At 47.9% G+C, this 57489-nt stretch carries 56 protein-coding genes and 1 pseudogene (2 of these 57 cut by a window edge); 31 read left to right on the forward strand and 26 right to left on the reverse strand.

Annotation, left to right across the window (positions count from 1 at the left end; translation table 11 throughout):
- On the reverse strand, positions 1 to 869 hold the 5' portion of the coding sequence (locus A4G20_08940; GenBank protein QIW16890.1) for a maltose ABC transporter substrate-binding protein MalE. Its footprint begins 316 nt before the window's first position; the window shows 869 of its 1185 coding nt (coding positions 1-869); the start codon lies at positions 867 to 869; the stop codon falls past the left edge of the window.
- A gap of 185 nt (positions 870 to 1054) precedes the next feature.
- Between A4G20_08940 and A4G20_08945 the strand changes: the two genes are divergently transcribed.
- From A4G20_08945 to A4G20_08960, 4 genes are all read left to right on the forward strand, one after another.
- Entirely contained in the window at positions 1055 to 1240 is a 186-nt protein-coding gene (locus A4G20_08945) for a hypothetical protein (protein QIW16449.1), read from the forward strand.
- Positions 1233 to 1511 carry a plasmid stabilization protein gene (locus A4G20_08950; protein QIW16450.1) on the forward strand — a complete coding sequence of 93 codons (279 nt, stop codon included), beginning with the start codon at positions 1233 to 1235 and terminating at the stop codon, positions 1509 to 1511. The genes A4G20_08945 and A4G20_08950 overlap by 8 nt, the downstream gene beginning before the upstream one ends.
- 282 nt (positions 1512 to 1793) lie before the next feature.
- Entirely contained in the window at positions 1794 to 2924 is a 1131-nt protein-coding gene (locus A4G20_08955; protein QIW16451.1) for a maltose/maltodextrin transporter ATP-binding protein, read from the forward strand.
- A gap of 94 nt (positions 2925 to 3018) precedes the next feature.
- Positions 3019 to 5724, forward strand: coding sequence for a transcriptional regulator MalT (locus tag A4G20_08960; GenBank protein ID QIW16452.1), 2706 nt, complete (start codon positions 3019 to 3021; stop codon positions 5722 to 5724).
- A gap of 62 nt (positions 5725 to 5786) precedes the next feature.
- Here A4G20_08960 and A4G20_08965 read toward each other — a convergent pair whose 3' ends face one another.
- On the reverse strand, positions 5787 to 6455 hold the full coding sequence (locus A4G20_08965) for a hypothetical protein (protein ID QIW16453.1): 669 nt from the start codon (positions 6453 to 6455) through the stop codon (positions 5787 to 5789).
- A 139-nt stretch (positions 6456 to 6594) separates the two neighbouring features.
- On the opposite strand from A4G20_08965, the gene A4G20_08970 reads away from it, so the two are divergent.
- From A4G20_08970 to A4G20_09000, 7 genes are all read left to right on the forward strand, one after another.
- Positions 6595 to 6870, forward strand: a complete 276-nt coding sequence (locus A4G20_08970) for a cell division protein FtsB (GenBank protein QIW16454.1) — start codon at positions 6595 to 6597, stop codon at positions 6868 to 6870.
- A gap of 8 nt (positions 6871 to 6878) precedes the next feature.
- A complete protein-coding gene (locus A4G20_08975; protein ID QIW16455.1) occupies positions 6879 to 7550 on the forward strand; it encodes a 2-C-methyl-D-erythritol 4-phosphate cytidylyltransferase in 672 nt (223 codons plus the stop codon).
- A gap of 9 nt (positions 7551 to 7559) precedes the next feature.
- On the forward strand, positions 7560 to 8036 hold the full coding sequence (locus A4G20_08980; GenBank protein ID QIW16456.1) for a 2-C-methyl-D-erythritol 2,4-cyclodiphosphate synthase: 477 nt from the start codon (positions 7560 to 7562) through the stop codon (positions 8034 to 8036).
- Positions 8037 to 8122: 86 nt separating this feature from the next.
- Positions 8123 to 9001, forward strand: a complete 879-nt coding sequence (locus A4G20_08985) for a hypothetical protein (GenBank protein QIW16457.1) — start codon at positions 8123 to 8125, stop codon at positions 8999 to 9001.
- Positions 9001 to 10278, forward strand: a complete 1278-nt coding sequence (locus A4G20_08990; protein ID QIW16458.1) for a trifunctional nicotinamide-nucleotide adenylyltransferase/ribosylnicotinamide kinase/transcriptional regulator NadR — start codon at positions 9001 to 9003, stop codon at positions 10276 to 10278. Before A4G20_08985 ends, A4G20_08990 begins: the two co-directional genes overlap by 1 nt.
- Positions 10275 to 10970, forward strand: a complete 696-nt coding sequence (locus A4G20_08995; GenBank protein ID QIW16459.1) for a hypothetical protein — start codon at positions 10275 to 10277, stop codon at positions 10968 to 10970. The genes A4G20_08990 and A4G20_08995 overlap by 4 nt, the downstream gene beginning before the upstream one ends.
- Before the next feature lie 106 nt (positions 10971 to 11076).
- Complete coding sequence (locus A4G20_09000; protein ID QIW16460.1) at positions 11077 to 11367, forward strand: hypothetical protein; 291 nt, start codon at positions 11077 to 11079, stop codon at positions 11365 to 11367.
- Between the two features lie 188 nt (positions 11368 to 11555).
- Here A4G20_09000 and A4G20_09005 read toward each other — a convergent pair whose 3' ends face one another.
- Entirely contained in the window at positions 11556 to 12107 is a 552-nt protein-coding gene (locus tag A4G20_09005) for a transposase (GenBank protein ID QIW16461.1), read from the reverse strand.
- Between the two features lie 142 nt (positions 12108 to 12249).
- Here A4G20_09005 and A4G20_09010 point away from each other — a divergent pair, with 142 nt between their 5' ends.
- Positions 12250 to 12513: a hypothetical protein gene (locus A4G20_09010; GenBank protein QIW16462.1), complete on the forward strand. Its 264-nt coding sequence runs from the start codon at positions 12250 to 12252 to the stop codon at positions 12511 to 12513.
- A 432-nt stretch (positions 12514 to 12945) separates the two neighbouring features.
- Here A4G20_09010 and A4G20_09015 read toward each other — a convergent pair whose 3' ends face one another.
- The 4 genes from A4G20_09015 to A4G20_09030 all read right to left on the reverse strand — a co-directional run bounded on the left by A4G20_09015 (position 12946) and on the right by A4G20_09030 (position 16237).
- Positions 12946 to 14895, reverse strand: coding sequence for an acetate--CoA ligase (locus A4G20_09015; protein ID QIW16463.1), 1950 nt, complete (start codon positions 14893 to 14895; stop codon positions 12946 to 12948).
- A 150-nt stretch (positions 14896 to 15045) separates the two neighbouring features.
- Positions 15046 to 15213: a DNA gyrase inhibitor gene (locus A4G20_09020; protein ID QIW16464.1), complete on the reverse strand. Its 168-nt coding sequence runs from the start codon at positions 15211 to 15213 to the stop codon at positions 15046 to 15048.
- Entirely contained in the window at positions 15195 to 15821 is a 627-nt protein-coding gene (locus A4G20_09025) for a dephospho-CoA kinase (GenBank protein QIW16465.1), read from the reverse strand. The genes A4G20_09020 and A4G20_09025 overlap by 19 nt, the downstream gene beginning before the upstream one ends.
- Before the next feature lie 11 nt (positions 15822 to 15832).
- The gene (locus A4G20_09030) at positions 15833 to 16237 is read right to left on the reverse strand and encodes a transcriptional regulator (protein ID QIW16466.1); all 405 of its coding nucleotides are present in this window, start codon (positions 16235 to 16237) and stop codon (positions 15833 to 15835) included.
- Positions 16238 to 17027: 790 nt separating this feature from the next.
- Here A4G20_09030 and A4G20_09035 point away from each other — a divergent pair.
- Genes A4G20_09035 through A4G20_09045 form a run of 3 tightly spaced genes read left to right on the forward strand, consistent with a single transcriptional unit; the run spans position 17028 to position 20929 of the window.
- Positions 17028 to 17861: a hypothetical protein gene (locus A4G20_09035; protein QIW16467.1), complete on the forward strand. Its 834-nt coding sequence runs from the start codon at positions 17028 to 17030 to the stop codon at positions 17859 to 17861.
- A 19-nt stretch (positions 17862 to 17880) separates the two neighbouring features.
- Positions 17881 to 18687: a hypothetical protein gene (locus tag A4G20_09040; protein ID QIW16468.1), complete on the forward strand. Its 807-nt coding sequence runs from the start codon at positions 17881 to 17883 to the stop codon at positions 18685 to 18687.
- A gap of 7 nt (positions 18688 to 18694) precedes the next feature.
- Positions 18695 to 20929 (forward strand): hypothetical protein, encoded by a 2235-nt coding sequence (locus A4G20_09045; protein ID QIW16469.1) that lies wholly within the window; start codon positions 18695 to 18697, stop codon positions 20927 to 20929.
- Between the two features lie 93 nt (positions 20930 to 21022).
- On the opposite strand, the gene A4G20_09050 is transcribed toward A4G20_09045, so the two are convergent.
- The 4 genes and pseudogenes from A4G20_09050 to A4G20_09065 all read right to left on the reverse strand — a co-directional run bounded on the left by A4G20_09050 (position 21023) and on the right by A4G20_09065 (position 24770).
- Complete coding sequence (locus A4G20_09050) at positions 21023 to 21679, reverse strand: hypothetical protein (GenBank protein QIW16470.1); 657 nt, start codon at positions 21677 to 21679, stop codon at positions 21023 to 21025.
- Positions 21676 to 22872, reverse strand: coding sequence for a fimbrial protein (locus tag A4G20_09055; protein QIW16471.1), 1197 nt, complete (start codon positions 22870 to 22872; stop codon positions 21676 to 21678). The genes A4G20_09050 and A4G20_09055 overlap by 4 nt, the downstream gene beginning before the upstream one ends.
- Positions 22865 to 24249: pseudogene (locus tag A4G20_09060) on the reverse strand (protein transporter HofB). The gene A4G20_09055 and the pseudogene A4G20_09060 overlap by 8 nt, the downstream one beginning before the upstream one ends.
- A 74-nt stretch (positions 24250 to 24323) precedes the next feature.
- On the reverse strand, positions 24324 to 24770 hold the full coding sequence (locus tag A4G20_09065; GenBank protein QIW16472.1) for a prepilin-type N-terminal cleavage/methylation domain-containing protein: 447 nt from the start codon (positions 24768 to 24770) through the stop codon (positions 24324 to 24326).
- 187 nt (positions 24771 to 24957) lie between these two features.
- Here A4G20_09065 and A4G20_09070 point away from each other — a divergent pair, with 187 nt between their 5' ends.
- From A4G20_09070 to A4G20_09085, 4 genes are all read left to right on the forward strand, one after another.
- Positions 24958 to 26337 carry a DNA repair protein RadA gene (locus tag A4G20_09070; GenBank protein QIW16473.1) on the forward strand — a complete coding sequence of 460 codons (1380 nt, stop codon included), beginning with the start codon at positions 24958 to 24960 and terminating at the stop codon, positions 26335 to 26337.
- Between the two features lie 318 nt (positions 26338 to 26655).
- Positions 26656 to 27312: a hypothetical protein gene (locus tag A4G20_09075; protein QIW16474.1), complete on the forward strand. Its 657-nt coding sequence runs from the start codon at positions 26656 to 26658 to the stop codon at positions 27310 to 27312.
- A complete protein-coding gene (locus tag A4G20_09080) occupies positions 27309 to 28862 on the forward strand; it encodes a hypothetical protein (protein ID QIW16475.1) in 1554 nt (517 codons plus the stop codon). The genes A4G20_09075 and A4G20_09080 overlap by 4 nt, the downstream gene beginning before the upstream one ends.
- Positions 28846 to 29943: a Fe-S-binding ATPase gene (locus tag A4G20_09085; GenBank protein QIW16476.1), complete on the forward strand. Its 1098-nt coding sequence runs from the start codon at positions 28846 to 28848 to the stop codon at positions 29941 to 29943. Before A4G20_09080 ends, A4G20_09085 begins: the two co-directional genes overlap by 17 nt.
- A gap of 55 nt (positions 29944 to 29998) precedes the next feature.
- On the opposite strand, the gene A4G20_09090 is transcribed toward A4G20_09085, so the two are convergent.
- From A4G20_09090 to A4G20_09125, 8 genes are all read right to left on the reverse strand, one after another.
- A complete protein-coding gene (locus tag A4G20_09090; protein ID QIW16477.1) occupies positions 29999 to 31882 on the reverse strand; it encodes a molecular chaperone HtpG in 1884 nt (627 codons plus the stop codon).
- Between the two features lie 85 nt (positions 31883 to 31967).
- Entirely contained in the window at positions 31968 to 32444 is a 477-nt protein-coding gene (locus tag A4G20_09095) for a pantetheine-phosphate adenylyltransferase (protein QIW16478.1), read from the reverse strand.
- A complete protein-coding gene (locus A4G20_09100; GenBank protein QIW16479.1) occupies positions 32441 to 33727 on the reverse strand; it encodes a 3-deoxy-D-manno-octulosonic acid transferase in 1287 nt (428 codons plus the stop codon). The genes A4G20_09095 and A4G20_09100 overlap by 4 nt, the downstream gene beginning before the upstream one ends.
- 1 nt (position 33728) lies before the next feature.
- Entirely contained in the window at positions 33729 to 34964 is a 1236-nt protein-coding gene (locus A4G20_09105) for an RfaL protein (GenBank protein ID QIW16480.1), read from the reverse strand.
- Positions 34965 to 34989: 25 nt separating this feature from the next.
- Positions 34990 to 36339, reverse strand: a complete 1350-nt coding sequence (locus A4G20_09110; protein ID QIW16481.1) for a transporter — start codon at positions 36337 to 36339, stop codon at positions 34990 to 34992.
- A gap of 53 nt (positions 36340 to 36392) precedes the next feature.
- On the reverse strand, positions 36393 to 37208 hold the full coding sequence (locus A4G20_09115; protein QIW16482.1) for a DNA adenine methylase: 816 nt from the start codon (positions 37206 to 37208) through the stop codon (positions 36393 to 36395).
- Between the two features lie 3 nt (positions 37209 to 37211).
- Positions 37212 to 38297, reverse strand: a complete 1086-nt coding sequence (locus A4G20_09120; GenBank protein ID QIW16483.1) for a 3-dehydroquinate synthase — start codon at positions 38295 to 38297, stop codon at positions 37212 to 37214.
- 15 nt (positions 38298 to 38312) lie between these two features.
- On the reverse strand, positions 38313 to 38834 hold the full coding sequence (locus tag A4G20_09125; GenBank protein ID QIW16484.1) for a shikimate kinase I: 522 nt from the start codon (positions 38832 to 38834) through the stop codon (positions 38313 to 38315).
- A gap of 496 nt (positions 38835 to 39330) precedes the next feature.
- On the opposite strand from A4G20_09125, the gene A4G20_09130 reads away from it, so the two are divergent.
- The 12 genes from A4G20_09130 (at position 39331) to A4G20_09185 (ending at position 50591) form a co-directional block, all read left to right on the forward strand.
- On the forward strand, positions 39331 to 40185 hold the full coding sequence (locus tag A4G20_09130; GenBank protein ID QIW16485.1) for a molecular chaperone DjlA: 855 nt from the start codon (positions 39331 to 39333) through the stop codon (positions 40183 to 40185).
- The gene (locus tag A4G20_09135) at positions 40185 to 40799 is read left to right on the forward strand and encodes a hypothetical protein (GenBank protein QIW16486.1); all 615 of its coding nucleotides are present in this window, start codon (positions 40185 to 40187) and stop codon (positions 40797 to 40799) included. The genes A4G20_09130 and A4G20_09135 overlap by 1 nt, the downstream gene beginning before the upstream one ends.
- 165 nt (positions 40800 to 40964) lie before the next feature.
- Positions 40965 to 41921, forward strand: a complete 957-nt coding sequence (locus A4G20_09140) for a tRNA dihydrouridine synthase DusC (protein QIW16487.1) — start codon at positions 40965 to 40967, stop codon at positions 41919 to 41921.
- Between the two features lie 116 nt (positions 41922 to 42037).
- Entirely contained in the window at positions 42038 to 42802 is a 765-nt protein-coding gene (locus tag A4G20_09145) for a transcriptional regulator (protein ID QIW16488.1), read from the forward strand.
- Positions 42803 to 42999: 197 nt separating this feature from the next.
- Positions 43000 to 44154, forward strand: a complete 1155-nt coding sequence (locus A4G20_09150; protein QIW16489.1) for a tagatose-6-phosphate ketose isomerase — start codon at positions 43000 to 43002, stop codon at positions 44152 to 44154.
- 11 nt (positions 44155 to 44165) lie between these two features.
- A complete protein-coding gene (locus A4G20_09155) occupies positions 44166 to 44639 on the forward strand; it encodes a PTS mannose transporter subunit IIAB (protein QIW16490.1) in 474 nt (157 codons plus the stop codon).
- 12 nt (positions 44640 to 44651) lie between these two features.
- A complete protein-coding gene (locus A4G20_09160; GenBank protein ID QIW16491.1) occupies positions 44652 to 45524 on the forward strand; it encodes a PTS fructose transporter subunit IIC in 873 nt (290 codons plus the stop codon).
- The gene (locus tag A4G20_09165) at positions 45511 to 46353 is read left to right on the forward strand and encodes a PTS fructose transporter subunit IID (protein ID QIW16492.1); all 843 of its coding nucleotides are present in this window, start codon (positions 45511 to 45513) and stop codon (positions 46351 to 46353) included. The genes A4G20_09160 and A4G20_09165 overlap by 14 nt, the downstream gene beginning before the upstream one ends.
- A 294-nt stretch (positions 46354 to 46647) precedes the next feature.
- Complete coding sequence (locus A4G20_09170) at positions 46648 to 47085, forward strand: hypothetical protein (protein ID QIW16493.1); 438 nt, start codon at positions 46648 to 46650, stop codon at positions 47083 to 47085.
- A gap of 156 nt (positions 47086 to 47241) precedes the next feature.
- Positions 47242 to 49032: a beta-galactosidase gene (locus A4G20_09175; GenBank protein ID QIW16494.1), complete on the forward strand. Its 1791-nt coding sequence runs from the start codon at positions 47242 to 47244 to the stop codon at positions 49030 to 49032.
- A gap of 211 nt (positions 49033 to 49243) precedes the next feature.
- Positions 49244 to 49630, forward strand: coding sequence for a PTS sugar transporter subunit IIA (locus A4G20_09180; GenBank protein QIW16495.1), 387 nt, complete (start codon positions 49244 to 49246; stop codon positions 49628 to 49630).
- Positions 49620 to 50591 (forward strand): tagatose-bisphosphate aldolase, encoded by a 972-nt coding sequence (locus A4G20_09185; protein QIW16496.1) that lies wholly within the window; start codon positions 49620 to 49622, stop codon positions 50589 to 50591. Before A4G20_09180 ends, A4G20_09185 begins: the two co-directional genes overlap by 11 nt.
- Positions 50592 to 50610: 19 nt before the next feature.
- Here the strand turns inward: A4G20_09185 and A4G20_09190 are convergent, their stop codons facing one another.
- The 7 genes from A4G20_09190 to A4G20_09220 form a co-directional block, all read right to left on the reverse strand.
- Positions 50611 to 53853: an exodeoxyribonuclease V subunit gamma gene (locus tag A4G20_09190; GenBank protein QIW16497.1), complete on the reverse strand. Its 3243-nt coding sequence runs from the start codon at positions 53851 to 53853 to the stop codon at positions 50611 to 50613.
- Positions 53854 to 53895: 42 nt separating this feature from the next.
- The gene (locus A4G20_09195) at positions 53896 to 54189 is read right to left on the reverse strand and encodes a hypothetical protein (protein QIW16498.1); all 294 of its coding nucleotides are present in this window, start codon (positions 54187 to 54189) and stop codon (positions 53896 to 53898) included.
- Positions 54176 to 54865 (reverse strand): hypothetical protein, encoded by a 690-nt coding sequence (locus A4G20_09200; protein ID QIW16499.1) that lies wholly within the window; start codon positions 54863 to 54865, stop codon positions 54176 to 54178. Before A4G20_09200 ends, A4G20_09195 begins: the two co-directional genes overlap by 14 nt.
- Positions 54862 to 55575 carry a hypothetical protein gene (locus A4G20_09205; GenBank protein ID QIW16500.1) on the reverse strand — a complete coding sequence of 238 codons (714 nt, stop codon included), beginning with the start codon at positions 55573 to 55575 and terminating at the stop codon, positions 54862 to 54864. The genes A4G20_09200 and A4G20_09205 overlap by 4 nt, the downstream gene beginning before the upstream one ends.
- On the reverse strand, positions 55529 to 56050 hold the full coding sequence (locus A4G20_09210; protein QIW16501.1) for a hypothetical protein: 522 nt from the start codon (positions 56048 to 56050) through the stop codon (positions 55529 to 55531). The genes A4G20_09205 and A4G20_09210 overlap by 47 nt, the downstream gene beginning before the upstream one ends.
- A gap of 199 nt (positions 56051 to 56249) precedes the next feature.
- Entirely contained in the window at positions 56250 to 57206 is a 957-nt protein-coding gene (locus A4G20_09215; protein ID QIW16502.1) for a magnesium and cobalt transport protein CorA, read from the reverse strand.
- Positions 57207 to 57473: 267 nt separating this feature from the next.
- Positions 57474 to 57489, reverse strand: partial view of a membrane protein insertase YidC gene (locus A4G20_09220; GenBank protein ID QIW16503.1) — the end only. The gene runs 1616 nt beyond the window's last position; 16 of the gene's 1632 nt are visible here — the last part of the coding sequence; its start codon lies beyond the right edge, outside the window; its stop codon occupies positions 57474 to 57476.

Genomic DNA, 57489 nt, shown 5'->3' on the forward strand with positions numbered 1-57489 from the left:
TTGACTGCCGCACTGAGTACACCCACGAAAGGTTTAGAGGCCTTGCCATTGAGGGTTGGGAGGACGGCTACACCGTAGTTAATGCCGCTCTTCTCAATGTTGGCCCAGGCCCATGGGCCGTTGATGGTGAGGGCTGCATTACCCTTGTTGAAGGCAGCTTCTGCCACAGAGTAGTCTGCATCTGGATTAATCACTTTTTTGCTTACCAAGTCCACCACGAACTGAAGGCCTTTTTGAGCGGCTTCGTTGTTTACGCCCACATCTTTGACATCATAGCCATTTGGGGTAACCTTGAAGGCATAGGCCCCTTGGGAGGAGGAAACTGGCCAGGTGAAATAGGGTTCTTGTAAATTCCAAATAATGGCATTTTTGCCCTTGGCACGTAGTTCTTTATCAAGGCCTTCAATTTCTTCCCAGGTTTTTGGTGGGTTAGGCACCAGGTCTTTGTTATAAATGAGAGACAGGGACTCAATGGCAATCGGGTAGGCGATTTGTTTGCCGTTGTACTTGGTAGCCTCCCAACCTAGATCATTAACCTTGGCCTTGAAGTCTGCACTTGGGTGAACTTCGCTTAAAAGGCCAGACTGGGCATAACCACCGAAGCGGTCGTGGGCGAAGATGATAATATCTGGGCCGTCACCAGTCGAAGCCACTTGTGGGAAAAGCTCTTCAAGTTTGCTTGGGTGCTCAACCAAGACTTTTACGCCTGCTTCCTGTTCAAATTTCTTACCCACTTCCGCCAGGCCGTTGTAGCCCTTGTCGGCATTGATCCAAATATTTAATTGGCCTTCAACAATCTTGGCACTTACACCTTGTGCCATACATAAGCCTGCTAAAACAGCCAGTGCGGTTTGTGTTAATTTTTTCATAGGGTTGCCCTCATTATAGTGATAGGAAGTTTGTCGCATACTAAAAAAGATTTCCTCCTATTTCATCATACCCCCCTCTCCTCCCTCAAGTGTTTTTTTGTGAGCCAGATCACAAAACCATAAGATTTCTTGGTAGGATAGGTAAAATATGGGATAATGCTTAACAGTTTATCAGAGGAGGCCCTATGTTTAGCAACAAAAAAATGAGCTATGATGACTATCTGGCCGAACAAATCCGCCTAGGCCGTGAAGATATTGAAAATGGGCGTGTTTTTACGCTTGAAGAAGCCATGCAACATTGGCAGCAGGTGCTGGCCTCAAAAGAACGAGAACTGGCACAACGTGAATTAGAAGACCTAGCCTATGCCTAAAACGGTCGTGCTTTCTGCCAAGGCTCGGCAAAATATCGATGAAATCCTTGCCAATGTCGTTGAATACACAGGGGCAGTTTCTTCAGGCCATAAATTGCTCAAGGCCTTTTATACGAAGTTTAATGATATTGGCTTTTTGCCCAAGGCCTATCGCCAGCTAGATGACGGCACTCGCCAAGCCTTTTGCCGTAGTTATCGGATTGTTTACCAAGAATTTGAAAAACACATTGAAATCTTAACGGTTATTCATAGCCGTCAGCAATATCCTTAAAAATCTCAAAAGTCCAAACTTTTGGGATTTTTGTTTTTTCTGTCCTCCTCCCTTCTCATCCCTCCCTTCTATTTTTGTGACCCTCATCACACTTTTCCCAAAATCCCCGCAAACTGTGATCTGGCTCACAAAAAAATCGCTTAAAAATGTGATAGCGATCACAAAAAAACACTTTACGGGCAAATCAATATTTTTAAATTTTTTGAGCGGGGGTATGATGTGGTTTTAGAGGGCTGAGATTAAACTATGCCCCATTAAAGTGTAAGTTAAGAGAGGCAAAATATGGCAGAAGTCCGTTTAAGCAAGGTCGCCAAGTCCTATGGCGATATACATATTTCTAAAGATGTTAACCTTGAGATTAAAGATGGCGAATTTGTAGTTTTTGTGGGGCCGTCTGGCTGTGGTAAATCCACCCTCCTGCGGATGATTGCAGGCTTGGAGGAAATCACCTCGGGCGATCTCTTTATTGGCCCAACCCGTATGAATGATGTGCCACCGGCCCAACGTAATATCGGGATGGTTTTCCAGTCCTACGCCCTCTACCCGCATTTAACTGTGGCAGAAAATATGTCCTTCGGCCTCAAGTTGGCTGGCACCAAAAAAGAGGAGATCGACAAGCGGGTCAATCAGGTAGCTGAAATCCTCCAATTAGCCCACCTCCTAAGCCGTAAGCCAAAAGAATTGTCAGGTGGCCAACGCCAACGGGTGGCCATTGGCCGTACCTTGGTTTCTCAGCCTGAAGTATTTCTCCTAGACGAACCGCTTTCCAACCTGGATGCCGCCCTGCGGGTGCAAATGCGGGTGGAGATTTCCAAGCTCCATAAAAAACTCAACCGCACCATGATCTATGTCACCCACGACCAAGTGGAAGCCATGACCCTGGCGGATAAGATCGTGGTTCTCCAACCTGCCGCCAATGTGGACACCAACGTGGCCCAGGTCGGCCGTCCGCTAGAGCTCTACCACTACCCTGCCAACCGCTTTGTAGCTGGCTTTATCGGCTCACCGAAGATGAACTTTATTCCTGTGCGGGTGCTTGAAGCCAAGGCAGATGGGGTCAGAGTTGAACTGCCAGACTCCACCCACATCAACTTCTGGATCCCTGTCGATGGCACAGGCGTTAAAGCGGGTGATAACCTCTCGCTCGGCATCCGCCCTGAGCATTTGCTGCCTTGCGACCAAAGCGAGGTTTGCATTGAGGGCAACGTAAAAGTGGTGGAACAACTGGGCAACGAAACCCAAATCCACGTGGAAATGCCGCCAATTAAACAGGCCTTGGTCTATCGCCAAAGCGACATTGTCTTGGTTGAAGAAGGCGATGTGATGAAAATCGGCATCAACCCAAACCGCTGCCACCTCTTTAGAGAAGACGGCACGGCCTGTCGCCGCTTGTTTAAAGAGCTGGGAGTTTAGGATCTGCGGAAGATAAAAACGTGGCAAGCGGTAGAAATTCTGCAACAATTTGCAAATTTTTGCTAGAATCAACCCGCTTGTACACGGAGGCCAAATGCAGACACTGACCAAATTTATCCCCACCAAACTCATCTCCAACCGCTCTTATAAACTGGAAACCAGCATTGAGCGAACCGCCCTCCTGCGTGAGTTAGACCAGGCCAAGAGCCATTTGCTGACCCTGATTACCGCCCCGGCTGGTTATGGCAAAACTACCCTGATTTCCCAGTGGAAGGCCAAGCAGGAAGCCAAAGGAGCCAGATTTGGTTGGTTTGCCTTAGATGAGGGGGATAACAATGCCGAGCAGTTCGCCCAGTATTTTGCCCAGGCCCTGTCGCAAGCCTCCTATTTGGATTTACAAGATATTGCCTACCAAAATAACCTGATTGATTATTTTAGCCAATTACTCATCCGCCTGTCAGAGGCCAAAACTGCCTTTTATCTGGTGATTGATGATTATCACCATATCGAAAACAGCGAAATCCACGATGCCCTGCGTTTTTGGCTCAAGCACCAACCGCAGACCATGAGTCTGATTCTGCTCTCCCGCCTTACGCCTCCTTTGAGCGTGACCAACCTGCGGATCCACGAGCAACTGCTGGAAATTGATGTCCACCAACTAGCCTTTACCCCCACTGAAGCCAGCCAGTTTTTTGCCCTCAAACTCAAGGAGCCATTTAGCCAGGATAAGGTTTTTGCCCTCTGTGAACAGGTGGAGGGCTGGGCAACGGCTCTCCAACTTATGACCTTTGCCCTCAAGCAAAATCAAGATCTGCTACATTCGCCTGAACGCCTCTTTGCCAAGCTCAATCAGCAACACATTGGCGATTATTTAAACGAAGAAGTTTTCCATTATGTGGATGTGGAGATGAAGCTCTTTATGCAGCGTTGTGCCATTCTGCGTTCCATGAATGAAAAGCTAGTGGTGGCCCTGACCCAGGATAAAAACGGGGCCAAGAAGCTGGACGAACTGGAAAAGCAGGGCCTCTTTATTCAGCGGATCGACCAGGACAATGGCGAAATCTGGTGGAAGTTCCACCCTATTCTTGCTTCTTATCTGGCCCAAAGCTGCCGTTTGGAACTGCCTTCAGAATGGCAATCCCTCCATCAAGAGGCCGCCATGATCTGGCTCAACTTGGGCTATGGTTCAGAGGCACTTTATCACGCCCAAATGCTGGACGACCCAGCCACCCTCCACCATATTTTAGAGGCCCACGGCTGGGCGCTTTTCCACCAGGGCCAGCTTAAATTGGTGGAAGGCTGTCTGAATCAACTGCCGGCCGATCTGGTCTGGCAGGAGGCCAACCTCGTCCTGCTCAAGGCCTGGCTGGCCCAAAACCAGCACCGCCATCAGGAGGTCAGCGATATTTTGCAAAAAGCCAAGCTAAAAGCCCCGCTTGCAGAACATTTGCAGGGGCGGTTTGATGCCCTCAAGGCCCAGGTGGCCATTAACGCCGGCGATGAAAACCAGGCCTATGAGCTGGCCAAGCAGGCCTTAACCACATTACCGAGCGAGTACGGTTATGCCAAAATTGTGGCCACGTCCGTGATTGGCGAAGCCCAGCACTGCCGGGGCTACCTCAAGGAAGGCTTGAGCCTGATGCAACAGGTGGAAAAAATGGCCATGGCCAGACGAGCCAACCACCACTGGCTCTGGTCTCGCCTGCAACAGGCTGAGATCCTTTCGGCCCAGGGCTTCCTGCAATCAGCCTATGATTTCCTCAAGGAAACCAGCCTCCAGGCCCAGCAGTTCCACCAGATCCCCATGCATGAATTCCTGCTCCGCCTGCGGGGACAGATCCTGTGGGAATGGCACAATTTGGATCAGGCTGAGGCCATGGCCCATGCTGGCATTGAGGTCTTAAATAAGGAAGAAGAGCAGTCCTACTGCCTGGCCCTCCTAGCTAAAATCTCCCTAACCAAGGGTGATCTCAATAATGCCGGCCGCTTGATTGAACAGTGCTACAGCCTGCTCTCCCACCTGCCTGCCCACCGGGATTGGATTTCGACCTTAGACGAGGTGCAGCTACTCTACTGGCAGATGAGTGATGATAATAGCCTACTGGAAAGCTGGCTGACCCAGACCCATTTCCCGCCTCACGAGCACAACCACTTTACCCAACGCCAATGGCGGAACATCGCCCGTTGCTACCTCTTGCAGGGGCGATTTGACGAGGCCTTGAAAATCCTTAATAGCCTCCTGCAAACCGCAGCCACCTTCCATCTGGTCAGCGACAGCCAGCGAGCCCTGATCCTACGCAACCGCCTCTATTACCTGCAAGGCAAGCAGGACTTGGCCCAGCAGGATCTGATCAAGGCCCTGAATTTAAGCCAGCAGACCAACTTTATCAGTGCCTTTGTGATTGAGGGCGATCTGATTGCCCAGCAGATCCGCAACCTCCTGCAACTCAACGTATTAGACGAACTTTCCACCCACAAGGCCCAGTTTATCCTGCGTTCCATTAACCAGCACAACCGCCACAAGTTCGCCCATTTTGATGAGGAATTTGTCAAGCAGCTACTAGACAATCCACAAGTGCCAGAACTGCTTAAGATCAGCCCGCTAACTACTCGTGAATGGCAGGTCTTAGGTTTAATTTATTCGGGTTACAGCAACGAACAGATCTGCCAGGAGCTGGTAGTGGCCATCACCACCATCAAAACCCACATCCGCAACCTCTACCAAAAAATCGGCGTGGCTAATCGGGCCGAGGCCATTGAATATACTAGGAGTTTGCTCAGGATGATGGGCTATAATTAAGATAAAAAAGGGAAATAGACAAAAATATCTATTCCCCTTTCTCTAAGCCCTAAGGCCAAAACTTATTTAGCCAGGCGGCTATGCTTCCAACCATCGTTCATCAGCACCAGGTCTGCCCGGCCCACCATGCCGTTTGGATCACGGTTAAAACTCTTGACTAATTTCTTAAGCTCTGGATTTTCTGCCCAGCTGGCCACATCCATGAGCTCAAAGCTAAAGCTGGCCCGAGACACCTTCATGCCCATGGCCTCGCTTGGCTCCGTGAAATTGGTCACTTCCTTGAGCTTAAAGGTGCCGGTGCATAATTTATCTAATTGCTTAGGTGTCTTGCCCTTAGGTGCTAGATAAACAAAGGGTTTGCCTTTTTCTGTTAGGCTATAGACATCAAAATTTTCTGTTTTAGGCTGGTTGCTCAAGTCTAAGCGGTCGGCCTGTAGGGTTTCCTTGCTGAGTAAGCCCTCGCCCACCAAAACCTCCGCCACTTGTTGAGTGCGGGAAGGATCGCCCCCTTCTCGTTTAAGGAAGAAGACCTTGTCTGGCGAAATCAGAGGCGAACCCTCTGGCAATTTCAGCATACTGATTTGGTTCAAGTCCACACAATAGGCAGGTTGAGTGCCGATAAATTCCTGAATGGCCTTACCAAAATTTTCCTTATTGGCCGCTTTAGGATCATCACAGCCGGCCAATAAAACGGCCATCACCACACCTGATAGGACTAACTTTTTAGACATACATGCTCCTTTTTTGATGAAATCCTCACCTATCTTATGGAAAATACCCCTTGTGTCAAGCCAGCCCCTATTCCCCTTTCTCTCTTTGAGGCAATTTATGCTATCATAGCAGGAATGTTTTAGCCCCAAAGGAAGTATCATGCGCCTTTTAATTGCCTTTCTGGCCCTGATTTTTGTTTATTTTCAGTACAGTTTTTGGTTTGCCAAAAACGGCTGGGAAGACTACCAAACCGCCAAGGCTGCGGTGGAGAAACTCCAAGAGGAAAAAGCCGCACTCGAAGCCCGTAATAACTTAATTGCCGCTGAAATTGAAGACCTAACCAACGGGGTCAATGCCTTGGAGGAACGGGCTCGCTTTGACCGTGAAATGGTCAAACCAGATGAAATCTTCTACCGCATTGTGCCCAAGAACTAGGAAAACCTATGCAGCGTGAAATTATCGCCCTTATTCCTGCCTCGGGCGTGGGCAGCCGTATGCAGGCCCAGATGCCCAAGCAGTATCTTCTCCTTCAGGGCAAAACCATTTTGGAACGGGCCATTCTCCCCTTTTTGGCTCATGAACAGGTCAGCAAAATTGTGGTAGCCGTGTCGAAAGACGACCCTTTTTATTCGGCCTTGGACATCCTGAAATCGCCCAAGGTTGAAGTGGTTTTTGGCGGCGAAACCCGAGCTGACTCGGTCTTTAATGGCCTGCAAGTTGTGCCTGATGAGGCTTGGGTCTTGGTGCATGATGGCGCCCGCCCCAACCTCAAGCGGTCCGATTTGGACAAAATCTTGCAAGTCACCGATGAAAACGGCGCCATTTTGGCCACGCCTGCGGTGGATACTATGAAGCGAGCTTTGGGCTCAAAAATTGTCCACACGGAAGACCGCTCTACCCTTTGGCACGCCCTCACCCCGCAATTCTTTCCAGCCAAACACTTGAAAGCGGCCCTGCAAGCGGCCTTTGTGAGCCAGAAAAGTGCCATTACCGATGAGGCTTCCGCCATGGAGTTGGCGGGCTTTGCACCGCTTTTGGTGGCTGGAAGAAGTGATAATTTAAAGGTCACTCGGCCGGAGGATTTGGCCTTGGCAGAGTTTTATTTGACGAGATAAGGAACCTATATGATAAGAATTGGACACGGCTTTGACGTACACGCCTTTAGCAACCAAGGCCCGCTTATTATTGGTGGGGTGTCTATCCCCTATGAAAAGGGCCTCTTGGCTCACTCTGATGGCGATGTGGCCCTCCACGCTCTGACCGATGCCCTGCTTGGGGCGGTGGCCTTAGGCGATATTGGCAAGCTCTTTCCTGACACCGATATGCAGTACAAGGGGGCCAACAGCCGTGGGCTTCTGATCGAGGCCTACCGCCAGGTTCAAGAGCAAGGCTATAAGGTGGGCAATGTAGATGTGACTATCATCGCCCAGGCCCCTAAAATGCGGCCTTATATCGACCAAATGCGGCAGGCCATTGCTGACGATTTGGCCTGCGATATTAGCCAGGTCAATGTCAAGGCTACTACCAGCGAAAAACTGGGCTTTACTGGCCGGGGCGAGGGCATTGCCTGCGAGGCGGTTGCCCTCTTAGTGAAAATTTAATGTAGCAAATACTTGTCTTTTTCAGACAAATTTGCAAATTTTAGCTATAATTGACCCGCTTGTAATGGCATAAAACAGGAACTACCGTGCAATCTTCCCTTGATCTCTACCCAATTTGGCCTAAAAGCGAAAACCTCAGCGAGCTTTACGCCCAGCTTAGTGAGCTAAAAACTTGCTTGGATGGCTTTCGCCCCTTATCAGCCAAGCAGGTGGAAAACCTCAATCAGGCCTTTGATGTGGAATATACCTACGAAAGCAATCGGATTGAGGGCAACACCCTGACCAAAAGTGAAACCAATTTGGTGATTAACAAGGGAATGACCGTTAAGGGCAAGGGCTTGATTGAGCATTTAGAGGCCATCAACCACCAAGAAGCCATTGATTATATTCGGGACATGGCAGGCAAGAACCTGCCCTTTAATAAATATAATCTGCTGGCCCTGCATAGCCTGATTTTACACGGCATTGACCGAGAGGGAGCGGGTACCTACCGCCAATATGATGTGCGGATTTCAGGCAGTGATTTTGAACCGCCGCCCAATTATTTGGTCAATGAATTGATGGAGGGCTATTTTGCCTTCTACCAGGCCAATCAAGACCTGCTCCACCCTGTTGAATTGGCCGCAGAAATGCACGAGCGGCTGGTGACCATCCATCCCTTTGTGGATGGCAACGGGCGGACGGCTCGATTAGTGATGAACCTGATTTTATTACAACATGGTTACCCCATTACCATTTTAGAAAGCGAAAACAGCAAACGCCTACAATATTATGACAGCCTTGAAGCGGCACAAACAGGCAAAGATCCACAAAAAGCACAATTTAAGCGCTTTATTGCTGAAAATGTAAAGCAATGGCTCTTTAATTATTTGCTGATCTTATCCTCCAATGGGCAGGCCAAGCCACAAGGCAGAGGCGACCTCTTTTTTGAAAAAATCCATGCGTTGAATACTAAGGAAACATAATGACCACCTACGCTTATCTTCAACAAAAACGCAAGCAGCTCGATCTTAAGGTCAATGAGGTTTGTGAGCGTGCTAATGTTACCCGGGCCTATTTTAACCAGTTGGTGACCGGCAAGATTAAAAACCCAAGTGCGGCCAAGCTCAAGGCCCTCCATCAGGTTTTGGAGATTGTTGAAGAAAGCAGCAAGCGGGTAGGGGTTATTTTCGGTAAGTTCTACCCTGTGCATACTGGCCATATCAATATGATCTACGAGGCCTTTAGTAAGGTGGATCAACTGCATGTGGTAGTCTGTACCGATACCGAACGGGACTTGCAGCTCTTTAAGGACAGCAAGATGAAGCACATGCCAACCAACCAGGATCGTCTGCGTTGGATGCAGCAGATCTTCAAATACCAGCAAAAGCAGATCTTTATTCATCACTTGGTGGAAGATGGCATCCCGAGCTACCCCAACGGCTGGGAGGGCTGGGCGGCCGAGGTCAAAAAGCTCTTTGCAGAAAAGCAAATCCAGCCCAGTGTGGTCTTCAGCAGCGAGATCCAGGACAAGGAACCCTACGAAAAATACCTGAATTTAGAGGTGCATTTGGTCGATCCTGAACGCAACTCCTTTAATGTATCCGCCACCAAGATTCGTAACAACCCCTTCCAGTACTGGCGTTTTATCCCTAAAGAGGTGCGGCCCTTCTTCGTCAAAACCATTGCCATTTTGGGCGGGGAAAGCAGTGGCAAGAGCGTGCTGGTCAGCAAGCTGGCCAATGTCTTTAACACAACTTCAGCCTGGGAATATGGGCGGGAGTTTGTCTTTGAACAATTAGGGGGTGACGAGCAGGCCATGCAGTATTCAGACTACCCGCAAATGGCTCTAGGCCACAAACGCTATGTGGATTTTGCCACCAAGCACGCCCACAAGGTAGCCATTATCGACACCGACTACATCACCACTCAAGCCTTCTGTATGCAATACGAGGGCAAGGCTCATCCTTTCTTGGATTCCATGATCAAGGAATACCCTTTTGATGTGACCATCCTGCTTTCCAACAATACCAGATGGGTGGATGATGGCCTGCGTAGCCTGGGTTCGGCCAAGCAACGCCAGCGCTTCCAGCAACTGCTCAAAAAACTGTTGGAAAAATACAAGGTGCCTTATATTGAAATTGAATCGCCAAGTTATCTAGACCGCTACAACCAAACCAAGGAAGTAGTGGAGGCCATTTTAAAGGAAGAACCCATCCCCTTGCAGTTTAAACAATATAATTTAGAGAACGAAAACCTATGATCCTTTTTGCGGGCGACCCTCACGGCAGTTACGCCCACCTTTTCCCCTTTGTGCAGGCACAAGCAGAAAACGTGTCGCTGGTTATTTTGGGGGATTTACAATTAACCACCACCCAGGAGCTAGACCGCCTGGCCCAGCATTGCGATATTTGGTTTATTCACGGCAACCACGACAGCAAAACCGTGGCGGCCTTTGATGCCATTTGGGGAACAAACTGGATTGAGCGTAATATTCACGGCCGTGTGGTGGAAATTGAAGGAGTAAGGATTGCAGGCCTGGGCGGGGTTTTTCGGGGCCATATTTGGATGCCCCCCCACCGTCCCATGTTTTTCGACCCTATTCACTACTGCCAGTATGCGCCGCAAGAGCGGATCTGGCGGGGCGGCCTGCCCCTACGCCACCGCACTTCTATTTTTCCCTCTGATGTGGAGGGCTTGGAGGGCCAGCGGGCCGATATTCTCATCACCCACGAAGCCCCTCGGCCACACCCGCAGGGCTTTGCCGTTATCAACCAACTGGCCCGTAAAATGGGGGCCAAAAAGATTTTCCACGGCCATCACCACGATAATTTTGACTACCGCCCCATCAATCGCAACAAGCATTGCGAGATTTTTAACATCGGCTTTCGCAGCCTGGCCAATATTAAGGGAGAATATCTCTTAGTTGGGGTGGATGATCGGGATGTGAAATAAAGAAAGAAAGCAACACCAGCCTGGAGGCTGGCGCTATCTTACGCTCTCATTGATGGCGCCAGCGTCCTCGCTGGTGCCGTGGTTGATTTGGAAATCTAGGGAGAAAATGAGCACCAGCCTGGAGGCTGGCGCTATCTTACGCTCTCATCGATGGTGCCAGCGCCCTCGCTGGTGCCGTGGTTTATTTGGAAATCTGGGGGTAGGAAAGCAGCAACAGCCTGGAGGCTGGCACTATCTTACGCTCTCATTGATGGCGCCAGCGTCCTCGCTGGTGCCGTGGTTTATTTGGAAATCTGGGGGTAGGAAAGCAGCAACAGCCTGGAGGCTGGCACTATCTTACGCTCTCATTGATGGCGCCAGCGTCCTCGCTGGTGCCGTGGTTGATTTGGAAATCTAGGGAGAAAATGAGCACCAGCCTGGAGGCTGGCGCTATCTTACGCTCTCATTGATGGCGCCAGCGTCCTCGCTGGTGCCGTGGTTGATTTGGAAATCTAGGGAGAAAATGAGCACCAGCCTGGAGGCTGGCGCTATCTTACGCTCTCATTGATGGCGCCAGCGTCCTCGCTGGTGCCCAATCTCACTTTACTACAAATCAACATCAACCTCCAAAGCCACATTATCTAGCTGGTTATAATTTCTCGCACTGCTATATTTCCACTCCCAACTATTCACGACAAACCCACTTTCCACAGGATTTTGATGAATATAGCTTAATTTCTCATCAAAAAATTTCTGCGAATAAATTTCAATAGGCTGGTTATTATGCTGCCAAAATTGATAGTGCTTAATATAATTTTTCTTTGCACCTGCCCGAGAAAACATCCATAAAAGCCATTCCCGACGGCTTTCTTGTATATTTTCAGAAATTTTTTGGGTTAATTGCTTGGCAGTAAGACTTTTAAAACTTCGTATCATTTCTGCTGGATTTTGATTTTCTGCCTTAAATAATAAATGTACATGGCTAGGCATAATACAGTAGGCATAAAGCACTAGGCCTTTATTTTTACGGTAATAATCCAAGACCTCAATAAGAACCTGGAAATAAGCCTCTCGAATAAAAACATCAATCCAATAAACAGTTGCAAAACTGACAAAGTACACGCCTTCTTTATTGTGGAATTTATATTTTCTACTCATAAGCTATCCTTGTTTTCAATAAAATTTGCCACATAGAATAGCTATAAGGTAGAAAATGGCTAGCTTTTCAGGTTAATTTCTCGATCGAGATCACAAAAATATTAGGTTATATTGCTTAAAACCACGCTTAGAACTCAAATTGATGATGGCACTATCCTATGCTCTCATCGATGGCGCCAGCGCCCTCGCTGGTACCGTGGTTTATTTGGAAATCTGGGGGCAGGAAAGCAGCACCAGCCTGGAGGCTGGCGCTATCTTACGCTCATCATCGATGGCGCCAGCGTCCTCGCTGGTGCCGTGGTTGATTTGGAAATCTGATGGTAGTAAAGCAGCACCAGCCTGGAGGCTGGCGCTATCTTACGCTCTCATCGATGGCGCCAGCGTCCTCGCTGGTGCCGTGGTTTAGAAATCTGAGGGCAGGAAAGCAGCACCAGCCTGGAGGCTGGCGCTATCTTACGCTCTCATCGATGGCGCCAGCGTCCTCGCTGGTGCCGTGGTTTATTTGGAAATCTGGGGGCAGGAAATGAGCACCAGCCTGGAGGCTGGCACTATCTTACGCTCACCATCGATGGCGCCAGCGTCCTCGCTGGTGCCGTGGTTTATTTGAAATCTGGGGGTAGGAAAACAGCACCAGCCTGGAGGCTGACGCTATCTTACGCTCTCATTGATGGCGCCAGCGTCCTCGCTGGTGCCGTGGTTTATTGGGAAATCTGGGGGGAGGAAAGGAGCACCAGCCTGGAGGCTGGCGCTATCGGGGGAGATCGAGATGTAAAATAACAAGCGGTAAAAATCCAGCGTTTTTCTGCAAAAATAAGGGCTGCTTAGGCAGCCCTTTGATTTAGCCAATTTGCTGCTGCAACTGGCCAATAATTTGTGGGTTTTCCAGAGTGGAAATATCTTGGGTGATCATCTCATTCTTGGCAATGGCACGCAGTAAGCGGCGCATAATCTTGCCTGAACGGGTTTTTGGTAGGTTGTCTGCAAAGCGAATGTCCTCTGGGCGGGCAATCTTACCAATTTGATTGGCCACCCAGGCCTGCAATTCTTCGGCAAAGGCTCGAGCCTCCTCATCTTCAGGCCGCATACCTTTTAAGACCACAAAGGCCACGATAGACTCGCCCTTGATTTCATCAGGCTTGCCCACCACCGCCGCTTCCACCACTTTTTCGTGGGAAACCAAGGCAGACTCAATTTCCGCCGTGCCTAAACGGTGGCCAGACACATTAAGCACATCATCGGTGCGGCCCAAGATCCAGAAATAGCCGTCCTGATCACGGTAGGCCGCATCGCCTGCCACATAGTATTTACCGCCATATTCTTCAGGGAAGTAGGTGGATTTATAGCGCTCTTCATCCCCCCAAACATTACGCAACATAGACGGGAAAGGCCGCTTGATAACCAGCACACCACTCTCTTCAGCCGCACAGGATTCGCCTTGCTCATTAACCACATCGGCCATCAAACCAGGCAGCGGGAAGGTGCAAGAGCCAGGCTTGGTGGCAATCACGCCAGGCAATGGCGCTAGCATAATGGAGCCTGTTTCGGTCTGCCACCAGGTATCGACAATCGGGCATTTTTCCTTGCCCACCACGCGGTGCATCCAAAGCCAGGCAGACGGGTTAATTGGCTCGCCCACACTGCCCAAGAGCCGCAGGCTGGAGAGATCATACTTATTGGGCACCTGCTCACCCGAACGGGTAAGGGAGCGAATGAGGGTTGGGGAAGTATAAAAGACCGACACCTTATGGCGTTGAATCATCCGCCAAATCCGCCCCACATCAGGGTAACTTGGCACGCCCTCATAAATGAGCTGGGTGGCCCCATTGGCCAGCGGGCCATAACAGACATAGGAATGGCCGGTCACCCAGCCCACATCGGCCGTACACCAGTAGATGTCGTCTGCCTTGTGGTCAAAGACATTTTTAAAGGAATTCATGGCCCCCAAGAGGTAGCCCGCCGTACTGTGTACAATGCCCTTGGGCTTGCCTGTGGAACCTGAGGTATAAAGAATAAAGAGCGGATCTTCGGCATTCATCCATTCAGGCTCACAAAAGGCTGGCTGGTTTTTGGATAGCTCATTCCACCACAAGTCCCGCCCCTTCTTCCAAGGGGTATCAATATTAACACGGTGGTAAACAATCACGTTTTCCACGGTTTTACAGCCAATCTCCAAGGCCTCGTCCACGGTTTCTTTCAAGGGCAAAATCCGTCCACCCCGCAGGCCCGCATTGGCAGTAATGACCAATTTGGCCTGGGCATCTTCAATCCTGTCCCGCAGGGCGCCTGCTGAAAAACCGCCAAAGACCACCGAATGAATGGCACCAATACGGGCGCAGGCCTGCATGGCAATCACGGCTTCCACAATCATAGGCAAGTAAATAACCACTCGATCGCCCTTTCTAACCCCTAGTTCTCTTAGGGCATTGGCAAAACGGCAGACCCGATTGTGCAACTGGGCATAGGTAAATTGGGAAATTTGGCCGAAATCCGACTCAAAGACCAGAGCTAGCTTATCGCCCTTGTCGGGCAGGTGGCGGTCTAAACAGTTGTAGGACACATTAAGGGTGCCATCGGTAAACCACTTGTAGAAGGGCGCCTGGCTCTCATCGAAAATCTGCATAAAAGGCTTTTTCCAGGTGATCAGCTCTCGGGCCAGATCGCCCCAATATTGCAGGTAGTCTTGGTCTGCCGCCTCTAACAAGGCCTGATAATTTTCCAGGCCTGAGACATTGGCTTGACGGCGAAATTCATCGCTGGGCTTGAAGACTTGAGATGGTGTGTTTTGCATAGAACCCCTCCAACAGAGAAAAATATGGTTAAAAGCAAGTTTGCTTGCAAAACACTCTAAAGAAAGCGAAAAAAAGATCAAGAATGTTAATGAAATGTTGTGATCAGTGTCACATTTTTTTAACACCTTTGGGGTATATCGAGGTAAGGCCTAATCCTCAAACGGCTGTGATTGGCCTGCAATCACCCGATTTTCCGAAGCCCATTCGCCCAAATCAATCAGCTTACAGCGTTCAGAACAGAAAGGGCGATAGGGGTTTTGGGCCGACCAAACCACTTCTTTTTCACAGGTTGGGCAATTTACGATGGTTTCTGACATAATTTTCCTTGTTTTAAATAGGTTTGATGGAGGGCCTGCACCTGGGCTTTCAGATGGGCCATATTGTTCGCCAAGGGCAGGCTGTTTTCAATCACATCATGGGCATGGGCCAGGCGGGTTGGGCGATCGACCTGGGCCTTGATGATATTTTCAATGGTAGTTCTGTCTGAGCCATCCCGAGCCAAGGCCCGTTCTAATTGTACTTGAGGTTCAACATCTACGACCAAGACCCGCTGGCAAAATTCGGTAAGCTTATTTTCGATGAGTAAAGGCACTACCCAGAGCACATAAGGCGCCTGACAAGCGCTTAATTGTTGCAACATTTCTGCACGAATGGCCGGATGAAGGAGCTGGTTAAGCCAGTTTTTCTCCTCAGGCGAATTAAAAACCCGCTTACGTAAAGCCGCCCTGTCCAGCTCCCCATCGGCCTGTAAAATCTCCGGCCCAAAGTGCTGGCTAATCTTGGCCAAGAGCGGTGAACCCTTTTCCACCACCTGGCGGGCTACAAGATCCGCATCAATAATAGTTGCTCCCTCCTCTACAAAGAGGTTGGCAATGGTGGTCTTGCCCGAACCAATTCCGCCTGTAAGGCCTACGATGTAAGTCATATCTTTCTTGATTATTTTTGAAGTTGTTGTTTAAGCAGACTAATAATTTCTTTTAATTGATTAAGCTCTGCTTCCTTTTGAGCAAGTAATTCATTTTTATGGGAGATAATTAAATTTAACTTTTCAATCTCACTATTTAACTCCTGATCATTGCAATAATTAGTGTTGTTAAAGTTTTTATATTCACTATTTTCTCCATTTATATAAATATTCCCCTTTTCTTTATTATTTACCAATTCAAAAACATCCACATCAAAAATCATGGCAATTTGTTTTAACTTATGCACACTTAAATTGGTTTCCCCCCGCTCAATTTTAGCGTAACCACTAACTGACATATTCATTTTTTCAGCCATTTCTTCCTGCGACCACTGGTTTAATTCGCGCATAAAACGGATCTTGTCGATCACTTCCATAATGTTCCTCTTTTTGGTTTGTCAAGTGCTAGATTGTACATTTTCTCTCTCAACTTGTCGCTTCAACTAACCCAATCACATCAAGTAATCTAAGCGAAAGGAGGCTTGTAGAATTTTCGCCCAATTTTAACTGAAACTGAGCTAAAAGTCCTGCACTTTCTCACATCTGACTTAATATTTAACCTTTATTTATTATCTTATCTATTTTTAGGGGAGATTATGACATTAAAAGAATTATTTTCTATCCAAGGTAGAATTCGTAGAAAAACATTTATTCTAGTTGATCTTACAACGTTACTCTTACCAATATTCATCCTTTTTACAGGAATATTTCTATTCAATGATGTAGCTGAATCTCGCAATTCAATTCAAATTGGAATATTAGGTATACTTTTTTTCATTCTCCTTATACCAATATGGTGGGTTCGTATTGCTACAACGGTTCGTAGATTGCATGATCTCAATTGTAGCGGTTGGTGGCTTTTATTATATAGCTTTATACTGATTCTTAGTGAGGTAAGTGAAAAAACAGATGGTTTTACAGGACGAATTTCTTCTGTTTCTATCTTTCTTATCATCCTTATTTTAGGATTTAACATTTGGCTTTATTTTGCACCTGGTACAAAGGGTTCTAACCGCTTTGGCCCAGATCCCCGTAATCTATCACCTAATATTCCACCACAAGCCAGTCATCCAATGCCATCTGCTCTCGGCCAAGCATCTGTTCAGCTGGCGCAGAAACCAACGAGTTCAAACCCTTTTTTAAACCAAAAACCATAAGGAGCATCTTATGTCTTATACTGCCGAAATTAGCCGTTCCAACCCAACCTGTTTCTTATTTATCATTGACCAGTCTGGTTCTATGAGCGATGTTTTATCAACCGGCCGAACCAAGGCCCAACAGGTTGCTGATGTCTTAAACCGTACCCTAGCTTCACTTATTACCCGCTGCACCAAGTCTGAAGGCACTCGGGATTATTTTGAAGTCGGTGTGATTGGTTATGGCCTGAATGGGGCGACCAATGGCTTTAATGGTTCCTTGAGCAGCCAAATTATCCACCCTATTTCCGCCATTGAAAATGAACCCCTACGTATTGAAGAACGCTTAAAACGCATGGACGATGGCGCAGGCGGCTTGGTTGAACATAAAATCAAATTCCCAGTTTGGTTTGAAGCTGTTGCAAATGGTGGAACCCCAATGAATCAAGCCCTTAATGCCGCAGCCTATGAATTAACCGAATGGTGTAATACCCACCCGGATAGCTACCCACCAACTGTGCTACATATTACCGATGGTGAATCAACCGATGGTTCCCCAGTCAATGCTGCTAAACAGCTCACTGATATTCGGACTAATGATGGCAATGTCCTTCTCTTTAATCTCCATATTTCCAATACAAACAACAAAGAAAGTGTATTTAATTCAGATAATTACGAATTACATGACCACTATGCCCAAACCTTATTTGAGATGTCTAGCGTACTGCCAAGCCACTTATTAGGGGCAGCTAGAGAAAAAGGATTCCATGTTAATGAAAATTCTAGAGGCTTTATGTTCAATGCTGAGGCAGTGCAAATTGTGGACTTCTTCGACATCGGCACTCGTGCCTCCCAACTCCGTTAATGAAGGGGATCAGGCTTATATGCAAGTTGAAGTATTGACCCTATCTAAAGATAGCAACTATACCAACGAAGATTCTAGCCAACTTAACCGCGAAGCCCTGCGCTTTGCGGTAAGTGATGGGGCTTCTGAGTCCTTTGACTCCAAATCTTGGTCTCAGTTACTGGTGGAGCGTTTCGACCAAGATCATGAGACTTTTATTCAAAACCCTCAGGAATGGTTAAATCAGGCCATTCAAGCTTATGAAGAAAAATATGATGTTTCCCAGTTAAGCTGGGCCAAGCAAAATGCCTTTGAGCGGGGCAGTTTTGCCACCCTGGCTGCTGTTAGCCTTGAAGAAAACCAGGCCCAGTTATTTTGTGTTGGGGATAGCCTGATCGTGATTTTAGATCAAGAAGGCCTCCAAACAGGAAACTATCCTTTTTTAGACAGTTATAAGTTGCCTAAAAAGCAAAGACGCTTGATGAGAAAGCAGCAAGCCTCTCTCTCCTTCAAACAAAGCTTTGCCTACAAACAAGCAGCAGAGTTTAAACAAAACCCCCTCTTATTTAGCACCAAGCGGGAACTTAACCAACAATTTAAGTGGGAAAGTTTTAAAGAGGACTATTTCCTAACCTGTGATCTAAGCCAATACCAATCCCCGCTTATTCTGATTCTTACCGATGCCCTGGCTGAATGGGCCTTGAGAAATGCAGAAAATAAGGCAGATAAATGGAGCTTATTAAGCCATATTACAGAGAAAGATTTTGAAGCCTTAATTAAGCAGGAAAGATTAAATCATACCATTAAAACAGATGATACCACCTTAGTCAGAATTTGGATTAAATAAGGAAAATATGCACTATCCATCGTCAGAAAAATATAATGAAGCGGTACAAGTCCCCAATGTTTTTACTGATCTAGAGTTAAGAAATGGGCACTTAGAAACCAATAAAATGGGCATGCCTCGGGTCATTGCAGGCGGCTTCGCCCTAACCTATTCTATTCGTTACCAGAATAAAAAATATGCGGTACGCTGCTTTCACCGTAAGGCAGATAAACTTGAGCAGCGTTATCAAGCTATTACGCGTAAATTAAAAAGCCTCAACTCGCCCTATTTTCTAGATTTTCAATTCCAAAGACAGGGGATTAAGGTTGACGGCAACTATTTCCCTATCGTTAAAATGGAATGGGCCAAAGGAGAAACCCTAGGGCAGTTTGTTAGCCAAAATTACCGCAACCGACAAGCCCTAGCCAATCTTTCTTTTGCCCTAAAGAAATTAGCCCATTTTCTAGAAAATAACCAAATTGCCCATGGTGATATTCAGCCCGGCAACATTATGGTAGCCGATCAGGGACGGCAGGTTCAGCTTATTGACTATGATGGCATGTATATACCCGAGCTACAAGCCCTTGGCAGCTCAGAAACCGGCGTGCCTAACTTCCAGCACCCTGGACGTAATGCCCAGGTTTGGGACAATCGTTTAGACCGCTTTTCCTTTATTCTCTTGGATTTGGTTTTAAACTTGCTTATGCACGATCCAAGCCTTTGGGATAAGACTCAATCAGACGGAGATGCCTTCCTCTTTAGGGCGGAAGATTATAAGCGCCCGAATCAGTCTGCTCTGTTTCGTCAATTACTGGCAGTACCTGCATTTGAGCAAAATATCTATCACTTTATGGCAATTTGCCAAAATAGCTATCAGGCTATCCCAAACTTAAAGGATTTTTTAGCTTCAGAAAATATTCCCTCCCCGCAGCGAGCTAGATACGTCTTTAAACCGAACTATCAGAATAAGCAAGCTATAAATAAGCCTATTCAAGCCCCTCAGTATCATCAAAAAAATGAAATAAATAGAACCACTTTAAATCAACCTAGAAACAATCAGATTAATTCTAATTCGAACTCATCAAAGTCTAACAAAGATTATGCCTATTTCTTTGTATTATTAGGGGTTTTTATCGCCATTTGTTTTTATATTTCCCCTAATAACTCGTCTGACAATAAAGATACAAAACAGACGAATACAAGTTATAAGGAAAATAAGAAAGAGGAACTTACCTACTCTAGACAAAATAATCATTATGATAATCCAAAGAAAAATACAAATACAACAACACAAACCTATAAACAATCAATACAAACCGAAAAACCTGAACAAAAGCCAACAACTTATGTGAATCCTAAAGGCTATAAATTTTATGATGGCTTAGCCAAGTTTGAAGAAAAGGGCCAATATGGTTTTATTGATCAAAAGGGCAATGTGGTTATTCCTGCTCAATTTAAGCATGTAGGAAGTTTTTCCGAGGGCTATGTTGGAGTAGTAGATTTTCATACCAACAAATGGGGATTTATTGACAAAAACGGACAATATCTCTCTTATGGTTATGGTTGTGTTGGCCAATTTAAGGAAGGATTGGCTGCTGTGAACCTTACAGGCTCTTACAATGGAAAGAGTTGTATTGGAGGGAAGTGGGGATTTATAAATAAGAAAAATGATCTAGTCATTGATTATCAGTTTGATAATGTAGAAACCTTTAAAAATGGAAAAGCTAAGGTAAGCTTAAGTGAACAAGATGCAAAATTCAGTTTTTATATCAATACTAAAGGCCAACCTTTATCTAAAGAAAAAATGGAAGCTTCTGCTGGCAAAAATAAAATAACCTCCTATGAATACCGAGAAGGAATGGCTAAAACTCAATTAAATGGATATTGGGGTTATATAAATACTAATGGGGAAGTTTCTATCCCATTCCAATTTAAATACGCCGCTAATTTCTATGATGGATTAGCAGCCGTTCAAACTTTTGATAATCTTTGGGGCTATATCAACTATAATGGGCAATATGTGATTCCTCCTCAATTTGGTTGCGTATGGCGATTTAGTGAGGGGTTAGCAGCAGTCAATGTTGGTGGATACCATAATGGAAAATCTTGCTCAGGAGGCCAATGGGGTTTTATCAATCAATATAACCAATGGGTAATCAATCCTGTTTTGGAACACGCAGAGATGTTTAAATCTGGCAAGGCTAAGGTTAAATATCAGGGAAGAATACGTTATATTAACAAAAATGGTTATTTTATTGACTAATGACTTTCTATGCATATTAATGTAGGGTGAGTGTGCACGCACCAAGAGGAAAGATATTATTTATCAAACGGTGCGTTTACACGCACCCTACCCTCAATATTTGCTTATTACCACAATAAAAGATGAAAAACAAATAAAAGGCACAAAGGGCAGTCTGCTTAATTTTTGCTTGAAATATAATTTGTAAAAAAACGCCCAAATCAACCCGCTTGTAGAGGCCATAAAAAGCAGGATCAGCATTTCTTGTAGGTTAAATAGAGGGGAAAGAGCGGAGAGAATAATAATATCGCCCAGGCCAAACACCTCCTTTTGATAAATAAGCTTGGTTAGAAAATAAAAAGCTGTTAAAAATAGGCTAATGGCTAAGAGGGAAAAAAGATGTTCTTCCACATTTTCAGGCTGCCTAAAGAGTAAATGGCCTAGAGAGAGCATAAATATAAGGGCCACATAGGTGGTATCGGTTAAATAATATTGCATATCTAACAGGGCCAAAAAACATAAGATCATGAAGATTAAAGAAAAATAAAAATCTAACAAACTTAAGCTAGGAAAAATAAACAAAAAGAACCAGCTTAAGTTACTTTGTTTAGGATTTAATTGTGATTTCTCCATAAAGGCTTTTTCACTTAAATCTAAGGTAAGCAAATAATTTAAGTCAGCATAGGCCTGTTTATTAAGCCGAATAGCAAATTGCCTTAATTCCCGCCTGCACCAAAGGGCAAAGGCGATTGAAAAGAAAAAGAAGATCATCCCACCATGGCTCCCATATCGAAAATGGGCAGATAAAGCCCTACCATAATAACCCCCACAATCAGGCCCATAACCACCATAAGAAGCGGCTCTAAAAGTTGGGAGAGCATATCAATCTGGTAGTCCAGTTTTTGCTGGTAAAGGTCTGCCACATAGGCCAGCATCTTGGCCAGCTGGCCGCTGCGTTCCCCCACCGCAAGCATCTGCACAGCTTGATTATCGAAAACATTGATATTGAGCCCATCCGCCAGGCGGTAGCCCTGCTTGAGGATGGACTGCATAAAGAGGATTTCTCGGTTTAAAACCGGATCATCGGGCCTGTCTGAGAGAAAAGAGGCCAAGGCGGTATCCAACCGAAGATGGGCATTGAGCATAAGGCCTAGGTTTTGACTAAAGAAGATCAGGCGGGAATGGCTAATGATGGTTTTAAAGACTGGCATTCGGCTTAGGATAGCCAATTTCAAGCGGGGGATAAGATTGGTTTTATTTGCAAGTAATTTCAAAACAATGGCCGCTTGCAGCAAAAGAAAAACTAAAAAGCCACTATTATTTTTTAAAAAATTGGATAGGGAAAATAAAATTTGGGTAATAAAGGGCAGTTGGCTATCCTTACTTTGGTAAAGCTCGGCAAATTGGGGCACAATAAAAATCAGCAACATTAGGGAAAGCGATAAAGAAATAAAAAGCACAATCACTGGATAAAATAAGATCTTTTTCACCTTTTTGGCTAATTTTTCTGATTTGGCTCGGCTTTCGGCAATATTGCTGAGAATAAGCGGGAGATTGCCGCTTCTTTCGGCCATTTTAATCAGCTGAATTTCTTGGGATTTAAGGTATTTTCCTTCCTTTTCTAAAATGACAGAAAAGGTAAAGCCAGCCTCCAACTGCTGGAGGATAAAGCTGACCCATTGATAGAGCCGAATTTGGCTGCAATTTTCCAGCACCATCACCAGGGCCTGTTTGAGCGGAATGGTAGCATTAAGCAGCAGGGCCAGTTGGTTAAGCAGCTGGGTCACTTCCTCAAACTTGGGCTGTTTAGGCAGGACGAAATTGCGACTCAACCTTATCTGATCATAACCCTTTTTAAGCAAGGCCTGCTCGGCCACCTGGGCTTGAGGGGCCAGGAGCTTGCCCGCTTGTTTTTGGCCGAAGCGATTAACTGCCCGCCAGCGAAATCCATAGACCTTAAACATAGCCCAGCACCCTCTCGATTTCTTTTTGGTCGGTCTGCTTGGCAGCTAGCTTCTCTTTGGCACTGTCTCTCAGGCTGGCATAGTCCAAGCAAGCGGTGGATTTTTCAAAGGTTTTTGCAGATTTAGATAGGCACTGATAGACCCCAATTCTTCCCTTGTAGCCCTGGTAGCAATCCCCACAACCTTTTCCTAAGCAGGCCAGGCAGAGCTTGCGCACTAGGCGCTGGGCAATCACAAGGAGCAGGGAGTTGCGAATTTCATAGTCCTTTATACCCAGTTGCAGGAGGCGTTCAACTGCTGAGGGGGCATCGTTGGTATGCAGGGTGGAAAGCACCAAGTGGCCGGTTTGGGCAGCCCTTAAGGCAATTTCGGCACTTTCCTGATCCCGAATTTCGCCCAGCATAATGATGTCTGGGTCTTGTCGCAAGAAGGTACGCAAAAGCTGGCTAAAATCTAGATTGATCCCCGATTGACCTGGGTTTGGATAAGCCCCTCAATTTCAATTTCGATAGGGTCTTCAGCGGTTAGGATATGTTTATCGCTTTGGTTAAGAAAACTTAGGGCCGAATAGAGGGTGATGCTCTTGCCGCTGCCTGTTGGGCCGGTAACGAGAATGAGGCCCTGGGGCTGTTTGAGGGCCTGCAAGAGGGTGTCTTTTTGGGCGGCTGTGAAGCCCAAGTCTAAGAAATCAAAGTTGGTCGGCTTATTCTTTTGCAGGCGTAAGACGATTTTTTCACCATATTGGGTGGGCAGGGTGGAGACCCGAAAATCCAGCGTATCCTTAAGCTGGGTGGTAAAGTGAAACTGGCCGTCTTGGGGCAGGCGAAATTCGCTGATATCTAGCTTGGCCAGAAGCTTGACCCGGGACAGCAGGCGCTGGGCCAAATTGAGCGAGAGGGTTTGATAAATATGCAGCACCCCATCAATCCGCAGGCGGATGGTTAATTTTTCCTTTTGCGGCTCTAAATGAATGTCCGACACATTTTTTTGCAGGCAGAATTTAAAGAGCTTGTCTAAAATTTGGATAATGGGGTCGTTATGATCAATATATTCCGCCTCCTCGCCTTGAATTTCGTGGTATTCATGGATTTCAATTTCCTGCTCGGGCGAGAGGGCGTTGAGGAGGTATTTGAGTTCCTCGCTGGCAATGACCACGGGTTCGATCTGCTTTTGCACCAAAAAGGCGAAGATCTCAAAGGCGGTTATGTTCTTTTCATCGTCCACCGCCAGCCAGAGGGTTTCAGGATCTTCGGCTAAAGGAACAGCCAAATAACGCAGGAGGATCTGCTTTTCGTTGCAATTCTGCTGCCAGCGGGTTTCACTGATGGTGAAAAGTTTTTGAGTTGAAAGCTCGAGGGCGGTATAGGTTGGGGCCATTTATCCTCCAAAAAAGTAGGGCCATAAGGCACCAGCGAGGACGCTGGCGCCAGCTTGAGAAAAATTTAGAAAAACTAATTAGTCGTTCCACAAAATCCCGCTGGGAAGAGGCTAGTATCCGCCCCCTTACAGCTTGTAGACCAGCTAATGCTGTTGCCATTTTTAGCTGCTGTGAGGGAGTAGCCATAGCCATTCAAGGCGCCCTTGCCCTCTACATCAATTTTTCCAGCTGCAACTGCAATGGAATTGACATATTTGGTCGTGGTACTGGTTTTGGCTGCTTGAATACCGTTTGATCCCGCGTTACAGGCCGCGAGATCACCCGTGTTATAAAAACAAATTTCGACTTCTGTTTTATAACTGGAGGAGGCCTGCAAGAGTTCCGACAGGGCCGCCTTTTGGGTGTAGCTGTTGTAAGACGGAATGGCGATGGTGGCCAGGATGGCAATAATCGCAATCACGATCATCAGCTCAATCAGGGTAAAGGCTCTCTTGAGTGAGCCAAGTTTTGCTTTGTACATAAAATGTCCTTGTAAAAAATAAAAGTGAATGTGCTGCAACACGCTGCCAGTTTGCCCATTTGGTTTAAATTTGCGACAGGCAAAAACGATTTTCTCGATCCAGATCGAAAAAATGAAAAAATTTTCTGTACATTTGAACAGTATTTTTTGTTAGAATGCCAGCGTGTTGTAATTTGAGGAGAGCAAAATGGCAAAGGCACCGAAAACGGCTTATGTGTGTAGCGATTGTGGGGCGGAATATGCCCGCTGGGTGGGCCAGTGTAAGGCCTGTTTGGCCTGGAATACGGTCAGCGAGGTGCGGCTGATTTCGGCCAAGGAAAGTAAGGGCGACCGCTTTAGCGGCTATGCGGGCGAAACCTCGGGCAAGGTGCAGACCCTATCTGAAATCAGCCTGCAAGAAGTGCCCCGCTTTTCCAGTGGCTTCTATGAGCTGGACAGGGTGCTGGGTGGGGGGATTGTGCCGGGATCGGCCATTCTGATTGGTGGGCACCCAGGGGCGGGGAAAAGTACCTTGCTCTTACAGGTTATGTGCGGCCTGGCCCAAAACATGAAAACCCTCTATGTGACGGGGGAGGAGTCCCTGCAACAGGTGGCCATGCGGGCCAACCGTTTAGGTCTGCCGACCGATAACCTCAAAATGCTGTCTGAAACTTCGGTCGAGCATATTTGTAACCTGGCCGATCAGGAAAAGCCCAAGATTATGGTGATTGACTCCATTCAGGTTATGCACCTGGCCGATATTCAGTCCTCCCCGGGCAGTGTGGCCCAGGTGCGGGAATGTGCTTCATTCCTAACCCGCTATGCCAAAACCCGCCAAGTGGCCATTATTATGGTCGGCCATGTGACCAAGGACGGCACACTGGCAGGCCCTAAGGTCTTGGAACATGCTATCGACTGCTCACTTTTACTGGAAGGCGAGGCTGATTCCCGCTTCCGAACACTCCGAAGCCATAAGAACCGTTTTGGGGCCGTCAATGAACTGGGTGTTTTTGCTATGACCGAACAGGGCTTGCGGGAGGTCAAAAACCCCTCTGCTATTTTCCTTAGCCGCAGTGAGGAGCTGACCTCAGGCAGTTCAGTGATGGTGCTTTGGGAGGGAACTCGGCCGCTTTTGGTGGAAATTCAGGCTTTAGTTGATCACTCCATGCTGGCCAATCCCCGCCGAGTGGCTGTGGGCTTGGAACAGAACCGCCTGTCCCTGCTCTTGGCTGTTCTTCATCGTCACGGGGGCTTGCAGATGTCGGATCAGGATGTTTTTGTCAATGTAGTAGGTGGGGTAAAAGTGACTGAAACCAGTGCGGATTTGGCCCTGCTTCTGGCCCTGGTGTCTAGCTTCCGCAATCGGCCTTTGCCGCATGATCTAGTGGTCTTTGGCGAAGTGGGCCTGGCCGGGGAAATCCGCCCCGTACCTAGCGGCCAGGAGCGGATCAGTGAGGCCGCCAAACACGGCTTTAAGCGGGCCATTATTCCTGCTGGCAATGCCCCTAAAAAGGCCATTAAGGGCATGGAGGTTTTTGTAGTAAGGAAGCTCAGTGATGCTTTGAATATTTTAGGGGATATATGTTAGGCTAAAAGATAGCGCCAGCCTCCAGGCTGGTGCTGGTAACTTATTGATAAATCAGGCACCAGCCTAGAGGCTGGCGCCATCAATGTAATCATTACCCACAGCAAAAAGCCAAGGAGATATTATGGATAAAAAGTTAAGTGCATCAGAACTCAAACGCCTAAAATTGGAAGAGTTCAAAAAAGCCTATCAAAAAGCCAAGGCTGAAGGTAAATTGAAGCCTATTCAGCCCTAATCATTTGAAGCCTTAATCAAAAAATTAAGGCTTTTTTTCTATAAATCGGTATAATCTCCACTATTTGTTTCAACCCCTAGGTTCCCGTGGAAATTTCAGTTAATTTTGCTATTTACCTGCAGTTTTTTATCGGCCTCTTTGCCATTATCAACCCCTTTGGCACCCTGCCGATTTTCTACAGCATGACAGCCCACCAATACGAGGCAGATCGCCGCCGTACCAGCCTGATTACCTCCCTCTCTATCGGGGTGATTTTGCTGGTCAGCCTCTATTTTGGCAAGCTGATCTTGGATGCCTTTAGCCTTTCGCTGAGCTCCTTCCGCATTGCAGGCGGTTTTTTGATTGTCAGCATTGCCATGACCATGATCAGCGGTAAGCTGGGCGAGCAAAAGCAAAATAAGGAAGAGAAAAACACCGATATTTCCGAATATGAAAACATTGCGGTTGTGCCGCTGGCCATGCCCATTATGGCCGGGCCTGGGGCGGTCGGCTCCACCATTGTTTGGGGCACCCAATACCATTCTTTGGCCCATTATTTGGGCTTTAGTCTTGCCATCATTATTTTTGCCCTGATCTGTTATATCCTCTTTCGCTATGCCGCCCCGCTGGTTAAAAAGCTGGGCAAGACAGGCTCCAATGTAGTTACCCGTATTATGGGCCTGATCTTGATGGCCCTGGGCATTGAAATTATCGTGATTGGCGTCAGCCAGCTCTTCCCTGGCTTGGTTGGGCAGGTGTCATGATCAAGGCCTTTCGCTTACAAGCGGGGAAATTTGCAAGATTTCTTGCAATTTTGACCGCTTGTTTCCTGCTTTATCGCTGTGAGGAGCCACCCAAGCACCCGCTGGAAGTCCTCCAGCCCAATACCGCCCCTCATACCCTGACCCGGGCCATCTACTCTGCCCAGCTCAAGTTAGATCCGCATTTTGCCACGGTGGCAGCTGATGCTGCTCTAGTGCGAGATATTTTCACGGGCCTTATGGGCTTCGACAGCCAAGGCAAGGTAGTGCCTGCCCTGGCCCAGCAGTGGTTTAGCGAAGATGGCAGGGAGTGGATTTTCTTGCTAGATGAATGGGCTGAATGGTCTAACAAGCTGCCTGTGACGGCACAAGATTTTGTGGCCAGCTGGCAGCGCCTGATCAACCCGCAAAATGGTTCCAAACTCGCCCCATATTTGGCCTATATGGGGGTCAAAAATGCCGCTGAAATCTTGGCCGGCCAGCTTGCACCTGAAGCCTTGGCGGTAGAGGCTCTCAACCCCCACAGCCTAAAAATCACCCTGATTGAGCCTAATTTTGATCTGCCCAATATGCTGGCTCACTCTGCCCTGCTGCCTACCTTTCAGGGCCAGGCTCCAGATGTCAATCAGGCTATTATCACCAATGGTGCCTATGCAGTCAGCGATCTCAGCCCAACCCAGGCCCATTTACAAGCGGTTGAAAATCAGGCCTTTTTTACAAAGGTTATCTATCAGCTCATTACCACGGCCCAAAACCCAAGCCGTTTCGATCTGCTCGAAAATCCACTCCCCCATTACAAGCACAAGGTCAAGGCCCTGCCCCGCCAGTGTGCCTATTTCTATGAATTTAATTTCACAGATCCTAATTTACAGAAAAAGCCTGTCCGCCAGGCCATTATTGAAATGCTCAAACCCCTCAATATGGCAGCCTTTGGCCTAGCCAATGAGCGGCTTTTGCCCCTGGCCATGCAGGCAGAAAGAGAAAAAGATTGGCAGCCACTCATTGTCGAGCAGCTCCTCATTCAGGCAGGCATCAGCCCCCACAATCCGCTTAAACTGACCATCACCTACGACAGCCAGGGCCAGCACCCGCAAATTGCCAATGCCCTTATTCGCACCCTGGGCCAGTCGGACTTGGTCCATATCGTGCCTCAACCTGTGGAATGGCAAGACCTCCTTAGCCTGCGGGAGCAGAAGCAGTTCCAGCTTATTCGCTCTGGCTGGTGTGCGGATTATCCTGACCCGCTGCAATTTGTCCGCCCCTTCCATAGCCAAAGCCCAGACAACAAGAGCCACTACCACAATGAAGAGGTGGACAGGCTGCTAGACCAGGCTCAAGCCAAACAGCTCAGCCCAGAAGAAAGGCTGACCTTGGCCCAGGCGGTTGATGATGAGCTTAAGCAAGACCTGGCCATCCTGCCGCTCTTTCAATACCAGCGGCGGATAGGCCTTAATTCCGCCCTTTTGGGTATTGATTTCACCAACCCAAGCGAAGTAATTTACAGCAAAGATTTAACTCGACCATTAGAGGAAGCAAATGAACCAACTGACTGAAGCACAAGCCCTTGAAATCCAAGGCATTTTACAAGATTTCACCCACCCAACCCTGCAAAAGGATTTAATCACCCTCAAGGCCCTGAAAAAAGCAGAATTGGGCGGTAGCACCCTGCGTTTAGAATTGGTCATGCCCTTCGCCTGGAACACGGGCTTTGAAAGCCTTAAGGCTGCAACCGAAGCCAAGCTCAAAGAAGCAACTGGGGCTGAAACCATCAAATGGGTGCTAACCTACCAAATCGCCACCCTCAAGCGGGCTAACAACCACCCGGCCGTCAATGGGGTGAAAAACATCATTGCCGTAACCTCAGGCAAGGGCGGTGTGGGCAAGTCCACCACCACAGTAAACCTGGCCCTGGCCCTCCAAGCCCAAGGGGCCAAGGTGGGGATTTTGGATGCAGATATTTACGGCCCCTCTATTCCGCATATGTTAGGGGCTGCCCACCAACGGCCGACCTCGCCAGATAACAAGCATATCAGCCCAGTTTTGGCTCACGGCCTGCAATCCAACTCCATTGGTTATTTGATGGATGCCGACAACGCCACCATCTGGCGCGGCCCTATGGCCAGCAGTGCGCTCAGCCAGCTACTCAACGAAACCTGGTGGAATGAATTGGATTATTTGGTTATTGATATGCCGCCAGGCACGGGCGATATTCAGCTGACCCTTTCCCAGCAAATCCCTGTTACAGGGGCCTTGGTGGTGACCACCCCGCAAGACATCGCCCTTTTAGATGCCATTAAGGGCATTTCCATGTTCCAAAAGGTCTCGGTGCCGGTCTTGGGCATTATTGAGAATATGAGCGTCCACATCTGCCAAAACTGTGGCCATCACGAAGACATCTTCGGCACAGGTGGGGCAGAAAAAGTGGCCAAGAAGTACAATACCCAAGTGCTAGGCCAAATGCCACTGCACATCCGCCTCCGCCAAGACCTGGATGCCGGCAGCCCAACCGTGATTGCCGACCCAGCCCATGAAATCAGCCAAGCCTATCTGGCCTTAGCCGAAAAAGTGGCCGCCGAGCTTTACTGGCAGGGTTCGGTTATTCCTTCTGAGATTATGATTCGGGAAGTGAAGTAAGAATAAATTAGCCCCCAATCAGGCAGCAGCGTGATTGGGGGCTGTTTTTAGGTGCTTAGGCCGAAAGCAACTTATTCATCCGCTTAATAAAGGCGGTTGGGTTTTCCAAGCTGCCTCGTTCGGCAAGCAGAGCCTGTTCAAACAGGAGTTCAATCCAGTCCTTAAAGGCCTCTTCATCAGCCACATCTGCCACGTTTTTCACCATTGGGTGATCAGGGTTGAGCTCAAAGGTATATTTGACCTCTGGAGCTGTCTGGCCCATAGCGGCAAAGAGCTTGGCCATTTGAGTGCCCATTTCATCGCTGTCGGTGGAAACAATGGCTGGCGTGTCGGTCAAGCGGTGGGTTAGCACGACTTTTTTAACACGATCGCCCAGGTAGTTCTTGGTCCGCTCTAAGAAAGAACCAAACTCCGCCTCTTGAGCCTTTTGCTCCTCCTCATTTTCCTTGTCAGCCAGGTCGCCCAGGTCGAGATCAGACTTGGTAATGCTTTGTAGCGGCTTGCCCTCAAAGTCAGTGAGGTAGCTGACCAACCATTCGTCAATGCGGTCAGAAAGCAGGAGCACCTCAATGCCCTTCTTGTTAAAGAGCTCCAAGTGCGGGCTGTTTTTGGCCGCCTGGTAGCTGTCGGCAGTCAGGAAGTAAATGGCCTTTTGGCCTTCCTGCATTCTTGCAATATAATCGCTCAAACTGACCACTTGTTCACTGCTGTCGGTATGGGTTGAAGCAAAACGCAGGAGGCCGGCAATTTGAGCCTTATTGGCCACATCTTCTGCCACACCTTCTTTAAGCACCTGGCCGAACTCCTTCCAGAAGGTTGCATAGTCTTCAGGCTTGTCCTTGGCCAGCTTGTCCAACATTTGCAGGGTACGCTTGGTCAGCGCTGAACGCAGGGCGGCCGTGGTCTTGTTGTCTTGCAGGATCTCACGGGAAACGTTGAGCGGCAGGTCGTTGGAATCCAAAAGGCCCCGCATAAAACGCAGGTAATTCGGCATAAAGACCTCGGCATCGTCCATAATAAAGACCCGCTGCACATAGAGCTTGAGGCCGTGTTTGTGGTCACGGTTAAAGAGATCCCAAGGAGCCTTGCTCGGCACATAGAGCAGGCTGGTGTATTCCTGCTTGCCCTCCACTCGATTGTGGGCCCAGGTCAGCGGCTGGGCAAAATCGTGGCTGATGTGCTTGTAGAATTCCTGGTATTCCTCGTCTGAAATCTCGTTTTTAGCACGAGTCCAAAGGGCCTGGGCCTTGTTGATTTTCTCCCACTTGGTGCCGGTTTCCTTGCCTTCATCATCGTATTCCTTGGTGAGAATTTCCACCGGCAGGCCGATATGGTCGGAATACTTGCTGATGATTTCCCGCAAACGCCATTCGTTAAGGAACTCTTTTTCTTCCTCACGCAGGTGGAGGATGACATCCGTACCACGGCTGGCTTTTTCCACGTTTTCAATGGTGTAATCGCCCTCGCCTGCTGACTCCCAGATAACGCCCTCGGAAGCAGCCAAACCTGCCCCACGGGTTTTGACCGTTACCTTGTCGGCCACGATAAAGGAGGAATAGAAGCCCACCCCAAACTGGCCGATAAGCTGGCTGTCCTTGGCCTGATCGGTGCCTAGGGCAGATAAGAATTCCTTGGTGCCTGATTTGGCAATGGTGCCTAGGTGATCAATCACCTGCTCACGGCTCATCCCGATCCCGTTATCGCTGATGGTAATCGTCCCTAAGGTTTCATCTAGGCTAACACGCACACGCAACTCACCATCGCCTTCATAGAGGCCAGGCTCAGACAGGGCCTTGAAACGCAGCTTATCGGCCGCATCGGAGGCGTTAGAAATTAACTCCCGCAGGAAGATTTCCTTGTTGGAGTAGAGGGAGTGGATCATTAATTGTAGGAGTTGTTTGACTTCCGACTGAAAGCCACGGGTTTCTTTATTAGACATGGATTTCCTCTGTTATTCATGAAAAAACGCAGGAAATATGGGGTGGAATGAAAGGATTTCAAGGCAGGCCAAAGGAAAAATTGGCCTAGCCTTTTTGATAGGTTTTTAAAGCCTCAAAAACAGGGCCTGGCACAAAACCACTGACATTGCCCCCGTGCTTAAAGACTTCTCTGACCACGGTGGAAGACAAAAAGCTCCACTGGCTAGAAGGGGGCAGGAAGACGGTTTCCAGATCTGGCCATAAGCGTTGGTTAAGCTGAGCCAGCTGGATTTCATAGTCAATATCTTCCCCACTTCTAACCCCTCTGATCAGGGCCTGGGCTTGATGGGCTTGGGCGAAATCGGCCAGTAAGCCGCTAAAGCCCAGCACCTCAACATTGTCCAGGTCCCCACAGCTGGCTTGAACCAGTTTTACCCGTTCTTCTAGGCTAAAAAGAGGCTGCTTGCTGGGGTTTTGAGCCACGGCCACAATCAAATGCTCAAAAAGTTTGGCGGCCCGCTGTATGATGTCTAAATGGCCGTTGGTGATGGGGTCGAAGGTGCCGACATAAATAACGTTCATGATTTATTCTCAAGATAAGGAGTGAGGAGCTGCAAGTGGCGCTCAAGCGCCCCTTGGTTTTCTTTTAGGACTTCAAAACCAGCCTGGGCAACCTTTTCGGCCTGATTTGGGGATTTTAAGAGAAAATCAACCGCTTGCACCAGGGCCTGAGCCTGACTCTCAATCTCGATAACCCCGTTTACCTCCCGTAATTTGACAAAGATTTCTGGGAAGTTATAGGTGTGAATGCCCGAAATCACGGGGATTTCAAAGGCAATCGGCTCTAGGGGATTATGGCCACCATGCTTGACCAGGCTGCCGCCCACAAAGGCCATTTGGGACAGGCCATAAAGCAGCATCATTTCCCCCATGGTATCGCCCAATAAGACCTGATGGCTTGAGGCAAGTGCCTGGCCCGAAGAGCGGCGGACAAAGGTAAGCGGGGATTTCTCAATCAGTTCTGCCACCGCCTCAAAACGTTCAGGATGGCGGGGGACTAAGATTAAGACTAAGTCGGGATAGGTTTTTAACAGTGCTTGATGAGCATCTAAAATCAGCTTTTCTTCCCCCTCATGGGTGCTGCCCGCAATCCAAACCAAGCGATGGGCCAGCTGTAATTGCTCACGGGTGGCAATAATGCCCTGCCTGTGTTCTGGGCTAACCTTGAGGTCAAACTTCAAATTGCCGGTATTCACCAAATGTGCTGGATTAAAACCGAGCTGGAGATAACGATCGGCACTGACCTTGTCTTGGGCCATAATCAGCTCAATGCTACTGAACATTTTTTTCAGGGCAGGCTTGATCCAACCATAACGCTGGGCGGAACGGGGGGACAAGCGGGCATTGGCAATAATAAAGGGAATGCCCCGCTTATGGGTTGCCTGAATTAGATTGGGCCAAAGTTCGGTTTCCACCACAATAAAGGCCTTGGGCTGAACAAAATTCAGGAAACGGCCGATGGCATCAGGCAGGTCGTAGGGCAAGTAAAAGTGAGATACGCTGGTGCCAAAAGCCGCCTTAACCCGCTCTGAACCCGTCGGGGTGATGGTGGTAAAAGTAATGGGCAAGCCAGGGTATTGCTGTTGCATGGCCTTAACCAGAGGAGTAATAGCGATGACTTCTCCAACTGAAGCGGCATGAATAACAATCCCATGAGGCTGGGGTTGAGGGCTTTGGCCATAACAAGCATAACGTTCACTCAAGCGTTTTTTATAGGCAGGTTGTTTTAGACTACGCTTGACCATAAGCAGCAAAATAAAGGGCTGCAAGAAATAGCTTAAAAGCGTATAGCAAAAACGAAGCATATTAGTCCTCAAGCGGTTGGTTTTGCGTGATTTTTTGCAAGGCGTAAAAAACTATAACCGCAAAGAAATAGAAAATAGAGCCTGAGTTATGGGATAAAAAGGCTTGTGATAAAGAATAACCCATAACAGCCAATATATGGGTAATCCCCAATAGACCAAATACGCGACTGGCACTGCCCATGGGAGCCTGCTTCAAATTACGTGCAAAACAGACTAGTGGTACAAGAAAAATACTTAACAGACTGGCCAAGCCCAGCAAACCACGAGCAGATCCATCATGTAAATACTGGTTGTGAGCATGGCCAAAAGAGCTAACAATAGGATCAACCAAGCCTTGTTCAACATGTTTTTGGCGCATTTCTCGCACTCCCTGTAAGCCCCAGCCAAAGACAGGTTTTTCCTGTATGCCTAGCAAGGCACTTTCCCACATATCAAAGCGAGCGCCCAAGGAGGTCTGGCCATTATTATTTTCAATATAAAGTTTAATATCTTGCTGAGCTGCACTTATGCGCTTTTCCAAAACCTGATAATTAGCAGCCAACCCAACACTACATAATACAAGGATAAGAGCGATCAATTTTTTGCTTAACACATTGCGATTAAACCATAAAATGAGTACGAGCATGACGGGCAAGACCACCCAAGCCCCACGAGCAGTGGTTAAGACGCTAGCCACTAGACTCGAGCCAAAGCCTGTTAAGGCTAAAATACTACCTAAACGTTGCTTGTTTTGTACAAAATAGAAAAATAGGCAAAGGGAAAAAAGCGCCAAAGACATGGCAATGCCGCCTGCTTGGATCTGCATATGGCTTGGAAAAGGTCTAATATCTAAGAAGGATTGGGCAGCTGCCACAAGACCGGCAAGATTGGCAGCAATAACCAAGCTCATCATTACCCAGCTCACTTTGAGCTGAATACGAAAGAGCAAGAGCAAAATAGGAAGAACAAGCAAGGCACGGCTGGGTAAATCTAGCTCTCTCCCCCTTCCTCCATGAACAAAGAGCGAGGCCACAAAGAGCAAGAAATAAATCACAAAAGCCCCAACCAGCCATCTTGCTTCACTTGATAAGCGAAGTTCTCTGGCTTTAATTGCCTGATAAACAAAGTAAAACCCAGCCAAGGCAAGCAAAATAGGAATTAGGCTATAACTTATCTTAAAATGCAAAATACAGATAAAAAAAAGACCCACAAGTCCTGAATAAACTGCGCCATTATATTGCTTGAGATAGGTAAGCATAATTCCTCCAAGGATTTTTGCCTAATTATAATGAATTATAGAAAATCACCAAAATAATTACAGGGATCACAAAACGTACATAGTTAAACCAGAGTGTGGTAAAGGTTTTGCCAGCACCTAGTTCTTGTTTGGCTTCATCTTTGAGGACGAAACCCACGAAAATAGCACTGCCTAAGGCTGTTAAAATAAAGAGAATATTGCCGCTGATATAGTCAAATGCATCAAAAATGCTCTTGCCCATAATCCGCACGCTGCTCCATTCGTTATCACCTAAAACAGATGGAATATTGCCCAGCACAAAAATGGTGGTAAGGGTCACCACAATGGCAGTAGCGCGGCTCATTTTGGTTTTTTCTTGTAGGGCAGTGATAAGCACTTCAAAAATGGTGAGTGAAGTGGTAAGTGCTGCAACCACTAATAAACTAAAGAAAATAATGGCAAAAATGGTGCCAAATGGCATATTGGAAAAAACAATCGGCAGGCTTTGGAAAACCAGGGTCGGGCCTGAATTTGGGGCCACGCCAAAGCTAAAGAGCGATGGGAAGATCATAAAGCCTGCCAGTAGAGCGATGGCCGTATTGAGTACGCCGGTGATGGTGGCCGTTTTGACTAAGTTCTCTCCCTTGTCTAGGTAGCTAGAAAGGGTAATCAGCACACCGAAACCGAGACTTAAGGCAAAGAAAACCTGGCCTAAGACAAAGATAAAGAGTTCCTTGGTAATTTTGGAGAAATCGGGCATGAGGTAGAACTTAATCCCCTCAGCTGCTCCGTCTAGGGTCACGTTGCGGATGACCATAACGATAAGGAAAATAAACAAAATCGGCATCAGATATTTAACCGAACGCTCAATCCCGTCCACAATGCCCTTGAGTAAGATAAAGAGGTTTGCCAGCACGAAAAGGCCAGTGTAACCAATAATGGCCCAGGGGCTGTTTTGGATACTTTCCTTATAGTAAGTGGCCGTCAGTTCCGCAGTAACAGGGCGAGAAAGATCAAGGGTACCCGAAACCAGGCTGCCGATATAATTGAGCACCCAGCCACCCAAGACCATATAGTAGGCCAGAATGCCGAAAGAGCCCAGTAGGCCCATATAGCCCAAGATCTTCCAGGCGGGATTGATCTGCTTGCCATTGGCACTGCCACCAAAGGCATCAATGGAGTTGACCTGCATACGGCGGCCAATCACGTTTTCAACCAAGATCATAGGGATACCGATCACGATCATGGCCAAGCAGAACAAGGCAACATAGGCACCACCGCCGTTTTCGCCAACTAAATAGGGGAAGCGCCAGGTGGCGCCAAAGCCGACGGTTGCACCAGCTACAGTGAGAACATAAGTTAATCGGCTGGACCAGGATTGTCTTTCTTCTTTCATTTTTTCCTCTTGTTTTTATTTTTGTAAAATGTTGCGGTTTTTTACTCGCTTGTTTAAAACACCGCCACCAACTCCATCACCTTGACCCTCGAACTAGGCTTCTGCCCAATAAAACGTTGCACAGGCAGGCTGTGGATTTGGGCCCCTTGGTAGATCTCTCGGGTAAAAGCCGTATCGTGGTTGGAAATGACCACAGGGATATTTTCCGCCTGAAGCCGCCTGGCCTGTTCTGCCAGGGTTTGCTGCTGCAATAGGCCAAAGTGGTGGCTGGCATATTGGGTAAAATTACTGGCCTGATCCAGCGGGGCATAGGGCGGATCGCAATAGACCACATAGTCGTCTAAATTGTCTACCAACCAATCAAAGAGGGCAACAAAGTCCATACAGACAAAGGTCGCCCGCTCTGCTTTCTGGGCAAAAAAACGGATTTCTGCCTCAGGGAAATAGGGCTTCTTATAGCGGCCAAAGGGCACGTTAAACTGGTGTTTTTGATTATAGCGACAAAGCCCGTTAAAGCCAAAACGGTTGAGGTAGAGAAAGAGCACTGAACGGCGGAAAATGTCACTTTCAGCGTTAAATTCAGCCCTTGTAACATAGTAAAAATCTGCCGTATTGGCCTGGGGATGGTGAAAAATTTCACGGCTGGCAAATAAAAAAGGCTCTAATTGCGTTTTAACCGTGTTGAACAGGTTGATTAAATCAGGGTTGATGTCGGCCAGGAGATAACGTTCAAAATTGGTATTAAGGAAAACCGAACCCGCCCCCACAAAGGGTTCGACCAGGCAGGCCCCTTGTGGCAGGTGTTTATTGATTTCAGGGGCCAGGCGATATTTCCCGCCAGCCCACTTCAAGAAGGCTCGGTTTTTCACAGTTTAGTCCTGGGTGCAGGTTCGGATGGCTTCTAGCACTTGCTCTTCGCTTGCCTGTGAAGTGACATAGGCCTGGCCTAGTGCCTTCAACAAGATCAAGCGAAGTTTACCTGCCAGCACCTTTTTGTCCCGCCACATATAAGGCAGGTAGTCAGCAGGCTGCATGCCATCTGGAGAAACGGTTGGTAGATTGGCTCGGGCCAGTAATTTTTCAAGGCGGGCCACAGCAAGCGGGTCTAAATCGCCCAAAATTTGCGAAAGCACCGCGGCTTCCAACATGCCCACAGCAACCGCCTCGCCGTGCAGCCATCTGCCGTAGCCCATATAGGCTTCAATGGCATGGCCGAAAGTGTGACCTAGGTTTAGCAAGGCACGATCGCCCTTCTCTTTCTCATCACGGGCAACAACGTCAGCCTTGAGCTGGCAACAGCGTTGAATACAGTACTCAAGGGCTTCTTGTTTAAGGCCAACCAGATCACCAATATGAGCTTCCAGCCATTCAAAAAACGGTAAATCAAAAATCGCCCCGTATTTGATGACCTCTGCCAAGCCAGCACTGACCTGACGATGCTCCAGCGTTTTCAGGGTATCGGTGTCGATAATCACGGCCTGTGGCTGGTAAAAGGCCCCGATCATATTCTTGCCTAAAGCGTGGTTTACGCCTGTTTTGCCGCCCACAGACGAATCCACTTGGGCTAAAAGCGTGGTTGGGATCTGAATAAAACGAATACCACGTTGATAACTAGCAGCCGCAAAGCCGGCCACATCACCAATCACGCCACCGCCTAGGGCAATCAAAATCGAATCCCGATTGTGATTTTTCTCCAATAGGGCAGTAAAGATCAGGTTAAGCGAATCTAAGGTTTTGTGGGCTTCGCCGTCTGGAATTAAGACACTATCGACCGTGCAACCCGCCGCGGTCAAGGTTTGTTCCACCTGGGCCAGGTAGTGAGGGGCAATGGCGGGGTTGGACACAATCATCACTTTATCGCCTGCTTTTACAGGGTAGCAAGAGGCGTCCTTAAGTAACCCCTGCCCAATGCGGATAGGATAACTCTGAACCCCTAATTCAACCTTGACCTGCAACATACCTGCCCCCTTGTTTTATTGTAAATTGTCAATCATATCAATGATTTGGGTTGCAACCACCTTGGCACTTTGGTCATCGGTTTGCAACACAATATCCGCCACTTCTTCATAGAGCGGATTGCGGATCTTGGCCAGCTCTTCTAGTGTCTTGCGTGGATCTTCGGTTTGCAAGAGTGGGCGTTTTTTATCCCGCTGGGTACGCTCAAACTGCTTATCGACCGTGGTTTCCAAATAGATCACAATTCCACGGGCAGACAGCACATTGCGGTTGTCCTTAGAAAGTACCGAACCGCCACCTGTGGAGAGCACAATGCCCTGGCCCTGGGTCAGCTCATTGATGATCCGCTCTTCACGCTTACGGAAGCCGGCTTCGCCTTCCACATCAAAAATCCAGTCAATATCTGCCCCAGCACGGCTTTCGATTTCGCTGTCGGTATCAATAAAGTCCATACCCAACATTTGTGCCAACTGGCGACCAATGGTGCTTTTGCCCGCACCCATAGGGCCTACTAAGAAAATATTACGTTTTTCTGCCATTTTCTAATCTTAAAAATGAATGAACACCTCGACTTGTAAAAAGGTTTGCAAAAAATCACGAAAAAACAACCGCTTGCAGGAGCAAGCGGTCTGATTTTCAGGATTTTTTACAAATAAGGGTGGTTTTTAGTTTAAAATATAAGCAAATCACCCTACAAATCGCCCAAATAAAGATGGGCGTGATTATCGCAATAAATGGGGTAGGTTTTCAACCTAAACCGTATTTAATTTAGCCAGGTAGTATTTTAAATCCAACCCCGTCGAATTCGACGGGGTTGGATTAAGCTTAAGATAAAGAGTGCCTTTTGGGATCACCCTTCAGGACAAAATTTTTCTTTGCTCGCATAAGGTTCCCCAAAGGGGAACATTTATATCTAACCGTGGGTAAGCATTACCCACGGCTTGAAGAAGAAAAAGGCGTTTAGAAAATCCATAAAATTTTGCCCCGCTTGTGTTAGAATAGGCCAATTTTTTGACGGTAAACAGAGGATAGGGAATGCAATTTATCGGTAAAATTTTAGGTTTTTTTATTGGCTATAAGCTAACGGGCAGCCTCTTTGGTGGGCTTTTGGGTTTGATTTTGGGCCATTTGGCTGATAAGAAGCTCTATGAATTAGGTTCGGTGTCGTCTAGCTTTTTTGGCAAGGGGCTGACCCGTCAGTCGCTTTTCACCCAAACCACCTTTGCGGTGCTGGGCCATTTGGCCAAGTCCAAGGGGCGGGTGACCGAAGATGATATCCAGCTAGCCAGCCAGCTGATGAACCAGCTCAAGCTGGATGAAGCTGGGCGGAAACAGGCCCAACAGGCCTTTAACTTGGGCAAGGATGCAGATTTCCCCCTGCGTAAGGTAATCGGCGAGTTTCGGGAGGCCTGTGGCCAGCGCCGTGACCTGCTTAATTTCTTTGTCCAGGTGCAAATGCAGGCCGCCCTCCACGATGGCGTGCTTGACCCGAATGAGCAGCAGGTGCTTTATACCATGGCCGAAGCCATGGGCATGAACCGTATTCAGTTTGAACAAATGTTGGCCATGACCTTAGCCGCCCAACGCTTCCGTTCAGGCTATTATCAGCAGCAATCGCAAGGTTCTTATCAACAGCAAGGCAGCTATGGTGGCGGCTACAGCCAGCCTGGGCGTCCGAGTGTGGACGATGCCTATAAGGTCTTGGGCGTGTCGGCTCAAGATGAGCAAAATACAGTTAAGCGGGCCTATCGCAAGCTCATGAGCGAGAACCACCCAGACAAGCTGGCCTCCAAGGGCCTGCCGCCTGAAATGATGGAAATGGCCAAGGAAAAGGCCCAGCAAATACAGGCTGCCTACGATTTAATTTGTAAAACCAAGGGGTGGAAATAATGCAGCAACGTTCCCACACTATTCCACTTTTTTTAGCCATTGTTGTTACCGTAATCGCTGTCTGGTCGGGGCTTAACCCGACTGATCGCGCCGTTTGGTATGCCGAAGTCGCCCCCATTTTTGTGGTCTTTGGCCTCTTGATTTTAACCTATCCTCGCTTTCAGTTTAGCGGCCTGGCCTATTTCCTTATGTCCCTTTGGCTGATTATGCACCTGATTGGCGCTAAATATACCTTTGCCAACGTGCCCTTTGACTGGGCCAATCAGTTCCTCAGCCCCTTTTTAGGCGAGGATCGCAACCACTTCGACCGTGTTGCCCATTATATTATCGGCTTTTACAGCTTCCCCATGGCTGAATGGCTCTTGAGAACACGCAAGTGCGGCTTGGGTGTGGCCTTCTTCTTCTCCCTCTTCTTTATTATGTCGGTGGCGGCGGCCTATGAGATCATTGAATGGCAGTATGCGGTGATTGAGGGCGGCAATGCTGGCATTGAGTTTTTAGGCTCTCAAGGCGATATTTGGGATGCCCAGAAGGATATGCTGGCTGATACGCTTGGGGCTTTAACGGCTTTGCTTATCTATCTGATCGCCCGTCCTGATCTGAAACGTTACTAACATTTCTTAATAGTCCCCCCCTCAGCCCTTCGGGCAGCTCCCCCGTAAACGGAGGGAGCGAAGAATATGAGATATTGATAAAAATTTCCCTCCACCCGCTTGCGGGGGAGGTGCCGAAGGCGGAGGGGGAAGTAAATATCAATAACCCCTAACAAGCGGATTAAAATCTTGAAAAACTTGCAAGTTATCCTGGCCCCCATGCAGGGGGTACTTGATCCTTTTGTCCGTCAGCTTTTGACGGCGGTAAATGACTACGATCTCTGTATTTCGGAATTTGTGCGGGTGGTGGATCAGAAACTACCTAAAAAGGCCTTTTACCGCCTTTGCCCTGAACTCCATCAGGGGGGCTTCACGCCCTCTGGCACGCCTGTGCGGGTGCAGATTTTAGGTCAGCATCCCCAATGGTTAGCCGAAAATGCTTTGCTTGCAGTGGAGCTGGGTTCTCACGGGGTCGATCTCAACTGCGGCTGCCCCTCTAAAACCGTGAATGGTAGCAATGGTGGGGCTTCTCTGCTGAAAGATCCTGACCTGATTTACCGAGCCACCAAGGCCATGCGGGAGGCTGTGCCAGCCCATCAAGTGGTGTCGGTTAAGGTCCGTTTAGGCTGGGACGACAGCAGCCGCTGCTTTGAAATTGCCGATGCGGTCGCCCAAGGCGGGGCCAATGAAATCACCATCCATGGCCGCACCAAGCAGGATGGCTACCGGGCCGAACGGATTAACTGGCAGGCCATCGGTGACATTCAAAAGCGCCTAGCTATTCCCGTGATTGCCAATGGTGAAATTTGGGACTATGAATCTGCAAAAAAATGCCAAGAAGTGACCGCTTGTAACCGCCTGATGATGGGCCGAGGGGCGCTCAATGTGCCTAACCTTAGCCGTGTGGTCAAATACAATGCCCCCAAGATGCCTTGGGATCAGGTCCTAGGCCTGCTCTATCAATATGTCAATATGGAAAATGAGCAGGACACGGGCTTCTACCACGTTGCCCGCATTAAGCAGTGGTTGCGTTATTTAGACAAGGAATACCCCGAAGCGGCACAATTATTCGACATCCTCAAAACTGAACATGGCTATGCTGGGCTTAAGGCCCATATCGAACAGGCATCTTCCCGCGCTTAAAAAATTTTGTGATCTAGTTCTCAAATTTACAATCTTTCATTTGCTTTCGTTTTTGTTTTTAATAAACTTAATCGCAAGCAATCAAAGCAGTTTTCTGGTTGCTGACAGGAGAGAAAATGAAAAGCAGTGTTGAAAGACAAAGCGAAATATTGGAGTTACTACAGCAGGCGGGTAGCCAGCGTGTAGAAATATTAGCCAAACACTTTCAAGTTTCATCTGTTACCATTCGTAACGACTTAAATGTATTGGAAAAACAAGGGCTTATTACCCGCTCCTACGGGGTGGCTGTACTCAATGCCTACTTAAATAAAGAGCTGTCCATTTCCGATAAGGACACCAAATTTCCTGAACGCAAGGCCAAGATCGGTAAATTGGCGGCCTCCCTACTCAAGGATGGCGAAAAAGTGATTTTCGATTCTGGCACAACAACGAAAGCAATCGTAAATCACTTGGGTGAGCTAGACATCGTGGCCATGACTAACGGCTTGGATATTGCGATGGCACTTTCTGCCTGTCCGAATGTGGAGGTTCGCATTAGTGGCGGCACGCTTCGTAAAAATGCCATGTCTTTTTCGGGTTTAATGGCTAACGAAAATCTCCGCCAATATCGCTTTGATAAGGTCTTTTTGGGGGTGGATGGCTTCGACTTAAAACGAGGCATTACCACCTTCAACGAGCAAGAGGGCTACCTCAACCGCCTGATGACCGAAATTGCTGATCAGGTGATTGTGGTCACCGACTCCAGCAAGTTCGGCCAGTACAGTGAATTTGTCATCTGTGCCGCCGATGAAATTGATATTTTGGTGACGGATAACCAAATCCCCAGCCACTACCGCCAGCAGCTAGAAAGCCTTGGGGTGAAGGTGTTGGTGGCTGAATAATAAGATCCCCTCCCTCGCTTGCGGGGAGGGCTAGGGAGGGGGGATTGCCGTAGGGCAACAAGCGGTAGAAATTACACGAAAATTTGCAAATTTTTTCAGAAAATAATCGCTTGTTTTCTTGAGCCTTGCTCAATCCCCCACCCCAACCCTCCCCCGCAAGCGGGGGAGGGGGTAGCAACAAATAAAAGGAGACAACCATGTTCCTTCACATCCCTCAAAGCGAATTGGCAGCCCAAAATGCCCTTTGGACAGCCAAGGAAATTGAGCAACAGCCGGCCACTTGGCTCAAAACCCAAGCTCTGGTTGCCAGCTCGCAAATTCAAGCCTTTTTGCAACCGCTGCTTAAACGGGCTCAAGCGGGTTCTTTACGCATTATTTTTACAGGGGCAGGCACATCTGCCTTTATCGGGGGCGTAGTTGCGCCAATCCTCAGTCAGCAATTAGGCTTTGTGGTTGAAGCCATTGCCAGTACGGATTTAGTTTCTAACCCAACCCAACATTTCTTTAAAGATAAACCAACCCTTCTTGTTTCCTTCGCCCGTTCGGGCAACAGCCCTGAAAGTGTCGGGGCGGTGCAATTAGCCGATGAATTGGTCGATGAAATCTATCATTTAGCTATCACCAACAACCAAAACGGTGCCTTGTCGGTAAAATGCCATGATAATCCCACCGCTTTCGCCCTCAATCTGCCTGATGAAACCTGCGACAAGGGCTTTGCGATGACCTCCAGTGCCAGCAATATGATGTTGGCCGCCCTCTTGAGTTTTGTGCCAAACCGTTACGATTTAGCTTGGCTGCAAGCCGTGTGTGAGCGAACCGAACATTGCTTAAAAGAAGAAGCCCCAGCCGTGCGAGAACTTGCCAAACTGCCAGTAGAACGTGTGGTTTACCTCGGTTCTGGCCATTTCGCCCCGCTTGCTCAAGAAGCCGCCCTTAAAATTTTAGAACTGACCGCAGGGCAGCGTTTGGCTGTCTATGATTCGCCAATGGGCTTCCGCCACGGGCCGAAATCTTTAGTGCAGGGCGAAACCTTAATTTTGGTGATGACCTCACAAAATGCTTACACCTCTCGCTATGAAGACGATCTCTACCAAGAATTAGTCCGCGATCAAAAGGCCAAAAAAGTGGTGGCAATTGGGGCTTCAACAAGCGGTGCAATTCCTGCCGATTTTTGCAAAAACCATTTAGATGACGCAGGCCGCATCTTCCTCTATCTCACCCTGGCTCAATGCTATGCCTTTTATAGTTCCTTTGAGTTGGGCTACACCACCGATAACCCTTGCCCGACTGGGGAGGTTAATCGAGTAGTGCAGGGCGTGACCCTCTATCCATTTTCAAATAACAACGACTAAAAGGAGGCCTTATGGCAATTCTCAATACACGAATTGATGGTCGCTTAATCCACGGACAGGTAGCAAACCTGTGGACATCCTACCTCAACATTACCCGCATTATGGTGGTGGACGAAGTCGCCGCTAACAACGACATCGACAAGGCAGGGCTTCGCTTGGCTTGCCCGGCTGGGGTGAACCTAAGCGTGCTGACGGTGGAAAAAGCTGCCAATAACATCAACGAAGGGCGTTACGACAGCCAACGCGTGCTCTTGGTGGTGCGTAATCCGCAAACACTTTTGCAATTAGTTAATGCAGGCGTGCAGCTTACCGAAATTAACGTGGGGAATATGTCGCAAACCCCTGAAACACGTTCCATCAAAAAATCGGTTAATGTGACCGATGCGGATGTGGAAGTGTTCAAACAGCTTTCTGCAAAAGGCATTAGTTTGACCGCTCAAATGGTGCCTAATGAAGAAAAAATCGACCTTATGAAACTTCTCTAGGAGGGAAAAACTATGCTTGAATGGTGGCAAATCCTTTTGATTACGCTCTATGCGTTTTATCAAATTCTCGATGAAATCACAATCGTATCTAGTGCGGGTTCTCCCGTCTTTGCAGGCTTAATTACTGGCCTCATTATGGGCGACCTGACCACCGGCTTACTGATTGGTGGTTCAATGCAATTAACCGTACTCGGTGTGGGTACCTTCGGTGGGGCATCTCGTATCGATGCTAACTCAGGTACCGTTATCGCAACCGCATTTTCCGTATCAGCCGGTATGGATCCGCAACTTGCCTTAACCACCTTAGCTGTACCAATCGCAGCCTTGATGGTTTACACCGACATCTTAGCCCGTATGTCTAACGTTTTCTTTGCTCACCGCATTGATAAAAACGTGAAAAACCACGAGTACAATGCAATCACCGTCAACTACCTCTTAGGGTCAGTGGCTTGGGGTCTCTCTCGTGCCCTTCCAATCTTCTTGGCACTGGTCTTTGGTGGCCCATTTGTGGCTAAACTGGCAGAAGCAATGCAAACCGGTGTGTTGAAAGTGATCGCTGACGGCTTAACCCTTGCAGGCGGCGTGTTACCAGCCCTTGGTTTCGCTATCCTCTTGCGTTACCTCCCAACCAAACGCCATATTGCCTACTTAATCTTAAGTTTTGCCTTAACCGCAATCTTTATCACCCTCTTCGGCAACATCAACGCCGTGGGTGCCAAAGCAGGCGTGGCCAATGCCATTACCAACGTACCAATGCTTGCTATGGCGGCAATCGGTTTAGCCCTTGCCATTATGGTTTACAACCGCAGTGTTAATGAAGGCAGCCCAGTACAAGCGGCTAAAACCCCTTCAGCAAAAGGAGAAATTGAAGATGACGAACTCTAATCAACACATTGAAGTGGGCAACCCAAAAGGCTATAAACTCAACGATGCCGACTTCCGCCAAATCAATACCCGCAGCCTCTTCCTCAACCAAGTAGGCTGGAACTATGAACGTATGCAAGGCTCAGGCTACCTCTGGATTATTTTGCCACAGCTTCGCAAAATGTATGGCGACAACACCCCAGAACTGCAAAAAGCAATGGAAATGCACACCCAGTTCTTCAACACCAGTCCATTCTTTAACACCATTGTGAAAGGGATTGACTTGGCACTCGAAGAAAAACAAGGAACCAAATCTTTTGAAGCGGTTTCAGGGATCAAATCAGGCTTAATGGGGCCATTCGCCGCCATTGGTGATGCGATTTTCGGCTCACTTGTCCCTGCCATTATGGGGGCGATTGCCGCAACAATGGCTCTCCAAGGCAACCCAACAGGGGTCTTCCTCTGGGTCTTTGTGGCTATCCTCACAATGGTATTCCGCTGGGTACAACTCAAAATTGCCTACCGTGAAGGGGTCAGTCTGGTCACTACTTTAGGCCACAAACTCAACGCCTTAACCAACGCCGCTACCGTACTCGGGGTCTTCGTGGTCGGAGTGATGTGTGCCACCATGGTGAATGTCCACGTCCCTTATGTGGCCACCATCGGTGAAAAAGTGGTCTCCGCCCAGGCTAACCTAGACCTCATTCTCCCACGCCTCGTGCCTGCCCTTGTAGTTGGTTTCGTTTACTGGCTATTAGGCAGACCAAAAATGAACTCGAATAAAGCCATTATGATCATCATCGTGCTTTGTATCTTGTTCTCTTGGTTGGGGGTTTTGGCTAAGGGCTAAAACGGAAGCTAAATAAACCGTGGATAGTCAAATATCCACGGTTTACTCCCCTCTTTAGCAAAGAGGGGCAGGGGGAGATTTGGCAGAAGTGATAACAGAGTGAGGGCTATATTAGAAGTAAGATAAAAAGGATTATTCTAGGACTAATCACACTCTCACTTCGCTATTTCTACTGCCAAATCTCCCCTAACCCCTCTTTGCTAAAGAGGGGGATGGATCTTCGCAAAGTTTACGTTTATCTGACTAATCAACCAAAATTTGCAAAAACTTCAACTTTTTGACCCGCTTGTATTTATGAAAACCCTCTACATCTTCGACTTCGATGGCACGCTTGCCGACACTCTTCCCCTCTGCTTTATGTGCTTTCGGGAAACCTTCCTTAAATACAAGGGCGAGTTGTTAACCAACGCCCAAATCGAAGCCCATTTTGGCGGTTCTGAGGTGGAAATCATCGAAAAAATCGTGGGTGGCAGTGAGGCAACCAAGCAACAAGCGGTCGAATTTTACTACCAACTTTACCAAACCAATCACAGGCTTTACGCCAGTTGCCCCGAGCCAATCAGAACAATGCTTAATCAACTCAAGGCAGAAGGCAAAAAATTAGCCGTCTTTACCGGCAAAGGCAGACGAAGTCTTGATTATTCCCTCAAGGCCCTAGGGCTAGAAGATACTTTCGATTTAACCATCAGTGATGACGACATCGCAAATTCCAAACCCGCCCCGATGGCTTAATTAAAATTCTGCAACAATTACAAATCGACAAGGCAGAGGCGGTTTACTTTGGCGACAGCCCAGCCGATGTGCTGGCAGGCAATCAGGCAGGGGTGGAAACCCATTTAATCGACTGGATCGCCAATCCTCAAGCTCACATTAAATTAGGAGCAAACAATGCACTTTGAAATCGGCAAACAAGACTTCTTACTCAACGGGCAGCCCTTTAAAATCCTTTCAGGGGCAGTGCATTATTTTCGTATCGTGCCGGAATACTGGTACAAAACCCTCTACAACCTCAAGGCGATGGGGGCGAACACGGTGGAAACCTATGTGCCCTGGAACCTGCACCAGCCTGAACCCGACCGCTTTTGCTTCGACAAGCGGGCGGATTTGGTCAAATTTTTGCAAACCGCCCAAGATTTGGGGCTTTATATCATTCTTCGCCCAACGCCCTATATTTGTGCCGAATGGGAATTTGGCGGCCTGCCGGCTTGGTTGCTCAATTACCCAAATATGCGTTTGCGTAGCCGTGATCCGCAGTTCCTAAAACTGATTGAAGACTATTTTGCGGTGCTACTGCCCAAAGTCCGCCCCTTCCAGTTTACCCAAGGCGGTAACATCTTGATGATGCAAGTGGAGAACGAATACGGCTCTTTCAGTAACGACAAGGTTTATCTGCGAGCGATGGCGGATCTAATGCGAAAAGAAGGCATTGATGTGCCGCTCTTTACCTCCGATGGGGCTTGGCATAATGCGCTCAGTGCCGGCTCTTTGATTGAGGACGACATTCTGCCAACCGGCAATTTTGGTTCACGATCTGACGAAAATCTCGACCAACTGCAAGCCTTTTTCGACCACCACGGTAAATCCTTTCCTCTAATGTGTATGGAGTTTTGGGACGGCTGGTTTAACCGCTGGAAAGAGCCGGTGATTAAGCGTGAGGCACAGGATTTGGCCGACTGCGTGGCGCAACTGCTCAAACGAGCCAGCATTAACCTCTATATGTTCCAAGGCGGCACCAATTTCGGCTTTATGAACGGCTGTTCCGCCCGTAAGGACAGGGATCTGCCTCAAGTCACTTCTTATGATTATGATGCGCCCGTGCGTGAGTGGGGTGAGCCGTCCGACAAGTACTATTTGCTACAAAAGGTCTTTGCCCAATACCCAGACGCTTCCCCGATTACTGATCCGATTTTGCCTGAATTAACCGCCTATCCAAGCCTCAAGGTAGCACAAAGCGTGTCACTTTTCAGTACGCTGGAAAAACTGGCTCAACCGATTGAAAATGCCTATCCGCAGTCAATGGAAGAATTAGGCCATCATTATGGCTACATTCTCTACCGGGCCAAACCGCATAATGCAAGCGGCCCGATCAAGCTCAGAATTTACAACGCCCGAGACAGGGTGCAAATCTTCCAAGACCAGATCAAAATTGCCACCCAATACCAGTTTGAAATCGGCGATGAAGTCCTGCTAGAAGCTCCAGATCGCCCTTATCAGCTGGATCTCTTGGTCGAAAATATGGGCCGCGTCAATTACGGCGGCAAACTGCTTTCCCCAACCCAATACAAGGGCATTTATGGCGGCGTGATGCTGGATCTGCATTTCCACACCGACTGGCAGCAGTTCTGTTTGGATTTTGACAAACTCGATCAAATTGATTTTACAGGCGAAAAAAATCCAGCCACACCGTCCTTCTATGCCTTTGATTTGGTGCTTGATGAAGAGCCCAAAGACAGCTTTATCGACACCTCTTACTTGGGCAAGGGCGTGGTTTTTGTTAATGGCGAAAATCTCGGCAGATACTGGTCTGAAGGCCCAACGACTTATCTCTACCTGCCAGCACCTTTCTTGAAAAAGGGCAGCAACCGCATTGTGGTGTTTGAAACCGAGGGGGTAGAGGTGAGTGAATTGCGGTTTGCGGAGAAACCGATTTATAGGGAATTGGATACGGTGAATTTGTAACTTAAATCCCCTCCCCCGCTTGCGGGGAGGGTTAGGGTGGGGGGATTGCCGAAAGGCAACAAGCGATATCAAATTAGGAAAAATTTGCAAATATTCCCGAAAAATAACCCGCTTGCTTCTTGAGCTTCGCTCAATCCCCCCACCCCCGCCCTCCCCCGTAAACGGGAGAGGGGGTAGTATCAGATAATTTTAAAAAAACTAAGGAGCTTATATGAACTTAATCCTCATCAGCCACGGCGATTTCGCCACAGGCTTATTAGGCACGGCCGAGATGATTTTAGGAAAGATCCCTCATGCCCACACCGTTTGCCTCTACCCCCACGAAGGGTCGGACGATTTCAAGGCCAAATTTGAACAAGCACTTGCCAAGTGTCAGGGCGAGACGGTGGTGTTGTGCGATATTTTGGGCGGTACGCCTTGTAACGTGGCCATGCGGTTTTTGACCAACCCAGAACTTTCCCTCTACAGCGGAATGAACCTGCCCATGGTGATTAGCTTTGTCAGCGAAGGCAAGGACGATTTGATCGAAAACGCCCAGCAACAAATTTATGATGTACGCGCCCAACTGCAAGCCGTACAAGCCGGTGATGACGAATAGAATAAAAAAGGAGAACCCAATGAGCAAACGTGATTTCTTAAAAAAACTCTGCACTGAAAGAGGCATTATTTCCGCCCTGGCCATTGACCAACGTGGCGCCTTACGCCGTATGATGGGCGATGAGATTAGCCCTGAACAAGTCAGCGAATTTAAAACCCTCATTTCCCAAACCTTGACCCCTTATGCTTCCTCTATTTTGCTTGACCCAGAATTTGGCTGGGCAGCAGCAGGCAAGCGGGATGGTGAATGCGGCCTTTTAATGGCATACGAAAAAACCGGCTACGATAAAACCGCTATCGGGCGTTTCCCTGACTTGATTGATGATGTCTCCGTCCTTCGCCTCAAGGAAAAAGGGGCGGAAGCGGTCAAATTGCTCATCTATTTTGACGTGGACGAAGACCCCGCCATCAACGACCGCAAGGCAGCTTTTGTGGAGCGTGTGGGTTCAGAATGTCGTGCCGAGGGCTTGCCCCACTTCCTTGAAATTTTGACCTACGATGCCACAACCGAAGACAAGCGTGCCAACGCCCAAACCAAACCGCACAAGGTAATCGGGGCAATGAAATTCTTTGCCGATCCACGTTTTAATGTGGATGTGCTCAAGGTTGAAGTGCCGGTGGTGATGAGCTATGTAGAAGGTTTTGGCGAAGACGTGCTTTACACCCAAGACCAGGCACAAGCCTTCTTCAAGGCGCAAAGTGAGGCAACGGATCTACCATTCATCTTCTTAAGTGCTGGCGTATCGGCTTCACTCTTCCAAGAAACCCTCCGCTTTGCTCACAAAGCTGGCAGCCAGTTTAACGGCGTACTCTGCGGCCGTGCCACCTGGGCAGGCGCGGCGGAAGCCTATAAAACCCAGGGGGTAGAGGCGGCGAAATTGTGGCTTGAAACCCAGGGTAAGCAGAATATTGAGGAGTTGGTAGCGGTGCTGGAGGCGTGTGCAACACCGCTCAGAACGTAAGTAGAGCTCTTCCCCTACATCAGACTCCATACTGAAACATCTTCCCAAACCAATCTAGGGTATTTTGATAAATCTTTTGCTTATCAAATTCCGCTGTCTGTTGGTAGAGCCTTGCAAAATACAGGTCATTTTCTGTCAGATAATCTATGCCCTGCTGGGCCAGTTGGTCTGGCTCTGGCAAGGCTTGTCCTCTTTTGGGTTTGAAGAAGCTTGCCATATTTTCATAGACAGCCCAGTCTAATTCTTGGAAACTGCCCACATAGGCCTTGATATAGATACCTAACTGTGCCAAGGCCTCTTCTTGAGAGATGGGCTTAAACTCCAGGCTTTTCACCTCGCCACCCTCCTTGTAAAAGAACTTAAGCTGGTAGGCCTCTGACTGGGTGGCTAAAACCAGATGCAAGATCCAATGCTTGATTAGATCCTTATCCCGCAATTTCCCCACCCGCCAATAGATGAAATCATGGCCATAGCACTGGGCAAGATTGCCGACTAGATTTACCGAACCCAAATCCAGATTAACACTTAAATGGGTCTGATCTTGAGCTAAATAAGGCTCAATTTGTGCCCGCATAGGGGCAATTTCCTGGGCCAGATTTGCCTGGGCCAGTTGGGCAAAGTTTTGAGCTGGTAGCTGCCCCTTGAGTTTGGCCTGGTGGAAATAGTGGGCTAAATCTTCCTCCTTCAGCCCGACCAAATCATCAAAGAAAGTGTAACGCTCCAGGCCTGATAGGCTAAAGATTTCGGCCTCTTCAATGCTGTCTTCACGGCTCTCCAAATAAACGCCCAGTTGCCGATTGAAATAGTATTTGACCGGGTTTTGTACAAAGGCAATCAAGTCCTCAAGCTCAATCTCTTTAGGGCTGAAGGGGTTGGCAAGCGGGCTGAGAAAGGCCTGATTTTGCAAAGGTCTTTGGGTGACATCTAGCCACTCTTGATTAAAGGAACGCTTGCCCTGGGTAAAGTTATCAGGGCTAAAAACCGTCATGGCTTCCTTGCTTAGGATGTGATTTTTCCAATCTAGGTCATTTTCAGCCAGATAATTCATCAGCTGGGAGACCAAGACGGAAGGATAAAGCGGGGCGAATTTTTCGTCCTTGGTTAGGCTGCGGCCCACATAGCTCATATAGAAAACATCCTGGGCAGACAACAGGGCCTCAAGGAAGAGGTAGCGGTCGTCATCTCGCTTGGCTCGGTCACCCTTTTGTGGGGCGTATTGCATTAGGTCAAAGCTGTTGAGGGTTTGGTTGCGAGGAAAATCCGCCTCGTTCATGCCCAAGAGGCAGACCACCTTGAAGGGAATGGCCCGCATAGGTAGGAGGGTACAGAAATTGACTTGGCCTGCCAAAAACTGGAGGTTGCTGGCCTGTTGGTTGAGGGCGCGTTCCAATTTTGCAGAAATCAGCTCAATTTGCACCGCTTGTTGGAAATGGGCCTCTGCCATCTGTTGGCCTAACTGGTCTAGGGCCTGCTGGATTTGCAGGAGGCTGTCCAGGCTCTTGTCATTTTCAGCATAGAGATTGGCCAGCAAGCCCCTGATTTGAGCCTGCCAGTCTTCAAAGCAGTGGGGCTGGCTTAGAAAGGTCAGCCAGTCGCCCAAGATGCCAATAAAGGCAGCTAAACTGCCGGCTAGTTCTGCACTGAGCCCGTAACTTTGGTTAAAGGCTAGGGTATCCTGCCAAGGGCCAGCCTGCTCCTTGAGGCTGGCCCCCAACAAGAGGCGGTTGAGGCCGTTTTCCCAGGCATTAAAATTCTGCCAGTAGCCCTCATTGGTGGATAAGCCAGCCCGAATGCCTGCTTGTTTAACCCAGTGACGTAGGGTGTGGAGATCAGCCTGGCCAAAGCCAAACTTCTCCCGAATGGCTTCTAGATCCAAGAGCTCCAGGCAGGCTTCAGCGGTCAAATGCTCGGCCTTGAGCTTGAGCAGCTGGAGGAAGCTGGCCAGCAAAGGATCGGTCAAGCTAGCCCGCTGATCACTAAGGCTAAAGGGAATGTAACGAGGGTCGTTTTTGGCATAGCGTTCAAACACCGCCCGAATATAAGGGGCATAGCGATCAATATCTGGCGACATAACGATGATGTCTTTAGGGGCAAGGGAACTATCTTCTTCAAAGAGGTTGAGCAACTGATTATGCAAAACCTCCACCTCCCGCAGGGGGCTATGACAGGCGTGGAGCTGAATAGATCTATCGGCTTCATCAAAGTGGAAATCATGGGCAAATTTTTCTTCTAGCTCAAAAATATTACGCTTGACTTCTGCCAAGAGATGGGGAGCAGAATCGGCCACCGAGGCCACATTTTCATTAAATTCCCGCTCAACCAGGGTGGTTAAAAAATCCCGCCCCTGCTTGCCCCACATGGCCAAGAGGCTATTGCCCTCCTGCTCCAAGGCTGGCTGGTTATTTTTCAGGGCCATCTTGTGCCAAACCTTACGCTCAATCAGGTTGCCCCAGTAATACTGGCTAGGGCTAATAAAAAAGAGGTGGATATCACAGTGTTCACTCAGTTTGACCAGGGCATTGAGCTGCAAATTAGGCAGGGAGGAAATGCCAAAAATAAAAATCCGCTTGGGCAGGGCCTGTTTTTCTGCGGGGCTGAGGTTATCTAATTTGTGGAAAAAACGCTGCTCAAAATAGGCCCGGTGGGAGGTGGTAAACACCTCCTCTGTCGTGGTTTGGCCAATATGGGCCACCAAGCTCCGCCACAATTCCGCCTGCCAGGCCATATCTTTTAGGATGTGCTGGAACTTGCTGTCGCTCATATTTTTGCCTAGGTTCTGAATTTCTTTGATCACCTGGCCTGTCTGATTTTTCTCCCAGTCAATCAGCCAATGGGGGCGGTAAACCAGATATTGGTCAAAGAGATCGGCGATTTTTTCTGCCAGTTGGAAGCACTTTTCCTGATCAACCTGCTCCCCCAAGTAGGCCTTGAGGCCAGCAAAGGCCGGTTCTCCTAATTTTTCAGGAATAAGGGTCATCAAACGCCAAACCATGATCTCACGGTCGAAGCTGTTTTCCTTGGGCAGGTGGGGAAAGAGCTGGCGGTAGAGCTGCCATAAGAAGGCTGTCGGGAAGGGAAAATTAAAATTCCCCGCCACCCCCAAGCCTTGGGCAAGCTGCATTTGTAGCCACTGGGCCATGCCTGTACTCTGCACCAAGATGGTTTCAGGCTCAAAAGGATTGCTGTTGGGCTGAACCCTTAAAAGATGGAGCAAAAGCTCTTTTTGCAGGCTGAGTTGGTTGGAGTAATAGACGGTAAACATGGCGACTTCCTAAGCATAACAATGGCAGGATTGTACACCATTTCACAAGGTAAATTCACCCAAAGGGTAGCTTATTTTGATGGCCTGCCCGCTGCAATTTACCTCAAACACCAGGCCATTCTGCTCTACTCGCCTATCACAAGGCTGGCCAGCCAAACGCAGATGAAGCTGGTTTTCAGCAATCTGCATGGCCTGTAGCGTCTGATAGCCCTTGGCCTGTTGGGCTAACTGGCTTTGTTGCCAGGTTTGAAAGCTCACAAAAAGCAGGGAAAAGAGGCTCAGGGCCAGTAAAATGGCGGTAAAACTTTCCGCCCGTCTGAATTTAAGGTTCTGCATAGCCAACTATCCTTTGGGAATTAGGCACATAATACCAGTGTTGATAAAGCTGGCTTAAAGTTGAAATCACATTCCTGTTTCGGGTCACACTTCTGTCTGTTGTGCTATCTAGAGCCTGGGCAGAAATCACCAAACCATAGATCTTATCTCGGGTCACATTTAAATTAAAGGGATGTTCTGTGATTATTAAGCCATAAAAGGAATGGGGCAAAATGCCATTTTCAATCTCACGGGTAAATTTAATTATATAAGGTTTGTCATCCGTATTTTTGGGTAATTTGTCTAGGCTATCAAGCTGCAAAATATAGGCGCTAAATTCATCTATATTAAGATTATCTTCTATTTCATCCAGAAGCAGGTGTTTTTTAGTCGGTAATTTGGTTTTATCCTTAAATAAATTCACTTCCACACATTGAAAGAGATATTGAAGATGCTTTTTTCTTATTTCAATTTTCTCGGTTTGTTTTTGGTTGCAGATTACATCCTTATTAGGCCTTGATTTTTCCTGGGCTTCTTTTTCTTGGTGTATTTCATTCAGGCTTTTTAAGTAATCCCCATAATAGGCCTGAGTCATGGCTTCTTGGTGGAGCAATTTATCTTGAGAAAGAAACAAGATGGTGGCCAGGCCAGACAGCAAGACTAAGGCAGTGAGAAGCACATTGGCTGAATATTTCATTCTCTCCCCCAGTTTAAAATATGGATCTTAGTCTCTAGCCCATAGGCGATTTCCCTATCCTTAGGCGAATGGGCTTGGTATTTAATCTTCATAAACCCCTTTCTTTCGTCCAAGTCAAACTTTAATTCATCCACGATTAAATCGGCCTTAAAGGTCAGTTGATCCCATTTGTTATCACAACTTTGCAATTTTCTGGCACATTCTGCCCCCTTGCATTTGGCCTCTCTGCTCTTTTCGCTATAAATATAAATTTCCTGATTTTCTAATTTAAAACCAAATATTTCTCGGGTTAAATTCGTAGCCGCATTAATACTTTCTGTGGAATCTAAACAAGATCGCCTGCTAGTATCTGCCATTTCTCCAATACAGCCATCGCTATTTAAGTCATAAACAAACATTAAACAGCTTTGATTAGGGGCCAAATAGTAGGTCTTATTTTTTAATTTAAAGAAGTCAAGATTGTATTTGCCGTATTTTCGATAGGCCATAAAATTTATATTTTCAATATGCTGACGAAAATAATTAATCATTTGATGGGAGCGGGCTTGCAGGCGCAATAATTCGGCCTGCTTTTCTTGGGCGGCATAATGCTGGGCATAAAAGCTGCCAGCAACAAAAAGCAAGACTAGAGACAGGCTGAGTGAAATCAGTACCTCAACCAGGCTAAATGAGGCTTTTGCAGAGCGTGCGAGCATTGCGGGCTGGGACATTGATCACTCCATAGGCATCGAAATCCATCAGTCGCTGGGCCGATGGGCTGTAAAAGGCCAGGCAGCCGGCCTCTAGGTTTCCTGAACTGCCATTGACCGTCATAAAGCGGCTGGGGAAGAGTTTATTGGTACGCAGTTCCACGCTGGGAAACTGGTTGTGATAGACCAAGTAACGCCCCTTTAGGCCGCAAAGTTGGGGATTAAAGCAGTTACAAGCGGTAGATTTTTCCTCGGTTTTTGCAAGGGCAATAATGCACCAATTCTCTTGATGGTGGTTGATATAGGTTTCGTAGGACTGCTTGGTAAAGCGGGCCTGGGTTTGCACCTGGTAGAAAAAAGATCGCACCAGCTCCGCCTCTCGTTCTACCTTAACCTGATCAGACAGGGAAAAGACGACAGGCGAGAGGAAAAAGAGGGCCAGGCTTAAAATCGCCAGGGTAACGGCCGTTTCAATCAGGGTGAGGGCTTTGAACATAGTATCTCCTTGGGGAAGATACTAATTTTTTTGTAGGTGAGGGAAAAGGGGCGAAAATGATTTTTACGATCTGGATCGAAAAATGAAAATTTTTTGCTTGCAAATTTTGACAGGATTTGTACCGCTTGTAGGGTGGGCATCCCTGCCCACCTTTTTCACACATATTTTTATGGTGGGCAAGGATGCCCACCCTACACCACTACAACCACCCCTTGCGCTTAAAATAGACATAAGGCGTAGCCGCAGCGACTACCATAAGGCAAAGGGCCATTGGGTAGCCGTATTTAAAGGCCAGTTCTGGCATATTTTCAAAGTTCATGCCGTAGGTGGAGGCCACAAGCGTGGCTGGCAGGAACATGACCGACACCAAAGAGAAGAATTTCATAATCCGGTTCTGTTCAATGTTGATAAAACCCATGGCCGCTTGCATAAGGAAATTGACCTTTTGGAAGAGGGATTCGTTATGAGGAAGCAGGGATTCAATGTCTCGCATAATGTCCCGAGCCTGTTCTAGCTGGTTGGTTGGCAGGCGGGTTTTACGCAGGAGGAAGCCCAAGGCCCGCTGGGTATCCATGAGGCACTGGCGTACCTTGGAGCTGGCATCCTCGTATTCGGTCAAATCAGCCAAGGCATCATTTAATTCATCGCCCTGCTTGCCATTGAGCACCACTCGGCTTAATTTTTCCAGTTCAGCATAAATTTCTTCAATTACATCGGCTAGCTGCTCGATCTTGGTTTCAAGCAAATCCAGCAGAACTTCATAGGCATTGCAATCAATCAGCTTCTCACGGCGAGAACGCATCCGATAAAGGCGGAAGGCAGGTAAGTCTAGCTCACGCAGCGTAAACAAACGCCCATCACGCACGGTAAAGGCCACCGTGGCAATATCAGCGTAGTCATCATCATCTAAACAATAGAAGAAGGAGTGCAGGTGGAGGCCGTCTTCGTCCTCAAAAAAGCGGGCAGAAGCTTCCAAGTCCTCTAGCTCGTGATCTTCGGCCAAGGTTTGGTCGAGACGTTTTTCAAGCACAGAACGTTCGGCATCGGTTGGGTCAATGAGATCAATCCAGATGGCATTGTTTAATTGGGTAATATCGGTTTCATCAACTCTAACAAGTCGTGAGCGTTCGCTATCTACGGCAAAAACTCTAATCATATCAAGCTCCTAAGAAGGGAGGCAATGAACAAGAAGGAACAAAAAAGACACTGACAAGCTACTCTTGCCAGACAGGGATTTTGGACAAGAGGGAAATTAAAAAGCGGTCAAGTATCGACTATGATTGTCCAAAATGTAGATCCTCAAAAGAAAAAAGACGGGCGATTTTAGCCCTTAATCGTGTCTGCGTCAAGGTAAAATACAAGCGGGGCGAATTTGCACGTTTTTAACAAATTGGCCCCGCTTGGCGAGTAAAGTCGTTAAGGCTTATTTCTTACGCGAA

Source organism: Pasteurellaceae bacterium RH1A (genome assembly GCA_012221805.1).
In the GTDB taxonomy this organism is placed as follows: Bacteria; Pseudomonadota; Gammaproteobacteria; order Enterobacterales; family Pasteurellaceae; genus RH1A.

Excerpts from the sequence above, each read along its gene's own strand:
- A4G20_08945 (QIW16449.1), top strand. The coding sequence starts at position 1,055 with ATGTTTAGCAACAAAAAAATGAGCTATGATGACTATCTGGCCGAACAA.
- A4G20_08950 (QIW16450.1), top strand. The coding sequence starts at position 1,233 with ATGCCTAAAACGGTCGTGCTTTCTGCCAAGGCTCGGCAAAATATCGAT.
- A4G20_08955 (QIW16451.1), top strand. The coding sequence starts at position 1,794 with ATGGCAGAAGTCCGTTTAAGCAAGGTCGCCAAGTCCTATGGCGATATA.
- A4G20_08960 (QIW16452.1), top strand. The coding sequence starts at position 3,019 with ATGCAGACACTGACCAAATTTATCCCCACCAAACTCATCTCCAACCGC.
- A4G20_08965 (QIW16453.1), bottom strand. The coding sequence starts at position 6,455 with ATGTCTAAAAAGTTAGTCCTATCAGGTGTGGTGATGGCCGTTTTATTG.
- A4G20_08970 (QIW16454.1), top strand. The coding sequence starts at position 6,595 with ATGCGCCTTTTAATTGCCTTTCTGGCCCTGATTTTTGTTTATTTTCAG.
- A4G20_08975 (QIW16455.1), top strand. The coding sequence starts at position 6,879 with ATGCAGCGTGAAATTATCGCCCTTATTCCTGCCTCGGGCGTGGGCAGC.
- A4G20_08980 (QIW16456.1), top strand. The coding sequence starts at position 7,560 with ATGATAAGAATTGGACACGGCTTTGACGTACACGCCTTTAGCAACCAA.
- A4G20_08990 (QIW16458.1), top strand. The coding sequence starts at position 9,001 with ATGACCACCTACGCTTATCTTCAACAAAAACGCAAGCAGCTCGATCTT.
- A4G20_08995 (QIW16459.1), top strand. The coding sequence starts at position 10,275 with ATGATCCTTTTTGCGGGCGACCCTCACGGCAGTTACGCCCACCTTTTC.
- A4G20_09000 (QIW16460.1), top strand. The coding sequence starts at position 11,077 with ATGAGCACCAGCCTGGAGGCTGGCGCTATCTTACGCTCTCATCGATGG.
- A4G20_09005 (QIW16461.1), bottom strand. The coding sequence starts at position 12,107 with ATGAGTAGAAAATATAAATTCCACAATAAAGAAGGCGTGTACTTTGTC.
- A4G20_09010 (QIW16462.1), top strand. The coding sequence starts at position 12,250 with ATGATGGCACTATCCTATGCTCTCATCGATGGCGCCAGCGCCCTCGCT.
- A4G20_09015 (QIW16463.1), bottom strand. The coding sequence starts at position 14,895 with ATGCAAAACACACCATCTCAAGTCTTCAAGCCCAGCGATGAATTTCGC.
- A4G20_09020 (QIW16464.1), bottom strand. The coding sequence starts at position 15,213 with ATGTCAGAAACCATCGTAAATTGCCCAACCTGTGAAAAAGAAGTGGTT.
- A4G20_09025 (QIW16465.1), bottom strand. The coding sequence starts at position 15,821 with ATGACTTACATCGTAGGCCTTACAGGCGGAATTGGTTCGGGCAAGACC.
- A4G20_09030 (QIW16466.1), bottom strand. The coding sequence starts at position 16,237 with ATGGAAGTGATCGACAAGATCCGTTTTATGCGCGAATTAAACCAGTGG.
- A4G20_09035 (QIW16467.1), top strand. The coding sequence starts at position 17,028 with ATGTCTTATACTGCCGAAATTAGCCGTTCCAACCCAACCTGTTTCTTA.
- A4G20_09040 (QIW16468.1), top strand. The coding sequence starts at position 17,881 with ATGCAAGTTGAAGTATTGACCCTATCTAAAGATAGCAACTATACCAAC.
- A4G20_09045 (QIW16469.1), top strand. The coding sequence starts at position 18,695 with ATGCACTATCCATCGTCAGAAAAATATAATGAAGCGGTACAAGTCCCC.
- A4G20_09050 (QIW16470.1), bottom strand. The coding sequence starts at position 21,679 with ATGATCTTCTTTTTCTTTTCAATCGCCTTTGCCCTTTGGTGCAGGCGG.
- A4G20_09055 (QIW16471.1), bottom strand. The coding sequence starts at position 22,872 with ATGTTTAAGGTCTATGGATTTCGCTGGCGGGCAGTTAATCGCTTCGGC.
- A4G20_09065 (QIW16472.1), bottom strand. The coding sequence starts at position 24,770 with ATGTACAAAGCAAAACTTGGCTCACTCAAGAGAGCCTTTACCCTGATT.
- A4G20_09070 (QIW16473.1), top strand. The coding sequence starts at position 24,958 with ATGGCAAAGGCACCGAAAACGGCTTATGTGTGTAGCGATTGTGGGGCG.
- A4G20_09080 (QIW16475.1), top strand. The coding sequence starts at position 27,309 with ATGATCAAGGCCTTTCGCTTACAAGCGGGGAAATTTGCAAGATTTCTT.
- A4G20_09085 (QIW16476.1), top strand. The coding sequence starts at position 28,846 with ATGAACCAACTGACTGAAGCACAAGCCCTTGAAATCCAAGGCATTTTA.
- A4G20_09090 (QIW16477.1), bottom strand. The coding sequence starts at position 31,882 with ATGTCTAATAAAGAAACCCGTGGCTTTCAGTCGGAAGTCAAACAACTC.
- A4G20_09095 (QIW16478.1), bottom strand. The coding sequence starts at position 32,444 with ATGAACGTTATTTATGTCGGCACCTTCGACCCCATCACCAACGGCCAT.
- A4G20_09100 (QIW16479.1), bottom strand. The coding sequence starts at position 33,727 with ATGCTTCGTTTTTGCTATACGCTTTTAAGCTATTTCTTGCAGCCCTTT.
- A4G20_09105 (QIW16480.1), bottom strand. The coding sequence starts at position 34,964 with ATGCTTACCTATCTCAAGCAATATAATGGCGCAGTTTATTCAGGACTT.
- A4G20_09110 (QIW16481.1), bottom strand. The coding sequence starts at position 36,339 with ATGAAAGAAGAAAGACAATCCTGGTCCAGCCGATTAACTTATGTTCTC.
- A4G20_09120 (QIW16483.1), bottom strand. The coding sequence starts at position 38,297 with ATGTTGCAGGTCAAGGTTGAATTAGGGGTTCAGAGTTATCCTATCCGC.
- A4G20_09125 (QIW16484.1), bottom strand. The coding sequence starts at position 38,834 with ATGGCAGAAAAACGTAATATTTTCTTAGTAGGCCCTATGGGTGCGGGC.
- A4G20_09130 (QIW16485.1), top strand. The coding sequence starts at position 39,331 with ATGCAATTTATCGGTAAAATTTTAGGTTTTTTTATTGGCTATAAGCTA.
- A4G20_09135 (QIW16486.1), top strand. The coding sequence starts at position 40,185 with ATGCAGCAACGTTCCCACACTATTCCACTTTTTTTAGCCATTGTTGTT.
- A4G20_09145 (QIW16488.1), top strand. The coding sequence starts at position 42,038 with ATGAAAAGCAGTGTTGAAAGACAAAGCGAAATATTGGAGTTACTACAG.
- A4G20_09150 (QIW16489.1), top strand. The coding sequence starts at position 43,000 with ATGTTCCTTCACATCCCTCAAAGCGAATTGGCAGCCCAAAATGCCCTT.
- A4G20_09155 (QIW16490.1), top strand. The coding sequence starts at position 44,166 with ATGGCAATTCTCAATACACGAATTGATGGTCGCTTAATCCACGGACAG.
- A4G20_09160 (QIW16491.1), top strand. The coding sequence starts at position 44,652 with ATGCTTGAATGGTGGCAAATCCTTTTGATTACGCTCTATGCGTTTTAT.
- A4G20_09165 (QIW16492.1), top strand. The coding sequence starts at position 45,511 with ATGACGAACTCTAATCAACACATTGAAGTGGGCAACCCAAAAGGCTAT.
- A4G20_09170 (QIW16493.1), top strand. The coding sequence starts at position 46,648 with ATGAAAACCCTCTACATCTTCGACTTCGATGGCACGCTTGCCGACACT.
- A4G20_09175 (QIW16494.1), top strand. The coding sequence starts at position 47,242 with ATGCACTTTGAAATCGGCAAACAAGACTTCTTACTCAACGGGCAGCCC.
- A4G20_09180 (QIW16495.1), top strand. The coding sequence starts at position 49,244 with ATGAACTTAATCCTCATCAGCCACGGCGATTTCGCCACAGGCTTATTA.
- A4G20_09185 (QIW16496.1), top strand. The coding sequence starts at position 49,620 with ATGACGAATAGAATAAAAAAGGAGAACCCAATGAGCAAACGTGATTTC.
- A4G20_09190 (QIW16497.1), bottom strand. The coding sequence starts at position 53,853 with ATGTTTACCGTCTATTACTCCAACCAACTCAGCCTGCAAAAAGAGCTT.
- A4G20_09195 (QIW16498.1), bottom strand. The coding sequence starts at position 54,189 with ATGCAGAACCTTAAATTCAGACGGGCGGAAAGTTTTACCGCCATTTTA.
- A4G20_09200 (QIW16499.1), bottom strand. The coding sequence starts at position 54,865 with ATGAAATATTCAGCCAATGTGCTTCTCACTGCCTTAGTCTTGCTGTCT.
- A4G20_09205 (QIW16500.1), bottom strand. The coding sequence starts at position 55,575 with ATGTCCCAGCCCGCAATGCTCGCACGCTCTGCAAAAGCCTCATTTAGC.
- A4G20_09210 (QIW16501.1), bottom strand. The coding sequence starts at position 56,050 with ATGTTCAAAGCCCTCACCCTGATTGAAACGGCCGTTACCCTGGCGATT.
- A4G20_09215 (QIW16502.1), bottom strand. The coding sequence starts at position 57,206 with ATGATTAGAGTTTTTGCCGTAGATAGCGAACGCTCACGACTTGTTAGA.